Origin of the sequence: Faecalibacterium sp. Marseille-Q3530 (assembly GCF_017377625.1) — a bacterium.
Taxonomy (GTDB): Bacteria; Bacillota; Clostridia; order Oscillospirales; family Ruminococcaceae; genus Faecalibacterium; species Faecalibacterium prausnitzii_E.
Genome location: NZ_JAFREH010000010.1, coordinates 1 through 57,671, shown reverse-complemented (window position 1 = coordinate 57,671; position 57,671 = coordinate 1). Strand labels below are relative to the sequence as shown.

Annotated in this window: 51 protein-coding genes and 1 pseudogene (1 of these 52 running past the window's edge); 16 read left to right on the top strand and 36 right to left on the bottom strand. The window is 58.4% G+C overall.

All coding sequences use genetic code 11. The annotated features are described in order from the left end of the window. From J3350_RS09445 to J3350_RS09435, 3 genes are all read right to left on the bottom strand, one after another. Window positions 1-525: the 5' portion of an HD domain-containing protein gene (locus tag J3350_RS09445; protein WP_207686440.1), read on the bottom strand. The gene continues 3 nt to the left of window position 1, outside the view; only the first 525 of its 528 coding nucleotides appear in the window; it begins with the start codon at window positions 523-525; its stop codon lies off the left edge, out of view. Between the two features lie 33 nt (window positions 526-558). Further along, window positions 559-993, bottom strand: coding sequence for a hypothetical protein (locus J3350_RS09440; RefSeq protein ID WP_223383534.1), 435 nt, complete (start codon window positions 991-993; stop codon window positions 559-561). Window positions 994-1,117: 124 nt separating this feature from the next. Further along, window positions 1,118-1,903, bottom strand: a complete 786-nt coding sequence (locus J3350_RS09435; protein ID WP_207686439.1) for an alpha/beta hydrolase — start codon at window positions 1,901-1,903, stop codon at window positions 1,118-1,120. A gap of 212 nt (window positions 1,904-2,115) precedes the next feature. Between J3350_RS09435 and htpG the strand changes: the two genes are divergently transcribed. The 5 genes from htpG (at window position 2,116) to J3350_RS09410 (ending at window position 9,200) form a co-directional block, all read left to right on the top strand. Beyond that, entirely contained in the window at window positions 2,116-4,044 is a 1,929-nt protein-coding gene (gene htpG / locus J3350_RS09430; protein WP_207686438.1) for a molecular chaperone HtpG, read from the top strand. Between the two features lie 99 nt (window positions 4,045-4,143). Then, window positions 4,144-5,259 carry a 5-bromo-4-chloroindolyl phosphate hydrolysis family protein gene (locus J3350_RS09425; protein ID WP_207686437.1) on the top strand — a complete coding sequence of 372 codons (1,116 nt, stop codon included), beginning with the start codon at window positions 4,144-4,146 and terminating at the stop codon, window positions 5,257-5,259. A gap of 299 nt (window positions 5,260-5,558) precedes the next feature. Next, on the top strand, window positions 5,559-6,845 hold the full coding sequence (locus J3350_RS09420) for a galactokinase family protein (protein ID WP_097793356.1): 1,287 nt from the start codon (window positions 5,559-5,561) through the stop codon (window positions 6,843-6,845). Then, entirely contained in the window at window positions 6,842-8,341 is a 1,500-nt protein-coding gene (galT, locus tag J3350_RS09415; protein ID WP_207686436.1) for a UDP-glucose--hexose-1-phosphate uridylyltransferase, read from the top strand. Before J3350_RS09420 ends, galT begins: the two co-directional genes overlap by 4 nt. 91 nt (window positions 8,342-8,432) lie before the next feature. Beyond that, entirely contained in the window at window positions 8,433-9,200 is a 768-nt protein-coding gene (locus J3350_RS09410) for a copper homeostasis protein CutC (protein WP_207686435.1), read from the top strand. A 55-nt stretch (window positions 9,201-9,255) separates the two neighbouring features. Here J3350_RS09410 and J3350_RS09405 read toward each other — a convergent pair whose 3' ends face one another. From J3350_RS09405 to J3350_RS09310, 21 genes and pseudogenes are all read right to left on the bottom strand, one after another. Further along, complete coding sequence (locus J3350_RS09405) at window positions 9,256-10,476, bottom strand: U32 family peptidase (RefSeq protein WP_207686434.1); 1,221 nt, start codon at window positions 10,474-10,476, stop codon at window positions 9,256-9,258. A gap of 96 nt (window positions 10,477-10,572) precedes the next feature. Then, on the bottom strand, window positions 10,573-11,709 hold the full coding sequence (gene mltG, locus J3350_RS09400; RefSeq protein WP_207686433.1) for an endolytic transglycosylase MltG: 1,137 nt from the start codon (window positions 11,707-11,709) through the stop codon (window positions 10,573-10,575). 13 nt (window positions 11,710-11,722) lie between these two features. After that, complete coding sequence (locus tag J3350_RS09395; RefSeq protein WP_097793351.1) at window positions 11,723-12,535, bottom strand: hypothetical protein; 813 nt, start codon at window positions 12,533-12,535, stop codon at window positions 11,723-11,725. A gap of 62 nt (window positions 12,536-12,597) precedes the next feature. Then, on the bottom strand, window positions 12,598-13,272 hold the full coding sequence (locus J3350_RS09390; RefSeq protein WP_118552560.1) for a deoxynucleoside kinase: 675 nt from the start codon (window positions 13,270-13,272) through the stop codon (window positions 12,598-12,600). Further along, window positions 13,269-14,045: an FAD-dependent thymidylate synthase gene (gene thyX / locus J3350_RS09385; protein WP_207686432.1), complete on the bottom strand. Its 777-nt coding sequence runs from the start codon at window positions 14,043-14,045 to the stop codon at window positions 13,269-13,271. The genes J3350_RS09390 and thyX overlap by 4 nt, the downstream gene beginning before the upstream one ends. Before the next feature lie 3 nt (window positions 14,046-14,048). Then, window positions 14,049-16,685: an ATP-dependent helicase gene (locus tag J3350_RS09380; protein WP_207686431.1), complete on the bottom strand. Its 2,637-nt coding sequence runs from the start codon at window positions 16,683-16,685 to the stop codon at window positions 14,049-14,051. 160 nt (window positions 16,686-16,845) lie between these two features. Beyond that, window positions 16,846-18,054 (bottom strand): sodium ion-translocating decarboxylase subunit beta, encoded by a 1,209-nt coding sequence (locus J3350_RS09375; RefSeq protein ID WP_207686430.1) that lies wholly within the window; start codon window positions 18,052-18,054, stop codon window positions 16,846-16,848. A 15-nt stretch (window positions 18,055-18,069) separates the two neighbouring features. After that, the gene (locus tag J3350_RS09370; RefSeq protein ID WP_207686429.1) at window positions 18,070-18,426 is read right to left on the bottom strand and encodes an OadG family protein; all 357 of its coding nucleotides are present in this window, start codon (window positions 18,424-18,426) and stop codon (window positions 18,070-18,072) included. A 159-nt stretch (window positions 18,427-18,585) separates the two neighbouring features. Then, entirely contained in the window at window positions 18,586-19,611 is a 1,026-nt protein-coding gene (locus J3350_RS09365) for a rod shape-determining protein (RefSeq protein ID WP_097793345.1), read from the bottom strand. Between the two features lie 141 nt (window positions 19,612-19,752). Then, the gene (locus J3350_RS09360) at window positions 19,753-21,975 is read right to left on the bottom strand and encodes an ATP-dependent RecD-like DNA helicase (protein ID WP_118552564.1); all 2,223 of its coding nucleotides are present in this window, start codon (window positions 21,973-21,975) and stop codon (window positions 19,753-19,755) included. Window positions 21,976-22,071: 96 nt separating this feature from the next. After that, on the bottom strand, window positions 22,072-23,427 hold the full coding sequence (locus J3350_RS09355) for an MATE family efflux transporter (RefSeq protein WP_097793343.1): 1,356 nt from the start codon (window positions 23,425-23,427) through the stop codon (window positions 22,072-22,074). 197 nt (window positions 23,428-23,624) lie between these two features. Beyond that, window positions 23,625-24,506, bottom strand: a complete 882-nt coding sequence (locus J3350_RS09350; protein ID WP_207686428.1) for a D-alanyl-D-alanine carboxypeptidase family protein — start codon at window positions 24,504-24,506, stop codon at window positions 23,625-23,627. Between the two features lie 93 nt (window positions 24,507-24,599). Next, complete coding sequence (locus J3350_RS09345; protein ID WP_207686427.1) at window positions 24,600-25,388, bottom strand: helix-turn-helix domain-containing protein; 789 nt, start codon at window positions 25,386-25,388, stop codon at window positions 24,600-24,602. 138 nt (window positions 25,389-25,526) lie between these two features. Then, complete coding sequence (locus tag J3350_RS13985; protein WP_242700225.1) at window positions 25,527-25,694, bottom strand: hypothetical protein; 168 nt, start codon at window positions 25,692-25,694, stop codon at window positions 25,527-25,529. Between the two features lie 40 nt (window positions 25,695-25,734). Next, window positions 25,735-25,851 (bottom strand): annotated as a pseudogene (locus tag J3350_RS14165) (hypothetical protein); the annotation flags it as partial. 105 nt (window positions 25,852-25,956) lie between these two features. Beyond that, window positions 25,957-26,739 carry an amino acid ABC transporter ATP-binding protein gene (locus tag J3350_RS09335; protein ID WP_207686425.1) on the bottom strand — a complete coding sequence of 261 codons (783 nt, stop codon included), beginning with the start codon at window positions 26,737-26,739 and terminating at the stop codon, window positions 25,957-25,959. A gap of 15 nt (window positions 26,740-26,754) precedes the next feature. Continuing rightward, on the bottom strand, window positions 26,755-27,402 hold the full coding sequence (locus J3350_RS09330; RefSeq protein WP_187116962.1) for an amino acid ABC transporter permease: 648 nt from the start codon (window positions 27,400-27,402) through the stop codon (window positions 26,755-26,757). A gap of 87 nt (window positions 27,403-27,489) precedes the next feature. Then, window positions 27,490-28,329 (bottom strand): transporter substrate-binding domain-containing protein, encoded by an 840-nt coding sequence (locus J3350_RS09325; RefSeq protein WP_207686471.1) that lies wholly within the window; start codon window positions 28,327-28,329, stop codon window positions 27,490-27,492. Between the two features lie 229 nt (window positions 28,330-28,558). Further along, on the bottom strand, window positions 28,559-29,575 hold the full coding sequence (locus J3350_RS09320; RefSeq protein WP_207686424.1) for a hypothetical protein: 1,017 nt from the start codon (window positions 29,573-29,575) through the stop codon (window positions 28,559-28,561). Window positions 29,576-29,912: 337 nt separating this feature from the next. Further along, window positions 29,913-31,442 (bottom strand): cardiolipin synthase, encoded by a 1,530-nt coding sequence (cls, locus tag J3350_RS09315; protein ID WP_207686423.1) that lies wholly within the window; start codon window positions 31,440-31,442, stop codon window positions 29,913-29,915. A gap of 68 nt (window positions 31,443-31,510) precedes the next feature. Continuing rightward, on the bottom strand, window positions 31,511-32,350 hold the full coding sequence (locus J3350_RS09310) for a DegV family protein (RefSeq protein WP_097793336.1): 840 nt from the start codon (window positions 32,348-32,350) through the stop codon (window positions 31,511-31,513). A gap of 160 nt (window positions 32,351-32,510) precedes the next feature. Between J3350_RS09310 and J3350_RS09305 the strand changes: the two genes are divergently transcribed. Beyond that, window positions 32,511-33,059 carry a DUF1836 domain-containing protein gene (locus J3350_RS09305; protein ID WP_097793335.1) on the top strand — a complete coding sequence of 183 codons (549 nt, stop codon included), beginning with the start codon at window positions 32,511-32,513 and terminating at the stop codon, window positions 33,057-33,059. A 56-nt stretch (window positions 33,060-33,115) separates the two neighbouring features. Here the strand turns inward: J3350_RS09305 and prfB are convergent, their stop codons facing one another. Beyond that, window positions 33,116-34,237 carry a peptide chain release factor 2 gene (gene prfB / locus J3350_RS09300; protein ID WP_097793334.1) on the bottom strand — a complete coding sequence of 374 codons (1,122 nt, stop codon included), beginning with the start codon at window positions 34,235-34,237 and terminating at the stop codon, window positions 33,116-33,118. 311 nt (window positions 34,238-34,548) lie between these two features. Between prfB and J3350_RS09295 the strand changes: the two genes are divergently transcribed. Continuing rightward, on the top strand, window positions 34,549-35,529 hold the full coding sequence (locus J3350_RS09295; RefSeq protein ID WP_097793332.1) for an RING finger protein: 981 nt from the start codon (window positions 34,549-34,551) through the stop codon (window positions 35,527-35,529). Window positions 35,530-35,570: 41 nt separating this feature from the next. Continuing rightward, complete coding sequence (locus tag J3350_RS09290) at window positions 35,571-36,446, top strand: UTP--glucose-1-phosphate uridylyltransferase (RefSeq protein ID WP_118552573.1); 876 nt, start codon at window positions 35,571-35,573, stop codon at window positions 36,444-36,446. A gap of 60 nt (window positions 36,447-36,506) precedes the next feature. Here J3350_RS09290 and J3350_RS09285 read toward each other — a convergent pair whose 3' ends face one another. Next, entirely contained in the window at window positions 36,507-37,193 is a 687-nt protein-coding gene (locus tag J3350_RS09285) for a rhomboid family intramembrane serine protease (protein ID WP_207686422.1), read from the bottom strand. Between the two features lie 271 nt (window positions 37,194-37,464). Here J3350_RS09285 and holA point away from each other — a divergent pair, with 271 nt between their 5' ends. Together holA and J3350_RS09275 are read left to right on the top strand one after the other, a co-directional pair. After that, the gene (gene holA / locus J3350_RS09280) at window positions 37,465-38,493 is read left to right on the top strand and encodes a DNA polymerase III subunit delta (RefSeq protein ID WP_207686421.1); all 1,029 of its coding nucleotides are present in this window, start codon (window positions 37,465-37,467) and stop codon (window positions 38,491-38,493) included. Further along, on the top strand, window positions 38,490-39,107 hold the full coding sequence (locus J3350_RS09275) for a toprim domain-containing protein (RefSeq protein WP_097793328.1): 618 nt from the start codon (window positions 38,490-38,492) through the stop codon (window positions 39,105-39,107). Before holA ends, J3350_RS09275 begins: the two co-directional genes overlap by 4 nt. 28 nt (window positions 39,108-39,135) lie before the next feature. Here J3350_RS09275 and J3350_RS09270 read toward each other — a convergent pair whose 3' ends face one another. Together J3350_RS09270 and J3350_RS09265 are read right to left on the bottom strand one after the other, a co-directional pair. Next, the gene (locus J3350_RS09270) at window positions 39,136-39,534 is read right to left on the bottom strand and encodes a sigma-70 family RNA polymerase sigma factor (protein ID WP_370569307.1); all 399 of its coding nucleotides are present in this window, start codon (window positions 39,532-39,534) and stop codon (window positions 39,136-39,138) included. 15 nt (window positions 39,535-39,549) lie between these two features. Continuing rightward, entirely contained in the window at window positions 39,550-39,774 is a 225-nt protein-coding gene (locus J3350_RS09265) for a hypothetical protein (protein ID WP_207686420.1), read from the bottom strand. 269 nt (window positions 39,775-40,043) lie between these two features. Between J3350_RS09265 and J3350_RS09260 the strand changes: the two genes are divergently transcribed. Continuing rightward, on the top strand, window positions 40,044-41,378 hold the full coding sequence (locus J3350_RS09260) for a threonine/serine exporter ThrE family protein (protein ID WP_097793325.1): 1,335 nt from the start codon (window positions 40,044-40,046) through the stop codon (window positions 41,376-41,378). A gap of 113 nt (window positions 41,379-41,491) precedes the next feature. Here the strand turns inward: J3350_RS09260 and J3350_RS09255 are convergent, their stop codons facing one another. Continuing rightward, window positions 41,492-42,244 carry a DUF4866 domain-containing protein gene (locus tag J3350_RS09255; RefSeq protein WP_207686419.1) on the bottom strand — a complete coding sequence of 251 codons (753 nt, stop codon included), beginning with the start codon at window positions 42,242-42,244 and terminating at the stop codon, window positions 41,492-41,494. 204 nt (window positions 42,245-42,448) lie between these two features. Here J3350_RS09255 and J3350_RS09250 point away from each other — a divergent pair, with 204 nt between their 5' ends. Then, complete coding sequence (locus J3350_RS09250; protein ID WP_207686418.1) at window positions 42,449-43,672, top strand: argininosuccinate synthase; 1,224 nt, start codon at window positions 42,449-42,451, stop codon at window positions 43,670-43,672. 501 nt (window positions 43,673-44,173) lie between these two features. On the opposite strand, the gene J3350_RS09245 is transcribed toward J3350_RS09250, so the two are convergent. The 3 genes from J3350_RS09245 to J3350_RS09235 all read right to left on the bottom strand — a co-directional run bounded on the left by J3350_RS09245 (window position 44,174) and on the right by J3350_RS09235 (window position 50,711). Then, window positions 44,174-45,841: an AAA family ATPase gene (locus J3350_RS09245; protein WP_207686417.1), complete on the bottom strand. Its 1,668-nt coding sequence runs from the start codon at window positions 45,839-45,841 to the stop codon at window positions 44,174-44,176. A 362-nt stretch (window positions 45,842-46,203) separates the two neighbouring features. Continuing rightward, window positions 46,204-49,773 (bottom strand): SIR2 family protein, encoded by a 3,570-nt coding sequence (locus J3350_RS09240; RefSeq protein ID WP_207686416.1) that lies wholly within the window; start codon window positions 49,771-49,773, stop codon window positions 46,204-46,206. A 65-nt stretch (window positions 49,774-49,838) separates the two neighbouring features. Beyond that, the gene (locus J3350_RS09235; protein ID WP_207686415.1) at window positions 49,839-50,711 is read right to left on the bottom strand and encodes a LysR family transcriptional regulator; all 873 of its coding nucleotides are present in this window, start codon (window positions 50,709-50,711) and stop codon (window positions 49,839-49,841) included. Between the two features lie 116 nt (window positions 50,712-50,827). On the opposite strand from J3350_RS09235, the gene J3350_RS09230 reads away from it, so the two are divergent. The 4 genes from J3350_RS09230 (at window position 50,828) to J3350_RS09215 (ending at window position 55,519) form a co-directional block, all read left to right on the top strand. Further along, entirely contained in the window at window positions 50,828-52,219 is a 1,392-nt protein-coding gene (locus tag J3350_RS09230; protein WP_207686414.1) for a sodium-dependent transporter, read from the top strand. Between the two features lie 95 nt (window positions 52,220-52,314). Continuing rightward, the gene (locus J3350_RS09225; protein ID WP_207686413.1) at window positions 52,315-53,244 is read left to right on the top strand and encodes a ketopantoate reductase family protein; all 930 of its coding nucleotides are present in this window, start codon (window positions 52,315-52,317) and stop codon (window positions 53,242-53,244) included. A 143-nt stretch (window positions 53,245-53,387) separates the two neighbouring features. After that, window positions 53,388-54,320, top strand: a complete 933-nt coding sequence (locus J3350_RS09220; RefSeq protein ID WP_207686412.1) for an AEC family transporter — start codon at window positions 53,388-53,390, stop codon at window positions 54,318-54,320. A gap of 65 nt (window positions 54,321-54,385) precedes the next feature. Then, window positions 54,386-55,519, top strand: a complete 1,134-nt coding sequence (locus J3350_RS09215) for an SLC13 family permease (RefSeq protein ID WP_207686411.1) — start codon at window positions 54,386-54,388, stop codon at window positions 55,517-55,519. A gap of 152 nt (window positions 55,520-55,671) precedes the next feature. Here the strand turns inward: J3350_RS09215 and J3350_RS09210 are convergent, their stop codons facing one another. The 4 genes from J3350_RS09210 to J3350_RS09195 all read right to left on the bottom strand — a co-directional run. After that, window positions 55,672-56,292, bottom strand: coding sequence for a GNAT family N-acetyltransferase (locus J3350_RS09210; RefSeq protein WP_207686410.1), 621 nt, complete (start codon window positions 56,290-56,292; stop codon window positions 55,672-55,674). Beyond that, window positions 56,289-56,474 (bottom strand): hypothetical protein, encoded by a 186-nt coding sequence (locus J3350_RS13980; protein ID WP_242700224.1) that lies wholly within the window; start codon window positions 56,472-56,474, stop codon window positions 56,289-56,291. Before J3350_RS13980 ends, J3350_RS09210 begins: the two co-directional genes overlap by 4 nt. A 102-nt stretch (window positions 56,475-56,576) precedes the next feature. Further along, window positions 56,577-57,179 (bottom strand): L-2-amino-thiazoline-4-carboxylic acid hydrolase, encoded by a 603-nt coding sequence (locus J3350_RS09200; RefSeq protein WP_207686409.1) that lies wholly within the window; start codon window positions 57,177-57,179, stop codon window positions 56,577-56,579. Window positions 57,180-57,185: 6 nt separating this feature from the next. After that, the coding region (locus tag J3350_RS09195) for an L-2-amino-thiazoline-4-carboxylic acid hydrolase (RefSeq protein ID WP_207686408.1) at window positions 57,186-57,671 on the bottom strand (486 nt) is incomplete at its 5' end.

Here is a 57,671-nt window from a genome sequence, read left to right as displayed (position 1 = left end):
CCACTCGGTGTCGTCGGCCCCATCCGCACCCACAGTGGTGGCGACTTTGGCGCGGCGGAACATGCTCTCCACCACAGCGCAATACTTATCGGCCAGGCAGACGATGATGGCTTCGCGGCAGGTGGGCACATGCCGGAAGGTCAGCGGCCACATGTGGCTCTGGATGATGTCCTGCTCCTTCTTCGTGATGTGGAAGTAGTGCTCCGCATTCACGCAGGCCGAGCCGGGGTGCGAAAAGCCGTGCATCTCAAACAGGCGGCGGATGCCATGGAAGCTGCTCGTCTTGTGCCAGTCGTACAGGTAGAAATCGTGCAGAAAGCCGCCCACCGCCAGCGCGGTCTCGTCGGCACCCAGATGGAAGCGGCGGTTGAGCCAGAAGCTGACCAGCACCACATTCTTGCAGTGCTGGTAGGTGGTCACATCGCCATGCTGGATGAACTCCCGCATCTCCTGCACTTTGGGATGTTGGTCGTACTGTTCCAGAATGGCGTAAAGCTGCTCACGTTCAGTCTGAGAAAGCTGCATTGCTTGGGGTCCCTTTCCTCTTAAAAATCAACATCAGGAGCGGAGCTGGACGGGGTTGGAATTGCCGAAGTTCTCGGCGCTGCTGGGGTTCTCGCGCTTCAGGCTCATGTCCACCAGATACTGCCGGCTGCCGTCGCCCATGGCGTCCAGCTCCGCGAGCTTGGCCTTGGCGGACTCCACATCCGGATACCACTGGATGAGGAAGAAGTTCTCTGCCTCGACGCCGTAATAGATCCACTGGCCGTCTGCCCGGAGCAGGTCGTCCAGATGGTCCACCTCTTCGCCGTCCGGCAGGCCGAGGCCCTCCTCGGCATAAAGGCTCTCCGGCTCCACCTGGAGCACCTCGATCACCTGAATGGCGCTCTGAAGATATTCATCCTGCGAGATGCTCTTGTCGGAGAGCTCCCAGCCCGTCAGGAATGCCTGCATCATCAGGTTCTTGACAGAAATTTCCGGCCGCATTGCCATAAATGTTCCCTCTTCCTTCCGGGCGGTGTGCCCGGCGTTTGTTTTCGCTGACCAGTATACGCTAAAATTTGTTGCAGGTCAACTATTTTTTCATGAATTTTTTGTAGAACTGTACAAATCCAGTTTATTCCAGATGGAAGTCGAAGGTGTCGTTCAGCCATTCCACCGCCAGCTGCACCCAATGGGCGCGGTGGGCGCTGGCGGCATCCACCTCTGCGGTGGAGATGCTGGTGCCGTGGACCCCCTTCTCGAACAGATGCGCCTCACAGGGAACATGGTTCTTCCGCAGCGCTGCAAGGAGGAGCAGGGTGTTTTCCACCGGGACGGTGGCGTCCTCCATCGTGTGCCAGACGAAGACCGGCGGTGTATCCGGCGTGATCTTTCCTTCCAGCCCAAATCTCTGGTGCTCCGCCCGGTCTTCGCTGCCCGAAAGCTGCACGAAACTGCCCCGGTGGGCATACTCCCCCGCCGTGATGACCGGGTAGGCCAGCAGCACGGCATCCGGCTTCCGGCTGCGGTCTGCCGCCTCGCCGGGGCAGTCGAGCACCGCACCGGACAGCGCCAGGTGCCCGCCCGCCGAAAAGCCGCAAACGGCGATCCGGTCCGGCAGGATGCCCCAGCGTTCTGCGTTCTGCCGCAGCAGCCCGATGGCCGCGCGGAGCTGGCGCAGCGGCTGGTGATCCCGTGCCCCCTCGCCCACGCTGTAGGTCAGCACGGCGGCGTGATACCCTGCCGCTGCAAACTGCAGCGCCACCGGGTCGGCCTCGCGGGCACTGACGTGTTCGTACCCGCCGCCGGGCACCACCAGCACCAGCGGACGGCGCAGCGCGTTCGGCATGGCCGGAGCCGGGCTGCGCAGATAAAGTTCCAGCTTCCCTCCACCGGGAAGCGCACACATTTCAAACTGCATCGAAGTCATCCTTTCCGACTTTGTCGGGACTATTATAATGGGTTTGGAGCCGGAATGCAAAGAGAACCGTAAACATTTCTGAACTTTTTATGAAACCCCTTGATTTTTGATGCGAAGCGGTGTATATTAGCACTCGAAAGTTATGAGTGCTAAGCCGTCATCCCGAACTCCGGCTTTCTGGCACCGAATCTGAACAAAAGAGGTTTTGTATTATGGCGAAGAAAGAATTTCAGGCGGAAAGCAAAAAGCTGATGGACATGATGATCAACTCCATCTACACCAACAAGGAGATCTTCCTGCGTGAGCTGATCTCCAACGCTTCGGACGCCATCGACAAGCTGTATTATAAGAGCCTGACCGACACCTCCGTCGGCATGAACAAAGGCGATTTCCGCATCCTGCTCACCCGCGACAAGGACAGCCGCACCCTGACCGTCTCCGATAACGGCATCGGCATGACCAAGGAAGAGCTGGAGTCCAACCTCGGCACCATCGCCCACTCCGGCTCGCTCGACTTCAAGAAAGAGAACAAGGACGAGAACATCGACATCATCGGCCAGTTCGGCGTCGGTTTCTACTCGGCCTTCATGGTGGCCGACAAGGTCACTGTCATCTCCAAAGCTTACGGCGCAGACCAGGCTTGGCAGTGGGAATCCAGCGGTGCGGACGGCTACGAGATGAACCCGGCCGAAAAGGACACCGTGGGCACCGACATCATCCTGCACATCAAGCCCAGCACCGACACCGACAACTACGAGAACTTCCTCGATGAATATGGCATCGCGGCCATTGTCAAGAAGTACAGCGACTATGTGCGCTATCCCATCCAGATGGAGCGCGAGAAGAGCCGCCAGAAGCCCGAACCGGACCCCAAGCCCGATGACTACAAGCCGGAGTGGGAGACCTACACCGAGCTGGAGACCCTGAACAGCATGGTGCCCATCTGGAAGAAGCAGAAGAGCGAAGTCTCCGACGAAGAGTACGCCGCCTTCTACAAGGATAAGTTCAACGACTATACCGACCCCGCCCGCGTCATCGTCAGCCGCACCGAGGGCACCGCGAACTACAACGCCCTGCTCTTTGTGCCCAGCCACCGCCCCTACGACTTCTACACCAAGGACTACGAAAAGGGTCTGGCACTCTACGCTTCCGGTGTGCTCATCATGGAAAAGTGCGGCGACCTGCTGCCCGATTACTTCAGCTTCGTCAAGGGCATTGTGGACAGCCAGGACCTGAGCCTGAACATCAGCCGTGAGATGCTGCAAAAGGACAACCAGCTCAAGCTGATCCACAACGCACTGGAAAAGAAGATCAAGAACGAGCTCCACGCCATGCTGACCAACGACCGCGAGAAGTACGAAGCTTTCTGGAAGGAGTTCGGCCGCCAGATCAAGTTCGGCGCCTACTCCGATTACGGGATGCACGGCGAGCTGCTGCGCGACCTGCTGCTGTTCTGGTCTGCCAAGGAGCAGAAGATGGTCACTTTGCAGGAGTATGTGGACAAGATGCCCGCTGAGCAGAAGTTCATCTACTTTGCAGCCGGTGACTCCACCGACCGTCTGGCCAAGCTCCCCGCCGCTGAGCTGGTGCTGGACAAGGGCTACGACGTGCTGCTGCTGACCGAGGATGTGGATGAGTTCTGCCTGCAGATCCTGCGCACCTATCCCCGCAAGGATGCCGAGGGCAAGGACGGCACCGTTGAGTTCAAGAACGTCAACAGCGGCGACCTGGGCCTTGAGACCGAGGACGAGAAGAAGGCCGCCGAGGATGCCACCGCCGAGAACAAGCCCCTGTTCGATGCCATGAAGGATGCACTGGACGGCAAGGTCAAGGAGGTCAAGGTCTCCACCCGCCTGAAGGATCACCCGGTCTGCCTCTCCGCAGACGGCCCGCTCTCCATCGAGATGGAGAAGGTCCTCTCCAAGCAGCCCGGCAGCGAGGGCGTCAAGAGCGACAAGGTGCTGGAGCTGAACATCCATCACCCCGTCTTCGCCGTGCTCAAGGCCGCACAGGAGGCCGGCGACACCGAAAAGCTCAAGAAATACAGCGACCTGCTCTATGCACAGGCACAGCTCATCGAGGGCCTGCCTGTGGATGATCCCGCCGCGTATGCCGAAGCTGTTTGCAGCCTGATGAAATAAGGCGTTTACTCCCAGATAAATTATCCCTTAACAAAAGAGCCGCGTTCCGCTATAATAAGGTGGAACACGGTTCTTTTCATTTTAGGAGGAATTTGCCCCATGGAGCCAAAACGCAGCAACCATTTCCTTGCCCATCTCCCCACCATCCTTCTGCTGGTGTTGTTCGCCATGTCGCCGTGGCTGGGCATCCTGTTCTTCATCCTGCGCGCCATCGACCGGGATGCCGAGAAAAAGGAGCAGACCAACGCCGACCCCGCCCGCGACAGCCACGCAGAGGACGCCCGCACCGCACAGAGCGCCGCCTCCGGCCAGCGCAGTGAGATGGTCTCCGACCAAGATGTCCCCACTGCGGAGCAGAAGAGCGCCAAGCAGTGGCACAAGACTCTCACCACCCTGTGCACCATCTTCGGTGCCATCTTCCTGCTGGTGGGCATCGGCGACCTGGCCGATGTCATGGAGGAGCTCTGCTGGGACCATGAGATCGACTGGGGTGAGCTGCTGACGGCGCTGGCCCAGACCATCGGCGGCGGCGCAGCCCTCTTCACCGGCCTGCGGATGGACCGCGCCCGCAAGCTGGAACGCAAGCTCGACAAGATCGTCGGCGACCGGGACAATATCGCGCTGGGCGAGTTGTTCGCGGCGGTCGGCATCGACGCAGTCCGTGGCCGCGCTGCGGTGGAACACGCCATCGACCACGGCTATTTCGGGGCCGATGCCTACATCGACTACCGCACCGACACCCTTGTCGTGCGCGGAGCCGCACCCCAGCCGCCCAAGGCCCCGCAGCCGGAGCCGGAAGCGGAAGACCTGTACGCCTCCCTTCAACAGCAGCTGCGCCGCGCCAACGATGCCATCCCCGACCCGGTGATGACGGCCAAGATCTCCCGGCTGGAAGAGCTCAGCGCCCGCATCTTTGCTCTGGCCAAGAAAGACCCGGATAAAAAGGCCCAGCTGCAAAAGTTCATGGATTACTACCTGCCCACGGCCCTCAAACTGCTGAACACCTACGCCCAGCTCTCGGCGCAGGATGTGCAGGGCGAGAACATCACCGACGCCAGGCAGAGCATCGAGCGCTCGATGGACCTGCTCATCACGGCCTTCGAAAACCAGCTGGATAAGCTGTTCCAGTCCGACGCGCTGGACGTCTCCGCCGATGTGGCCGCACTGGAAGGGATGCTGAATCTCGACGGCCTCACCGGCCCGGACTTTCACTGACCCGCCGGCAAAATCCAATCCTCCATATCGGAACTCTGGCCCTGATCGACCCGCAGCCGACCGTTCTTTGTGGGTTGTGGCCAATGCTTTTCCGGTTTGGAGGATTTTTTCAGCTCTGTTGCAGGAATTTCTGCACAAATTTTGTGCCGGATTTTCTGGCAACTTTGCATTCAGATGCAACAATAACGCATGGTCTTTTGGGCACAGATTCTTTATTATAGGAGTATCGAAAGAATCCCACGGCCCGCCGCATGGGCTGTGACGAAGTTTGCACGATTTGTTCAGAGGAGGAACTCGCCATGATGAAATCCGTTTCTGTCTGGAAGCAGGAGCTGGCAGGCGGCGCCCACACCGAGCGTCTGGCCTCGCTGTACTGCTGCGCCCCCGAACAGACCCCCGCACAGGCAGCCCGCTACGCTGCTGTGCTGGACGGGCTGGAAAAAACGTTTGGTGCCCACACCGAGGCCGGGCTGTACAGTGCCCCCGGCCGCACCGAGATCGGCGGCAACCACACCGACCACCAGCACGGCCGTGTGCTGGCTGGCAGCGTCAACATTGACATGATCGCAGCCGCCGCCCCCAACCGCCTGAACCAGCTGCGCGTCCAGAGCGAGGGCTACGACCTGTGCGTCATCGACCTGGCCGACCTGACGGCCCGCAAGGAAGAGGAAAACACCAGCGCCGCCATCCTGCGCGGCGAGTGCAAGGCCTTCCAGGAGCGCGGGGCCAGCCTCTCCGGTCTGGACGTCTACATCTCCTCCAACGTGCCCAAGGGCAGCGGCGTCTCGTCCTCTGCCGCCTTCGAGGTGCTGATCGGCGTCATCCTGAACGACTGCTTCATGACCGAAAAGGTCTCCCCCATCGCCATTGCCCAGATCGGCCAGTGGGCAGAGAACGTCTACTTCGGCAAGCCCTGCGGCCTGATGGACCAGATGGCTTCCAGCGTCGGCAACATCATCACCATCGACTTTGCCGACCCGGCCCACCCCGTGGTCGAGCCTGTACAGGTCGATTTCTCCAAGGCCGGCCTCGCGCTCTGCATCCTGGATTCCGGTGCAGACCACGCCGACCTGACCGACGAGTATGCCGCCATCCCGGCCGACTGCCGCGCCGTGGCAGCGGTCTGCGGCGGCGAAGTTTTGCGCGATGTGCCGTTCGAGACCTTCCTTTCCAAACTGCCGGAGTGCCGCAGACAATGCGGCGACCGTGCCGTTCTGCGCGCTTTCCACGTCTACGCCGACAACGACCGGGTCGCAAAGCAGGTGGACGCCCTCCGCGCGGACGACTTCGAGACCTTCCTTGCGCTGGTCACTGAGTCCGGTCTGAGCAGCTGGGAGTACCTGCAGAACGTCATCCCCGCCGGGTATAAGGAGCATCAGGAGGTGGCCGTGACCATCGCTGCCGCCAAGCACTTCCTGCACGGCGAGGGCGCAGTCCGCGTCCACGGCGGCGGCTTCGCAGGCACTGTGCAGGCTTTTGTACCGCTGACCCGGCTCGATTCCTTCAAGGCTGAGATGGAGGCCATCCTCGGCAAGGGCCGCTGCCACATCCTCTCCATCCGCCCGGAAGGAGGCGCTGTCCTGTGATCTCCACTGCCATTCAGCAGCTCGTCAACTATGGTCTGGACACCGGCCTCATCCTGCCGGACGATGCAATTTACATCCGCAACCAGCTGCTCATGACCATGCAGCTGGACAGTTTCACCGAGCCGGAGGGCGAAGTCTGCTACAAAGACCTCGAATCCATCCTGAAAACGCTGGTGGACGATGCTGTATCGCGCGGTGTGTGCGCGGACAACTCCACCGCCCGCGACCTCTTTGACACCAAACTCATGGGCGTCCTGACCCCGCGCCCCTCCATCGTCCGCGCCAACTTTGAGGAGCGGTACGAGGAGGAAGGCCCCCAGGCTGCCACCGACTGGTTCTACAAGTTCAGCCAGGACACCGACTACATCCGCCGCTACCGCATCAAGCGGGACCTGAAGTGGGTCACCAAAACGCCCTACGGCGATTTGGACATCACCATCAACCTCTCCAAGCCCGAAAAAGACCCCAAGGCCATCGCCGCCGCCAAGCTGGCCCCCCAGAGCGCCTACCCCAAATGCCAGCTCTGCGTGGAGAACGAGGGCTATGCGGGCCGGATGAACCACCCCGCCCGCGAGAATCACCGCATCATCCCGCTGACCATCAACGACAGCGCGTGGAATCTGCAATACAGCCCCTACGTCTACTACAACGAGCACTGCATCGTGTTCAACAGCCAGCACACCCCCATGAAGATCGAGCGGGCTACCTTCCGCAAGCTGCTGGACTTCGTAGCACTGTTCCCGCACTACTTCGTGGGCAGCAACGCCGACCTGCCCATCGTGGGCGGCTCCATCCTGAGCCACGACCACTTCCAGGGCGGCCACTATGAGTTCGCCATGGCCAAAGCTCCCATCGAGAGGAGCTGGACCTTCCCCGGCTATGAGGATGTCGAAGCCGGCATCGTCCACTGGCCCATGAGCTGCATCCGCCTGACCTGCGAGGACGATGGCCGTCTGGTGGACCTGGCGGACAAGATTCTGACCGCATGGCGCGGCTACACCGACGAATCCTGCTTCGTCTACGCTGAGACCGACGGTGAGCCGCACAACACCATTACCCCCATCGCCCGGATGCGGGACGGCAGATTCCAGCTGGACCTCGTGCTCCGCAACAACATCACCACGCCGGAACACCCGCTTGGCGTCTACCACCCCCACGCCAAGCTCCACCACATCAAAAAGGAGAACATCGGCCTCATCGAGGTCATGGGGCTGGCCGTGCTGCCCAGCCGCCTGAAGCAGGAGCTGTTCGATCTGGCCGATCTGCTGACCGCGCATGTGCCCACGGCCGACTACCCCGAAGCCCTGCAAAAACACGCCGCCTGGGCCGAGGAGATCCTCGCCCGGCACCCGGAGCTGAACGCTGATACGGTCCACCTCATCCTGCAGGACGAGGTCGGCCATGTCTTCGCCGAGGTCCTGACCGATGCCGGTGTCTACAAGCTGGACGAAGCAGGCCGTGCAGGCTTCGTGCGGTTCCTCGAATCCGTAAAGTGACCTGTTGTTCCTGAACAAGACCCGTCAGCAGTTTCTGTTGACGGGTCTTGTTGATGGACCATTCCGGCAGCTGTATCAAAGGAGGTTTTTCATGCCCTATACATTAGAAGTTTGTGTTGACAGCACCGCCAGTGCCCTTGCGGCCCAGCGCGGCGGGGCCGACCGGCTGGAGCTCTGCGCCGACCTCATCGTGGGCGGCACCACCCCCAGCCTTGCGCTGGTGCGGCAGGTCAAGGAGACCACCGGCCTGCCCGTCCGCGCCCTGCTCCGCCCCCGCTTCGGTGATTTCTGCTACGACCGCTGGGAGCTGGCGCAAATGAAAGAATCTGCCGCCGCACTCGTCGCTGCCGGGGCAGACGGCATCGTCACCGGTGTGCTGACCCCGGACGGTGCGCTGGATGCAGAGGCCCTGCGCCCCATCTACGAGGCCGCCCGCGAAGCCGCCGCCAAAGCGGGCCGCCCCGCTGCACTCACCCTCCACCGCGCCTTTGACGTCTGCCGCGACCCCTTCGCGGCGCTGGACACGGCCTGTGCTCTGGGGCTTTCCACCATCCTGACCAGCGGCCAGGCCGCCAGCGCCCCCGCAGGGGCACCCCTGCTCCGGCAGCTTGTGGACTGCGCCGCCGGGCGCATCGAGATTTTGGTGGGCGCAGGCGTCTCCCCGGCCAACCTCCCTGCACTGGCCAAACAGACCGGTGCGCACAGCTTCCACCTTTCCGGCAAGCAGGTGCTGGACAGCCGGATGACCTTCCGCCGGGAAGGCGTCCCCATGGGCCTGCCCGGCTTCTCCGAGTTCGAGCTGTGGCAGACGAGCGAAGAGACCATCCGGAAGGCGCGCGGCGTTCTGGATACGCTCTGACGAAAAAAAATCCCGCCAAATGGCGGGATTTTTTTTGCTGTATGGAACGGAAATCTCAGACCTTGCGCCGCAGCAGGCTCATGGGGGGCAGTTCCGGGGTGGGGATGGTGTATTTTTCCATCGCATGGGGCGTGGACTCCACCTTCTCCCCCGCCTCGTTCCGGATCCACTCCGGGTGCAGCGGGATGCTGCGGCCGTCCGGGCAGAGCACTTCCAGCGTGTCGCCCAGGCTCCACTTGCCCCGCTGCTGGCAGCTGGCGATGCCGTTCTCCCAGCTGTCCACAGTGCCCACGAACTCCCACTCGCGGATGTAGGTGGCACTGTCGGTGGCCTGCTTGGCCTGCTCGCGGCCAAAGTAGAAGCCCGGCGAATAGTGGCGGTGGCTGGGGCGGGGCAGCTCGGCCAGTACCTCGTCCGGCAGCTCAAAGTTGTCATTCATCGGGTCGGCCAGATACTGGTCCAGTGCGCGGCGGTAGGCGGCCGTCACGCTGGCAACGTAGTAGAACGTCTTGGCGCGGCCCTCGATCTTCAGGCTGTCCACGCCCGCCTTGCAGATGAGGTCCAGAAACGGTGCCGTGCACATATCGTTGGCGTTCAGGATATAGCTCCCGTCCTCGTTCTCGCCGATCTCATACAGCTGGCCGGGGCGGGTCTCCTCGCTCAGGTAGTATTTCCAGCGGCAGGGCTGGGCGCACTGGCCCCGGTTGGAGTCGCGGCCCGTCAGATAGTTGGACAGCAGGCACCGGCCCGACACGCTCATGCACATGGCACCGTGGACAAAGGCCTCGATCTCCAGTTCCGGCGGGGTCTTATCCCGGATGGTGGCAATGTCCTGCAACGTCAGCTCACGGGCCAGCACCACCCGCTTGGCGCCCAGGTTGTAGGCCGCACGGGCAGCGGCCCAGTTGGTGATGCCGGTCTGGGTGGACATGTGGACATCAATGTCCGGCGCGAACTGCTTGCAGGCTTCCAGCACACCCAGGTCTGCCACGATGAAGGCATCCACGCCCGCTGCGGCCGCACTCCGGATGGCGTCCGGCAGACGGTCGGCCTCTTCGTTGGTGGGCAGGGTGTTCATGGTCAGGTAGACCTTGCGGCCGCGGGCATGGGCGTAGATGACGCCCTCGGTCAGCTGTTCCGGCGTGAAGTTGGCCGGGGCTGAGCGCATCCCAAATTCAGGCAGGCTGCAATAGACGGCATCTGCACCATAGTTGATGGCGTAGCGCAGGCGCTCCAAATCGCCCGCGGGGGACAGAAGTTCCGGGATCTGTAACATAATCATTCTCCTAAACGAGCTTACCCTCTCCCAAAGGGAGAGCCCCTGGCAAACCGGTCAACCATTGCGTTTTCCGTCAGCACAAGGGCTTCGCTCTCATTTTTTTGCCGCAAGCGAGCGGTTCACATCCGCTGCCTTCTGGCAGTTGGTCTGATGCTCCGCATAGGTGCGGGCGTAGTAATACTGGCCGCTGAGGTCGGTCACAAAGAAATAGCAGTCCTTGACTTCCGCATCGGGCTGGGGGGCCAGCGCAGCCCGGATGGCGGCCAGACCGGGGTTCGAGATCGGCCCGGCGGGCAGGCCAGTGCAAGTATAGGTGTCGTAGGCATTGCGGATGTTTTCGGGGATCTTCTCCCAGCCGCCGTACCAGGGGGCCACCCAGTTCCAGAGATAGTTGTTGTCTGCATCGCTCTGGACATAGCTGGACGTGTTGCTTTGCAGCTTGGGGTAGGGCGAGCCTTCTGCCAGACGGTTGCGGAACACCTGGGCCACATTGTTGTCCTGGTCGTTGCCGGCCTCCTCCTGCACGAAGGATGCCAGCGTGATGACCTCCGAAAGGCTCAGGCCCTGCTGGTCCAGCTCCTTATACATCGCGTCGGTGAACTGCTGGTCAAAATGCGAATAGAACGTTGCAACGTAGTTGTGTACCGTATCATCCGCAAGGAATTCGTAGGTATCCGGGAAGAGATAGCCCTCACATTTCAGGAAACGGTCCGGGGCCTCCGTGTCATCGGGGACATACTGCCAGAACGTGTATTCGCTGAAATCGCCGGTGTTGGCCTCTTCGAGAAACTCCTTTGCGGTACACAGCCCGGCCTGTTCCATCTTCTGCGCGATGGCAATGGCCGTCGTGCCCTCCGGGAAGGTCAGGCGGACGCTCTCCGCTTTGGCATATTCAGAAAGCGCCTCGATGAGCGCATCGTAGGAGCTGCCGGGTTCCAGCGAAAATTCGCCATACTGGAGCTTCGCCGCCGCGTCTTTGCGGCCGACGTACCAGCGGAACAGCTGCGGAAACCGGATGACGCCCGCTTCTTTCAGCTGCCGGGCAATGGTGCTCACACCGCTGCCCTGCGCGATCTCCACAGTCACGGCGTCCTGCCGGGTGCCGCCGTCGATCTCGCGCTTTGCCAGCAGGAATGCGCCGCCCGCCGCCGCCAGCACGAGCACCAGCAGCACGAGCAGGATCTTCAGCGCACCGCCTTTTTTGCGGGGTCTCGTATGGTTACTTGCCATCTGCATGTTCCTTTCAGTCCAACATCAGCCGCATATAGCTCTCGCTCACATCAAAGGCTTCGCCCTCAAAGCGGATCATTCCATAATCCTGCCGGGTGCCCTCGCCAAGGAAGAGGTTCTGCGCGGCACCCACGGTGATGACGGCCTTTTCCACAATGACCTCTTTTTCGCGGGCCGCTTCCATCAAAATCTCCGCGGCGCGGTCGCCGGTGGCCATCATCTCCACAAAATAAAGGGTGTCCTCCTTGCGGAAATATATTCCGTAGCCGTTGTCGTTCGAGACGATGGTGGCCCCGCGGGAGTACAGATCCCCCAGCACCACGGCCATCTGTTCCGGCGGCAGCTGCACGGTGTCAGGCCAAAATCTCGCCCGCAGCTCACAGAGCTTTTTGGCCGTGACGGTGTCGAACTCGGCCTGGCTCCACAGGTTGCGGTCTACCTCGCGGGGCAGACACCGCAGCGGGAAGGCCCACTGGAAGCCCTTATCCTGCAATAGCGCCGCCTGCTCGTTCCCGCTGGGCACAACGACCACGAACCCGGCCCCTTTCAGTTTCTGCTGGGTGCACAGGTGGTCTACCAGGCCCGCCAGGATCAGGCTGCCCTGCCCGGTCAGGCCGTACAGGCAGCAGCCGGGCCGCCCCTGCAGCGAGACCGGCACCGCCATGGCCACGGCTTCGATGTGGTCATTTTCCTCCGCTACATAGACATTCTGCTCCCCGGCAAAGCGCTCGATGGCGTTGGCGAGGAACGTTTCGTCCTCCCCATGTTCGCGCTGCCACAGCGCCAGGATCTCCGCCCGGTCGGACGGCTGCATCAAACGGTACATAAAAACACCTACCTCCTACGCATGGGTATCCCTGCGCCTGCCCGGCACAGGTCGATTGTGCGTTATTCCGCAAGGGCCGCGTCCACCCGCCGGCGGACCTCCTGCCCGATCTCTTCAATGCTGCGCATCCCGTCCCCGCAGGTGCAGGGCACGGTCTGCCAGCCCAGGTGAGCGGCGCAGAACTCAGCCGCTCTGCGGCTGCGGGCCAGATACTCCACATCCTTTTCGTGGACGTCCTTTTTGCTCTCGTCGCCGTGGTAGCGCTGGGTCATCAGCTTCTGGCTCACGGCAGGGTCCACCTGTAAATAGATCACGCAGTCCGGTGCGGGCAGACCCAGCAGATGGAACTCGTAATCGAACAGCCAGTGCAGAAACTGCTCCCATTCTTCCGGCGGCAGCTTCGAGCACTGGTGCACCGCATTGGAGGTGGTGTACCGGTCTGCGATGAGGATGCCGCCCTCTTCGTAGAATCTCCCCCAGTCGGCTTTGTAGCCCGCATAGCGGTCTACCGCATAAAAGCTCGATGCTGCGTATGCGTTCACGTCGTCGGGTCTCGCGCCGAACTGTCCGGCCAGATACATCCGGACCAGTGCGCTCGAATCGCTGGCATAATTCGGGAAGGTGATCTCCCGCACCAGCCTGCCCTCGGCGGCCAGTGCTGCGGCCAGACGCTTGGCCTGGGTGGCCTTGCCGCTGCCGTCCAGCCCTTCCAGCACGATGAGTTTTCCGTGGCTCATACGGGTTCCCCCTTCAAAGCGGCATACTGCGCCCGCACCTCGGCGGTCTTGCCGCAGCACATCCTGCCCTCCGGGCAGGGGCCAGAGACACACGCCGGGCCAGCCGTGCGGAAGAGATGGGGTGCCACCGGGTAGACCAGCCGCAGCATCTCTTCGGCCAGCGCCCGGATCTCCCACTGGGCGCGGCTGCAGCACCGCAGATGGAAGAAGTTTTGCAGGCTGCGGGCGTTCATGGTGACGACCATCTTGGTCTCGCAGGCATTGGGCAGCACGAAGCGGGCGTCCTCATTGGCCTGCTTGGAAGCCTTGGCGCGGGCCTGTTTTTCGGGCATTCCCTCCGCCATCAGGCGGGCAGTGTGGCCCTCCTCCAGCTTCTTCACGAGGTCAAGATAGCGCGCCGCATCCTCGTTCATGCTGGCGATGAAGGCTTCCTTTGCTTCGGGGATGGCCTCGATCTCCGGCGGGATGACATAACGAAAGTCGTCCAGCCGGACATAGCGCTGGCTCTGCACACTGAACGATGCGATGCGGTGGCGGGTGATCTGGGCCAGCAGGGTGCGGCTGACGCCCTCGATGCCAAAGGTGAAGCTGGCATGTTCTATGGGGCTGGCGTGGCCAAGGTCGCTGAGCATGGTCAGGAAGCTGGCCGTCTTCTCCTCGGTCAGGCCGTCCAGCAGGTCGGTGATGTGGGCGTCGGAATAGCAGAGCTTCGCCGCCGCAGCCACCACCTTTTCCGGTTCCGGCGTATGCGCGATCAATCGGACTGTCATCATCTGTCATTCCTCCGTTATTTTTGTCAGCGGCGCAAAGTTCGCCATGGTCTTCTTCACGCCGACCTTTTCAAAGTTGATCTCTACGATCTGGTCGCCTGCGGCAGGCTTGACCTTGAGCACCTTGCCGCGGCCAAACACTTTATGCTCCACGATATCCCCCGGCTCGTAGTGTTTCGGGGTGCTGGCGGCAGGCTTTGCCGCCGGTGCCCCGGTGAACTGCACCGGTTTCGCCGGAGCCTTGGGGGCTGCGGCGCGGCCATAACCGGAGCCAAAACCGCCCGAACGGCTGCGGCTGTCCGTGCTGGCCGACCCGGACGCGCCCCGCCCGGCATAGTCAGACCCAAAGCCCCGGCTGCCGCCGTTGTATTCGGCATTCAGGTAGCCGGAGCGGCTGCCGGAACCGGAACCGAAACCGGAACGGCTGCGGCCCCAGCCGGAGGCACCGGAGTAGCCCGACGCGCCGCCCGGCACGGTATCGCTGTAAGCCGAACCCCAGCCGCCCAGCTGAGAGCGGCGCTCCAGCGCCGGGCTGCGGGTCTCCTCGATGTACTCCGGCTCGATCTCGCGCAAAAAGCGGCTTGGCTCGTTGCGCTGGGTGCGGCCATAGAGCATCCGAGTCACGCTGTTGGAGATGTAAAGATCCTTTTTGGCGCGGGTGATGCCGACATAGGCCAGGCGGCGTTCCTCTTCGAGGTCTGCCTCGGAGTATTTGCTCATCTCGCTGGGGAAGACGCCCTCCTCCATGCCGATGAGGAACACATACGGAAATTCCAACCCCTTGGCCGAGTGAATGGTCATCAGGACCACCTGGTCGCTGCTCTCGTTGTAGCTGTCGATGTCGCTGATGAGGGCGATGTCTTCGAGGTAGCCTTCCAGCGTAGCCTCCTCGCCGTGCTGGTCACAGTAGTTTTTCACGTTGTTGACCAGCTGGCCCAAGTTCTGCAGCCGGTCGGCGGCGTCCTCGTGGCCCTTGGCGATCTCCTGTTCGAGCATGGCCTTGTACCCGCTCAGCTCAATGACGTCAGACGCGAACTCATCCAGCGTCCGTGTTTCCAGCGACTCCTGCAATTTCTCGTAGATCTGCCAGAATTTCAGGATCGGCATGATGGAGCGGGCCAGCCGCGCGTACTGGTCGGCGTGGCTGATGATCTCCAGCATACTCGTGTTCTCCTGCGCGGCAAGGTCTGCGATGACCTCGATGGTCGTGTTGCCGATTTTCCGCGCCGGTTCGTTGATGATGCGGCGCAGGCGGACGTCGTCGCGGGCATTGGCCACGATGGACATATAGGAGTGGATGTCCTTGACCTCTTTGCGGTCGTTGAAGCGCTGGCCGCCCACGATCTTATGCGGGATGCCGGCGCGGGTAAAGTAGCTTTCGATGGGGGCCGACTGCGCGTTCATTCGGTAAAGCACCGCGTGGTCTGCCAGATGCCCGCCCTCTTTGAGGTGCTGGCCGATGACATCCGCGATGTGCATGGCCTCATCCTGCTCGTTTTCCGCCGTGTAGACCTGCACCTTGTCGCCCTCACAGTTCTTCGTCCAGAGGGTCTTGCCCTTGCGCTCGGTGTTGTGCTGGATGACGCAGTTGGCGGCGTTCAGGATATTGGAGGTCGAGCGGTAGTTCTGCTCCAGACGAATGGTCTTTGTGCCGGGATAGATGCGCTCGAAGTTGAGGATGTTCTCGATGGTAGCACCGCGGAACCGGTAGATGCTCTGGTCATCGTCGCCGACGACGCAGATGTTCTTCTCCGGCCCGGTGAGCAGGCTGACCAGGCGGAACTGTGCCACGCTGGTGTCCTGGTATTCGTCCACGAGCAGATAGCGGTATTTGTTCTGGTAGAACTGCCGCACCTCCTTGTGCCCGGCCAGCAGCTGAACGGTCTGGTAGATGAGGTCATCGAAATCGAACGCACCGGCGTCCTTCAGCTTCTTTTCGTAGGCCGCATAGACCTTGGCCGCCAGCGCTCCTTTCGTATCCCGCGCCGGGGTGCGCAGGGCCTCTTCGGGGCTGACGAGCTGGTCCTTCCAGCGGCTCATCTGGTTGATGGCACTCTTGACCGGGAAGAATTTGTCGTCGATGCTCAGCTCTTTGTATACGCTCTTCATCACGCGCTGGGCGTCGTCGGTGTCATAGATAGTAAAGCTGCGGGGGTAGCCGATCTCCTCCGCCCAGCGGCGCAGGATGCGCACACAGGCCGAGTGGAAGGTGGAGGCGAACACCTCGTCGCCCTCTTCGCCGCCCAGCATGTTCCGCAGGCGCTCCTTCAGCTCCCCTGCCGCCTTGTTCGTAAAGGTGATCGCCATCACGTTCCAGCTGCGCACCGCATCCTTGCGGAGCATCCCGTCCAGCCAGGAAGGGGCATCGGTGTTCGTCATGATCGCCATCCGCAGCGCCTTGACGTCGTCCTCGGTCACTTCGCGGGGCACCCACTGGGAGCCGTGCGCCGCACCAAAGCGGATGAGGTTCGCGATGCGGTTGACCAGCACGGTCGTCTTGCCGCTTCCGGCGCCTGCCAGGATCAGCAGCGGGCCGTTGGTGGTAAACACAGCCTCCCGCTGCATCGCGTTCAGGCGGCCGAACTGTTTTTCAATGTAGGTATCGCGCAGCGCGCAAAATTCCTGCCTGAGATCAATTGCCATTGTTTCACCTGTTCTTTAAGCTATTTTCCATGAATCACTAAGGTATAGTATATCACATTTCATCCCTATTGCACAGAGTTTACCGCATAAAAAACCGCCCATCTGCGGCACAGTGCCGACAGATGGACGGTTTGGGATCCTCAATTTGCCAAAACAGGGCTTAGCCGAAGATGTTGATCAGAATACCAGCAGCAACGGCGGAACCGATCACGCCAGCGACGTTGGGGCCCATGGCGTGCATCAGCAGGAAGTTGGAGGGGTTCTCGCTCTGGCCGACCTTCTGAGAAACGCGGGCCGCCATCGGAACAGCGGAAACACCTGCGGAACCGATCAGGGGGTTGACCTGGCCGCCGGTCAGTGCATACATGACCTTGCCGCACAGAACACCGGCTGCGGTGCCGAAGGAGAATGCGATCAGACCCAGCACGATGATGAACAGGGTGCGGGTGTTCAGGAAGGTGTTGGCAGAGGTGGTGCAGCCAACGGACAGCGCCAGGAAGATGGTGATGATGTTCATCAGCTCATTGCCGGCGGTCTTCTGGATACGATCCACGACACCGGACTCCTTCATCAGGTTGCCCAGCATCAGCATACCGACCAGAACGGCGGCATCCGGAACGATCAGGGAGACGATGATGGTGACTATGATGGGGAAGACGATCTTCTCGGTCTTGGTCACGGTGCGCAGCTGCTTCATCACGACGGTACGCTCTTTCTTGGTGGTCAGAGCCTTCATGATGGGCGGCTGGATGACAGGCACCAGCGCCATGTAGCTGTATGCTGCCACGGCGATGCTGCCCAGCAGCTCCGGTGCCAGACGGGAGGTGACGAAGATCGCGGTCGGGCCGTCTGCACCGCCGATGATGGCGACGGCAGCAGACTGCTTCTGGGTGAAGTCCACCAGGCCGGTGGCTGCCAGCAGGCGGGCACCCATGTAGGTGCCGAAGATGCCGAACTGGGCTGCAGCGCCCAGCAGCAGGCTCTTGGGGTTGGAGATCAGGGGTGCAAAGTCGGTCATGGTGCCGATGCCCAGGAAGATCAGCGGCGGGTAGATGCCCAGCTTGACGCCCATGTAGAGCATATCGGCCAGACCGCCGTTGTTCAGGATCTCGACCCACATCGGGTGCTCCAGACCATCGCCGACGAAATACTGCATGTGGATGATGCCGCTGCCGGGCAGGTTGGCAAGGATCATGCCGAACGCCATGGGCAGCAGGATCAGGGGCTCATATTCCTTCACAATGGCCAGGTACAGCAAGAAGCAGCCGACGCAAATCATGATTGCGTACAGGTAGCCGCCCGGCTCACCGAAGCGGGCAAAGCCAGAGCTTTGGAAAATACCGACCAGAGTGCTGATAAACTGTGTCATGTTCTTCCTCCTGTGTTAAAAAGGTGCGGTGGTGTCGTTGACACCGGCCTTGCCCCAGCCATTCTTGCTGCGGCGCACGGCCTTGAGGGTGTACTTTCCGTTGCCCATTGCGTGGATCGCTGCCATGATCGCAGCTACCACATCGCCGGGGATGCCCTCTTCCACCACAGGAGCAGGAGCAGCAGCCTGCTGAACAGGTGCGGCCGGCTTTGCAACGGGAGCCTTGGGTGCAGCCTTTGCTGCTGCCTTCCTGACATTCATGCCGTCGAAGATCTTGCCCTCCAGCGTGATGATCGCCATCAGCAGGACAAGGATGGCAAACACCAATACGATACCGGTAATGGTGATAACCACATCAGAACCCAGATTCATGTTCTTCCTCCTAGTCATTTATTCTTCTGCGGCCAAAGCGCATGGCTCCGCCCGCAAAAACCGATTTGAAAATATTATACAATATTTTCCGACCCGATTCAACAACGATGAACAAAAAATATCGCAATTTTTTCAAAACCGTGAAGTACGTCTTTTCGCTCAGCGGCGGCCGATGCGGGGAGTCGCGTCCGTAAAGCCGGTCTCCAGCCGGTCGCGCACGCTCAGGCTCATGGCCGTGCCCAGCGCCACACAGTTCACGGGGTCGGGCGAGACCTCCACGTTGACCTTGAGTTCCTGGCTCAGGTACTCCGGCAGGCCGTGCAGCTGGGCACCGCCGCCCGTCAGCACCACGCCGTTGCGGAAGATGTCGCCGGCCAGCTCCGGCGGGGTCTTTTCCAGCACCTGATGGGCCGCCGTGCCGATCTGCTCGCTCAGCATCATGACCGGCTCGTACAGGTCGCTGGTGGAGACGTTCACCCGGATGGGCAGGCCGGTCAGCAGGCTGCGGCCCTTGACCTCCATCGTCTCGTTGAAATCGGCCTTCTGGGGGCAGCAGGCCACGTTCTTTTTCAGCTGTTCGGCGGTACGCTGACCGATGGCGATGCTGAACTTGTTGCGCACATGCTTCAGAATCTCGTCATCGTAGTGGTTGCCCGCCACGCGGACACTGGTGGCCTTGACCTTGCCGCCCAGGCTCAGCACCGCGATGTCCGTGGTGCCGCCGCCGATGTCGATGATCATCCGGCCGTCGGGCTGGGTGATGTCGATGCCGGAGCCGAGGGCTGCGGCGATGGGCTCATCAATGAGGTAGACCTGACGCGCACCGGCTGCCATGACCGCCTCGACCACGGCATCGCTCTCGATGCCGGTGATGGCCGCAGGCACACAGACCGCCACGCGGGGCTTGACCATGTGGGAGCTGTACACCTGATTGACGAACCGGCAGATGAGCTCGCGGGTCATGGTGTGGTCGCTGATGACGCCGTCCTTCAGGGGGAAGATCGCGGAAATATAGTTCGGGGTGCGGCCCACCATGGCCAGCGCCTTGTCGCCGACCTCCAGCACCGAGTTCTTGCGGGTATCCACCGCCACCACGCTGGGCTGATTGAGCACCACGCCGGTGCCCTCCTGCGCGATGATGATGGTCGTGGTACCAAGGTCGATACCGATATCATTCTGTGCCATAATACGAAGATCCTTTCTCTGCTTTCCCTGTTCCTATCTGAATGCCGGGCTCCCCGGCCGGGTAATCAAACACATTATAGTATAACATAACCGCTCGGAAAAGTACACCCGCGTTCTTGCACAACGCAGCGGTTTCCTGCGTCATTCCTCAAGTTTCTGCTGTTCAGCGGGCAGGGCCTGCTGCAGCAGGGTGCACAGGCCGCTGTACCGCAGGTTCTGGCGCACATTGCCCATCATCCGGTTCACGACATCCCGCCGCCCGGTCACGATGCAGAGCTTCCGTGCGCGGGTGACGCCGGTGTAGAACAGGTTCCGGTAGCACAGCCGGGGCGGCACCTGCGCCACCGGCAGGATCACCGCCGGGAACTCGCTGCCCTGGCTCTTGTGCACCGTGATGGCGTAGGCGATCTCCAGTTCGTTGAGGTTCTCCGCCGGGTAGAGCAGCCGCCGGTCGTCCATCCGGACCACCATCGAGCGCTCCCGCATGTTGATGGACTCCACGATGCCGATGTCGCCGTTGTAGGCACCCACGCCCTGTTCCCCGCCGACCCGCTGCCAGACGATCTCGTAATTGTTGCGCACCTGCATCACCTTGTCTCCCACCCGGAAGACGCGGGCCGCGCTCTGCAGCTGGGGTTTGCCCTTCTGCTCCGGGTTGAGCAGGTTCTGCAGCTCCACGTTCAGCGCCTGGGTGCCGGTGGGGCCGAGCTTGGTCGGGCAGAGCACCTGGATATCCCGGACGGGGTCGAAGCCGTAGCTCCGGGGCAGGCGGGTCGTGACAAGGTCGCAGACCAGCTTCTGGGCCGCGTCGCCGTCCGATTCCAGAAAGAAAAAGTCGTCGGTCTTGCCGCCTTTTTGCAGCGGCTCACTGGAAATGATGTGGTGGGCGTTCTCCACGATGAGGCTCCGCTTGGCCTGCCGGAAGATCTCGTTCAGGCAGACGGTGGGCACCCGCTCAGAGCGGATGACCTCGCCCAGGATGTTGCCGGGGCCGACGCTGGGCAGCTGGTCGGCATCGCCCACCATCAGGATGCGGCAGCTGTACCGCAGCGCCGCGATAAGGGCCTGAAACAGCTTGACGTCCACCATGCTCATCTCGTCGAGGATGACGACATCGCACTTGAGCAGGTTCTTGTCGTTGTGGATGAAGCTGACCACGCCGCCGGTGTAGTCCACTTCGAGCAGGCGGTGGATGGTGGAGGCCTTCCGGCCGGTCAGCTCGCTCAGCCGCTTGGCCGCGCGGCCCGTGGGGGCGCAGAGGGCCACCCGCTCGGCCTGATGTTCCAGCAATTGCAGGATGGCGTTCACGGTGGTGGTCTTGCCGGTGCCGGGGCCGCCGGTGAGGACGAGGCAGTTCTCGGTCATCGCCTTGCGGATGGCCTCTTTTTGCAGCGGTGCATAGGCAAAGCCCTGGGTCAGCTCCAACACCTGGATGTTCTTGTCCAGGTCGCGGACGGTCTGCTTCTCCCGCTTGGCCAGCAGGGCCAGCCGGTCGGCGATGTCCTGTTCGGCGGCCAGCAGGTCGGGCAGGTAGATGTAGGGTGTTCCCTCAAACATCCGGACGCTGAGTTCGTCCGTTTCGATGCACTGGTCCAGTGCTTTGGCCAGCTTTTCCGGCGGCTGGTGGATGAAATTGGAGGCCGTTTCCAGCAGCTGCGCACGGGGCAGGCAGGTGTGGCCGTTGCCCGCATTGTGGCGCAGGGTGCGCAGAAGGGCGGCTTCCAGCCGCTGGGTGCAGTCCCCTTCCATGTGATAATACTGGGCGATGCTGTCGGCGTGGCGGAAATCCAGCTGCAGCGGCTCACCGCAGAGCAGATAGGGGTTGGAGGAGATGGCGTTCATGGCGCTGGGGCCGAACACCCGGAACACCTCCATCGCGCGGCGGGGGCTGATCTCAAACTGCGCCAGATAGGCGATGAGCTCCCGCATCCCGAACATCCGCTTGAACTCCTGCTGGATGCGGTCGGCTTTGTCCGCCGAGATGCCGGAGATGGTGGTCAGCTGGGCCGGGTCATTCGCAATGATCTCCAGTGCCTGTGCCCCGAACTTGTCGAGGATCTTCGTGGCCGTGCGGGCCCCGATGTAGGGCAGCGAGCCGCTGGCGAGGAAGGCGTAGACGGCTTCCAGATCCTTGGGCATGTCGGTCTCGCACTCCTGCGCGTGGAACTGGCGGCCATAGGTGGCGTGGTTTTCATACTTGCCGCGGCAGACGACGCTCTCGCCTGCATGCAGCTCCCCCACCACGCCGCACACCACCGTGAGGACGCCGCCGCCGGAGATTTCAAAGACGGTGTAGCCGTTGTCCGTATTTTCGTAGATGATGTCTTCGACCGTACCCTCGATCTGTTCCAGTTCCTGCTCCATCGGCTCCACCGCCCTTTCTGTGGCATAATTATAATCAGTATAATATAAAAAGAAGCGTTTTGCAATGCAGTCATCGCAAAACGCTTCTTTTGATTCTTACAGGTTTGCGTGAGGCACCAGCTTTTCCTTTTTCAGGCGGCGGTACACCACGATGTAGGCCGGGATGAGGAAGAAGCAGGCAAAGAACCAGGCCACGGGGTTGGCGATGCAGGCGGCAAAGTACCCCCACAGCGGCACGAACAGGAAGCCCACCAGCGCACGGGCGACCATCTCGGCTACACCGGCGAACATGGCCAGGCTGGAATAGCCCAGCCCCTGGATGGTATAGCGGTAGATGATGAGGACCGCCAGCGGGATGTAGAAGACGCTGTTCCAGAAAATGAAGCTCTGGGCGTTGGCCATGATCTCGGTCTGGTCGCTCTCCAAGAAGAGTCCGATGAGGGGCTTATCCGCCACGCGCAGGATGAGGAAGGACACGATGCTGTACACCACGCCGATGCCCAGCGCGGTATTGACGCCCCTGTTCACGCGGTTCAGGTCGTGTGCGCCCATGTTCTGGCTGGCGTAGGTGGTCATGGCCGTGCCGATGCTCTCCAGCGGGACGGAGAGGAACTGCGCTGCCTTGCCGCCGGCTGTCTGTGCTGCCACGATGTCGCTGCCCAGACCATTGACGGCACCCTGCAGCACGACGCTGCCGATGGCCGTGATGCTGCACTGCAGGCCCATGGGGATGCCCATGCTGCAGAGCTTGGCGCAGTGCGTCCTGCTGAGTTGCCCCTCTTCTCTGGACCAGCGCAGCTCCCCGTAATGTTTGAGGATATAGAGCAGACTGCCCAGACCGGCCACGGCCTGGCTGAACACGGTGGCGAACGCCGCACCGAAGGCACCCATCCGGAACACGATGATGCAAAGCAGGTCCAGCCCGATGTTCAGGAAGCTCGCCACCAGCAGGAAGTAGAGCGGGCGCTTGCTATCGCCCAGAGCGCGCATCAGGGCGCTGGTCATATTGTACAACAGGGTGAACGGAATGCCCACAAAAATGGTGCGGATGTAGACATCCGCCAGGTCGATGATGTTGTCCGGGGTGTTGGTCCAGACCAGGATGGAGCGGGTCATGGCCACCGTGACCACGGTGAGCACCGCCGCAAAGAAGATCGACAGCCAGACGGCGTTGGCGGTGTAACGGCGCATCTCACGGTAGTCCTTTGCGCCGAACGTCCACGAAATGGGGATGGAGAAGCCGCAGGCGATGCCGTTGACGAAGCCCAGCACCAGATAGTTCAGGCCGCCCACGCTGCCGACCGCCGCCAGCGCTTCCACACCGACGAACCGGCCCACGATGATGGTATCGGCCAGATTGTAGAACTGCTGAAACAGACTGCCCAGCATCAGCGGGACCGCAAAGGCGAGGATCAGCTTGAGCGGGCTGCCCTGTGTCATATCTTTTGTCATGTCAGTGCCCTCCTTTGGGGGTCGTCAAAAGCAACAAAACCGATTTTTTTTCGACAAAAACGCCCTGCCGGAAAAGGGGCAGGACGTTGTGGTTTTCACGAATGTGATTATATCAGATTGCGGTAATTTTTCAAGAGTCTCCTTTTGATAAGCTTCAACAAAGATTCCTCGTAAAAACTGGTGATTCTGCTCATATCTCAGCGAGTCAGCTGGCGGTAGACCCGGACAGCATCTTCGATATGGTAAGGCTCGGTGCCGTGGTTCCCCTTCGCACCCGCCGTGACGAGAATGTACCGTTTCCCCTTCACCTGTGCGGCACTGGCCAGACAAAGCCCCGCCGCGCTGGTGTAGCCGGTTTTGCCGCCCAGGAACTGCCCCCTCCGCAGGGAGACATCGCCCAGCTCTGCCCAGAAAGTGCTCGTCATTGTAAAGCCCTCCGGATGCAGGTCCGTCGCCGGGACGGCATAGCGCCCGGCGCTCAGGATGGCACGGAAAGTCTCATTCTGCATCGCAGCCCGCAGCAGCCGGGCCATATCCCGCACGGTGGAGACATGCTCCGGGTCGTGCAGGCCGGTGGGGTTGCAGAAGTGGGTGGAACGCATCGCCAGCTCTGACGCCTTTTGGTTCATCAACTCCACAAAGGCTTCCTCCGAACCGCTCACTTCCCGCGCCAGCGCCTCGCAGCACTCCGCGCCGGAGGGCAGGAGCGCACCGTATAACAGGTCCCGCACGGTGGCCGTCTCCCCGGGCCGAAACCCCGCCATCGATGCGCCCTCGGCCCGCAATTCCGGGAAGATGTCCTCCGGCAGCGTCACCGGCTGTTCCAGGTCTGGGTTTGCCTCAAGGGCCAGAAGGGCCGTCATCACTTTGGTCATCGAGGCCGGGTAGATGCTCACATCCGCCTCTTTTTCTGCCACTGCCTCCCCGCTGTCGGCATCCACCAGAATGGCATACGGGCTGACCAGCCCCTCCAGATGGACCGTCCGGGGCCATATCAGCAACAGCGCCAGCAGAGCCAGCAAGATCAAAAACAGACACCGCCGTGCCCGGCGGTTCCGCACAGAACGCTTCCGTTTCATCGAGTTCCACATCCTTTCACTCCATAAAACGGTCGTCCGGGCGGTTTCCCTGCATGGAGTGCAAAAGAGGGAGCGTTTCCGCTCCCCCTTCGCTCAATTTTTCTTCGGTGCACCAAATTCATACTTCCGTGCCGGAACGATGATTGCAAATGCCATGCTCACCAAATATACCAACCAGATCATCAGGCAAAGTTCTTTTCCAACCATCTTCCCTGCCCATGTGCCAAGCGCAAGCAATAACGGCATTGCCACCGCCGTCACGACCGTCCAAATACGTCCCCATCTTAAAATGACCGGCCAATTCCGGTTGTTAAAATAGACCCCCGGAATATTCATTCGGAAAATTCCTTGTGTAACGTAGTTGATACGGTTTTCATCATAGTAACCCGGAAGCACTTCCTCTGTAAAGAAAAAGTACGCCCCGAAAAGGAATCCAAAACCGCAGCTCATCCACAGGAGCATTTGCATCTTCTCTTCCATCCACCCCAGATTCCAGACCATCAGTGCTTCTACCGCGCCCAGCACATTGCAGGCGAGATACACCGGCAGATATTTCTTCACCCGCCCTTTCCGGACCTCTGCCGGTTCCGTCGGGAGGGTCAGTGCCTTTTTCACCAGCACTTCCACCTCGCTGGCCGGGATGGCCGCTTCTTCCAGCCGCCGCCCCTCCAACAATTCTGTCACTGAGACGCCCAGCAGTTCGGCCAGCGGCAGCAGCAGCGAAACGTCCGGCACACTCAGGCCCCGCTCCCATTTACTGACTGCCTTGTCCGAGACATACAGCTTCTCGGCCAAGTCCTTCTCCGTCCAGCCCTTTTCCCGCCGCAGCTGCGCCAGGAACGCCCCGAACGCCTGCTTGTTTAGTTCGAAGTTCTGCTCCATCGTGTCGTCCTCCCCTGTCCGGTCTTGTTGGCTCCAGTGTAGCAGAAATTCCGCAGACCCGCAACCGACCAGCAGTAGAATCCGCGCACCTGCGCAAAACCGCCCCCGGAAAGGCAACCTCTCCGGGGGCAGATGTGGTCATTCTTTTATGATCTTGTCCAGCACATCTTTCAGCGGCAGGTCGATACCCTGTGCGGCGTATATCGTTGCGATCATCAGCTCATCGGCATCCACACAGGAAAAATCCAGCCGATAGCCTGCGTTCTGCGCCAGCTGGGCCAGAAACACACGCATGGTATATCCCATGCTTCACCTCCCGGTCCTGCCCACGCTGCCGGTTCAGGATCTCCTGCACAAGGGTCGCCGTATCGATTCGTCCTTCCAGATAGCGCACACAATCGCGCTCCGTCTGTTTGGAGACCGGAAGCCCCTCCATCCGCGCAGACGCCACCGCATTGCGCATAGCCTGTTCTCGTTTTGTCGTCATACCGGAACTCCCTCCTTCCTGTTCGAATCTATTATAGCAAAACCGCCCCCGGAAAGGCAACCTCTCCGGGGGCAGATGTGGTCATTCAGAATAGTGGGCGAGGAACTGCTTTGTGCGCTCCTCCTGGGGGTGGTCGATGAGCTCTTTGGCGGGGCCTTCCTCCACGACCACGCCGCCATCCATGAAGAGGATGCGGTCTGCCACGTCGCGGGCAAAGTGCATCTCGTGGGTGACGATGATCATGGTCGTCTTGCGGTCGGCAAGGTCGCGCAGGACGCGCAGCACTTCGCCGGTCAGCTCCGGGTCGAGGGCCGAAGTCGGCTCATCGAAGCAGAGGATGTCCGGGTGCAGGGCCAGCGCACGGGCAATGGCCACGCGCTGCTGCTGGCCGCCGGACAGCTGGTGCGGATAGTGTCCGGCCCGCTCCGACAGACCCATCTGGGCCAGAAGCTCCTTTGCCTGCTGCTCCAGCTCAGCGTGGATGGCCTTTTTGCGGGCCTTGTAGTCCGGGCGTTCTTTGGCCAGCAGCTCACCCGCCAGCATGATGTTCTGCAGCGCGGTGTACTGCGGGAAAAGGTTGAAGTTCTGGAACACCAGACCAAAGTGGAGCCGCTTCTTGCGCACTTCGCTCTCCCGCTGGGTGGCGGGGTCGGCGGCGTCCCACATGGTCTCGCCGTTCACCTTGATGACGCCGGTGTCCGGCCGTTCCAGAAAATTCAGGCAGCGCAGCAGGGTCGTCTTGCCGGAACCCGACGAACCGATGATGGCCAGCGCCTCGCCCTGCTCCAGAGTGAGCGAAATGTCCTTGAGGACGTGGGTGTCCCCGAAATTTTTCCCGATGCCGGAGGCTTCGAGCAATGCCATAATTGAACCCCTCCCTTAGCAGCGGAAATAATCGAGCTTTTTCTCAAGCCAGTTGAACAGAACGGTCAGCACACCGACGAAGACCAGGAAGAAGATGGCCGTGGAGAACAGCGGCCAGATCAGGCCCTTTGCGCTGTATTCCTTGGCCATCATGATGATCTCCTTGTTGGCGATGGTATTCGCCAGCGAGGTATCCTTGACCAGCGTGATGATCTCGTTGCCCATCGGGGGCAGGATGCGCTTGATGACCTGCAGCAGCGTGACTTTGAAGAAGATCTGCGTCTTCGTCATGCCCAGCACCTCCCCGGCCTCGGTCTGGCCTTTGGGCACTGCCTCGATGCCGCCGCGGTAGATCTCCGAGAAGTAGCAGGCATAGTTGATGGCAAACGCCACCACAGCTGCCACCATCCGCCCGCCGGAGCCGGAGGGCCAGGGGTTGCTCATCCCCAGCAGACCGGGGCCAAGGTAGATGACGATGATCTGCAGCATCAGCGGGGTGCCGCGGATGATCCAGACGAAGGTCTTGACTGCGGCGCTCAGCGGCTTGCAGCGGCTCATGGAGCCAAACGACACCACAAGGCCCAGCGGCAGCGCGAACAGCAGCGTCAGGGCAAACAACTCACAGTTGAGGAGGAATGCGCCGGATAGGCGCCCAAGAATCACAGACACAAAAACACACCCATCAATTTTTTGTACTTCCAGCAGGAAACCGCCCCGGAACGGAGCGGCTTTCTGCATTGCGGTCTACGATCAGTCGGCCAGCGCCAACTCGTACTTTTCGGCCAGGGCGCTCAGGGTGCCGTCGGCCTTCAGCGCATCAAACGCTTCATCGACGGCCGCTGCGGCATCGCTGCCCTTGCGGAAGGCCACACCGTACTCCTCGGCGTTCAGCTCATCGACGATCTTCAGGTCTGCGTAGTCGGTGCCCTCACCGATCATCGCGTTGGCCAGGGTCAGGTCCAGCACAGCGGCATCTGCGGTACCGGCGGCCACTTCCATCAGGCAGTCGGTCTGGACGCTCTTGGAGATGTAATCGGCCTGCGACAGGCTTGCATCGTCTGCAATGGCCGATTCACCGGCGGAACCGGCTTCTGCGACCACAGTCTTGCCCACGAGGTCCGTCGTAGAGGTGTACTCCGTGCCGTCCTTCACGACCACGACCTGTGCGTTCTTGGCGTAGGGCTTGGTGGTGGCGGTGTTCTCCTTGATCTCATCGGTCAGGGTCAGGCCGTTCCAGATGCAATCGATGCTCTTGGCGTCCAGCTCGACCACCTTGGTGTCCCAGTTGATCTCCACGAACTCCGGCTCCACGCCCAGCTTCTCGCAGACGGCGGTGGCCAGTTCGGTATCAAAGCCGGTGAAGTTGCCCTCGTCATCGGTGTAGTTCATCGGTGCATACACCGTGTAGCCAATGACCATCTTGCCCTTGCCCTGGATATAGGCCAGGTCGCTGTCAGCCGAAGCGGATGCAGCAGAGCCTGCCGCAGAGCCGGAAGCCGAAGCAGCCGTAGACGTGGATGCGGCCCCGCCGCAGGCTGCCAGACTGAGTGCCATCGCACCCGCCACAAACATCGAAAGGAATCGTTTCATTCTCATCCCAAAGTCCTCCTCTAACGCCCTCGTTTTATCACTTTACCGTGATAAAGAACTAAACTGTGCATCTAGGATACCGCATTTGGCACGATTTTGCAAGGGGGAAGGCCGATTTTTCGCACAATGCCGGAATGCGTTCTCTTTCCGGTGTGCTTTCTGTGCGAATCGCGCAAACAAAAAGAGCCTTTCCCTTCCGGAAAAAGCTCTTGTGAAGTGCTTTGCAGCATTATTTGGTTCGCATCGCGTCCAGCGCAGCCTTTTGGAGGTCGGTCACCGAGATGGTGCACAGCGCCATCAGGTCAGCGTCCGAGCCGTCTGCCGGGATGGCGGCAACCTCCGCACGGGTCTTTCCTTTGAGGTAGCCGCAAAAGCCCTCGCTGTGCTCGTACCACTCCTTATTTAAGGAGGAAGCGCCCCGCATCCCGTAGCGGTCGCCCTGTTCCAACTTGGTCTCCACCTTGTCCGGCGCAGTGATGCCGCCATCGGACGCCACCGTCAGGGCCGGTTCGGCCATGTCTGCCACGGCGCTGGTCACACGGCCCTCGGCGTCCAGCGTCAGGGCCACAAGGCTGATGTCGATTTCCGCGTTGACGTCCCGGTCATCGGTGGCAGTCACATCCGAAGAGCCATTCACCGCCTCCACGCCCAGCGACACCCGGTCGCCTTTGGCCGCGCCCAGCCCCCTGGCATTGGAACAGGCCTTGACCACCGCGTCGCGGTAACGGTCCACCGCGATGGTACAGCCAGCCAGCAGGTCAGCATCTGTGGGCTTGCCATCATTGTCCAGCTTCAGCAGGGACACCTGCTCCGGCGTCCTGCCGGTCAGATAGTCCGCGAAGGCATCCGCCTGTTCCGCCCAGCCTTTTTTCAGCGAAGAGGCCTCTGCCAGCGGGTAGTCCGTCCCTTTCTGCCGCTTGGTCCGGTAATCCGTGGGCAGGTGCACCGCGCCGGTGCCGTCGGCCCCGATAGTCGTTTCCATCTCATCCAGCTCCACGTCTGCGATCTTACCGTCGCCGTCCAGCAGCACTGCCGCAGCCGCCAGCCGGATGCTCCCGGTGCGGTCTTCGTCTTCCGTTTCCACGACGACACCGAGACCGGTCTTCCAGGCGGCGGTCGTCTGCGAGGCCGCGCCGCTCCCGCTCATGCTTCCAGAGCCGGACGACCCGGCGTTCGGTTTTCCGCAGGCAGCCAACAGCAGGGCTGCTGCCAGCGCACAGCCCCAAAGAGCCTTGCTTTTTCTCATAGATACGCTCCCTTTCCCGATGGGTTTGGAAGTAGTATATCCGGCAGGGTCCTTCTTATTCGTCAGAGGGTTTCCCCTCTCCGTCTCGCTTCGCTCGCCAGCTCTCCCGAAGGGAGAGCCATTGGCAGAACGGTTTTGAAAATACTGGATGAACAAAGTCTACGATTTCGGAAGCGTCCGGGCTCCGCGACAGAGGTTCGCATCTGCTGGTTCTGGCAGCAAGGCCCACTGTCTTGCGATCAATTGAGCCCATGCAGCTCGTAAAGCGTTCCCGACATGCCAAGGGCTCCCCCTTTGGGGGAGCGGTCAACGCCATCAGGCGTTGACGGAGAGGATTTTACAGCAGCGGGCTCAGCAGCCGCAGGACGCTGTCCAGCAGGGTGCCCGGCAGAGAAGTCCGGCAGTCGGAAAGCTGCACCTCCCGGCACTGCGGCAGAGTGGCCAGCACATCCTCCCGCAGGGCGATGACCTGACTGTTGCTGTAAAGCAGCGCCCCGCACTCAAAGTGCAAAAACAAACTGCGGTAATCCATGTTGATGCTGCCCACCACGGCCAGATGGTCGTCACTGACGTAGCATTTCGCATGGAGGAAGCCGGGGGTGTACTCGTAGATGCGGACGCCCGCCCGGAGGAGCGGCACATAGTAGGACCGGCTCAGCCGGAACACCAGCTTCTTATCCGGGATGCCCGGCAGGACCAGCCGGACATCCACGCCGCGTTTGGCGGCGGTCTTCAGGGCGTCGAGCATCTCCTCACCCACGGCGAGGTAGGGCGTGTAGAGATACACATACCGCTGCGCCTGGGCCAGGATGTTCAGGTAGACCGTCTCGGCCAGCGGCTCTTCGTCCAGCGGGCTGTCGGTGTAGGGCTGAACGACGCCGTCCGAACTTTCCGGCAGGCGGGTCGGCGCAAAGGGTGCGTAGTCCGTCTCCTGCGGGCGGAAGGCGTTCCAGCAGTTGAGGAAGATGACGGTAAAATTCCAGACCGCCGCCCCTTCCAGCCGGATGGCGGCGTCCTTCCAGTAGCCGAAGCGCTGCTCGGCGTTGATATATTCGTCCGCGAGGTTCACGCCGCCGGTGTAGGCCACATTGCCGTCGATGACCACGATCTTCCGGTGGTCGCGGTGGTTCATCACCAGCGACACCAGCGGCACCACAGGGTTGAACGGGATGCAGCGGATATGGCTGCGCTCCATCCGGATGACGAAGTCGCTGGGCAGGCCCAGCAGACTGCCGAAATCATCGTAGATCAGCCGCACGTCCACGCCCTCGGCGGCTTTCCGCTTGAGGATGGCCTCGATGCCGTCCCACATCGTGCCCGACTTTACAATGAAGAATTCAAGAAAGATAAATTTTTCCGCCCGTTCCAGGTCTTCCAGAAGCCTGGGGTACATGGCCTCGCCGCAGGAGAAATAGTGAGCGGCGGTGTGCTTCCACGCCGGGTAGGGGCCGTAGGTCTCCACGTAATGGCTCAGGTTTTTCTCCACGCGGTCCAGCGTGTCGGTCTGGTCCGGCCGGGGCGCAAGATCGGCCGTGTGGACCTGCTCCACCTTCCGCATCCGGGTGCGGAGCCCCTTGGCCGGAGCCTTGTTGCCAAAGGCCAGATACAGCGCCCCGCCCAGCAGCGGCAGCAGGCCGATGAGGACGATCCAGCCGATCTTATAGGCGCTGTTCTCATCCTTCCGGACGAGGTAGAGCACGATGACGATGCTCAGCGCCTTGAGCATGCCGTTCAGCCAGACCCGGCCCGCCGTAAAGGCCCAGAACGCCCAGAGCAGCCACAGCACCTGCAATGCCACCAGCACGATGGTGATGGTGGCACGGTTGAGGATGCGGCTGAAAAATTTAACGATCGGCAGTCTGAACACGCTGTACCTCCCCCGCCGCTGCGCGGCCCTTTAAGATGGAGTTAGTATAGCGCGGTCCGGGTGATTTTTCAAGCCTCTCCGTCCTCGTATCCGATCAGAAGGCCGCCCAGCTCAGCGTAGTAGCTGCACAGGCCGCCGCACTCCGTCACCACGACTCTGGCCCCCTCAAAGACGGCCTCGATCATGTGCTTCAGGCGCTCGGCAGCGGCAGGGTTGCCGCAGTGGGAGATGTTCACCTTACCGTTGGTGTAGCCGTGCTCCTTGAGCTCCAGCACGATGCGCTCCAATGCGCCATGCTCGCCGCGCGTTTTGCAGATCACGTCCAGCTCACCGGCCTCACTGGCCTGACCGATGACCCGGATGCCCAGCATCCGCGCCACTGCCGCCACAGCGGGCTTCACGCGGCCATTGCGGGCCAGGTTGGCCAGCGATTCCAGCGAGAAGAGCAGATGGGTGTGCTTATGGTAGCGCAGCATCTCTTCACAGACAGCGTCAAACTCCTTGCCGGCAGCCAGCTCATCCCGCAGATGCTCGGCCAGCAGGACCTGCTCCGGGCCGGTGGACAGACTGTCCAGCACAAAGACCCGCTTGCCGGGGTTCTCCTGCTGGTATTCCTCCGCCGCCAGCTGGGCCGCATTGCAGCTGCCCGACAGCGTACCGGTGATGGTGATGGCGTACACCTCATCGGCTCCCTCGTAAGCGGCCAGCCAGTCGCCAACGTTGGGGCAGGAAGTCGAGGTCTTTCCTTTATAGGTGCGCAAGGTCGTGGCCATGCCCACCGCATCCAGCGTGCCGTCATCGTGGTATTCCTCGTGATCGGTGATGATCTTCAGGGGCACACAGGCAAAATCCACGCCATCCAGTGCATACAGGCTTGCGGCAGAATCCACAACGATCCGGGTCTTCATAAGCAGTATCTCCATTCCAGCGGCAAAATCCGCCGCATTTTTCATGTTGTCGAAGCTATGATATCAGTTTTTCAAAAACCTGTCAACCGTTTCCGATAAATCTTCAAAAAGTTTTCATAAGACGGTTGACCCTGTCGGAAAAATACGCTATACTATCCGCATGAACAATGAATCCAACCGCCGCATAGCGGCCTGCGCCGTGGATTTTGCCCTGCCGCGGTACGCAGAACTGCCTTCCGTCGGGCTGTATCTCGACCAGACCGTCCAGTACGTCAACGGGTATTTTCGTGCATTTCCAGGGGTGGAGCTCACGGCTTCCATGGTGAGCAACTACGTCAAGAAAGGGATCATCGGCCACCCCATCAAGAAAAAATACACCCGTGAGCAGCTGGCCGGCCTGATCTACATCGTCGTCTCCAAAACGGTGCTCTCGATGGAAAACATCGACACCCTCTTCAAAATGCAGCGCCAGCACTACTCTGCCGCGCAGGCCTACGACTATTTCTGCGAGGAAGTGGAAAACTGCCTGCCCTATGTGTTCGGCCTGACCCACACCATCCGGGATCTGGCCGCGGACGCCGGAGAGGAGAAGCTGCTGCTCCGCAGCACCATCATCGCCGCCGTCAACAAGATGTTTCTTGACTGCGCATTTGCCGTCATGCACCAGGAGCAGGCTCTCTGGCCGGACATCCTGGCGGATCTGGCGTAAGACATGCAAGCAAAAAAGCCACGCTTTCGCGTGGCTTTTTTGCTTGTCGGTAAGATTTAGGTGTCCTGCAATTCCCCGCGGCTGGCGGCCTTGAGGTATGCAAAGATGAAGCCGTCGAGGTCGCCGTCCATAACAGCGTCCACGTTGCCGGTCTCGTAGTTGGTGCGATGATCCTTGACCATGGTATAGGGCATGAAGACGTAGCTGCGGATCTGGTGGCCCCAGGCGATCTCGTTCTGGACGCCCTTGATGTCCTCGATCTTGTCCATGTGCTGCTGCTGGGCGATCTGATACAGCTTCGCCTTCAGCATTTCCATGGCGTAGTCGCGGTTCTGGAACTGGCTGCGCTGGGTCTGGCAGCTGACCACGATGCCGGTGGGCTTGTGGATCAGGCGGACAGCCGAAGAGGTCTTGTTGATGTGCTGGCCGCCGGCACCGGAGGAACGGTAGACCTGCATCTCGATGTCTTCGGGGCGGATGTCCACCTGGATGGTGTTGTCCAGCTCCGGCATGACTTCCAGCGAAGCAAAGCTCGTCTGACGGCGGGCGTTGGCGTCAAACGGAGAGACGCGGACCAGTCGGTGCACTCCGTTCTCGCTCTTGAGCAGGCCGTAGGCGTTGGCGCCCTTGACCATCATCGAAGCGCTCTTCAGACCGGCTTCGTCGCCGTCCTGATAGTCCAGCACTTCCACGGTCATGCCGTGGGCAGCGGCCCAGCGGTTGTACATCCGGTAGAGCATCTCGGCCCAGTCCTGCGCCTCGGTGCCGCCGGTACCGGCATGGAAGGTCAGGATGGCGTTGCTGTGGTCGTACTCGCCGTTCAGCATGGTCATGAGCTGCAGCTCATCCACCGCCTTCTCCACGGTGTTGACCGCCTCTTCGGCTTCGGGGATCAGTTCCGGGTCGTACTCCTCGTCCAGCATTTCCAGCATGGTCTCGGCGTCATCGTACAGGCCCTGCAGCTTTTCAAAGCGGTTCAGCTTGCCGCGCAGGTCGCCCACCTCGTCGAACACCTTCTTGCTCAGCTCAGCGTCATCATAGAAGCCGGGGCGGGACATGGTGTGCTCCAGCTCCTGCACACGCTTGCGGGAGGCCTCGATGGCGAGGGCCTCTTCCAGGTCCTTCACCGCTGTGCCGTATTCGGCCAGCTTCACTTTCAGTTCTTCAGTCGTGATCATTCTCAATATCCTCTCAAAAATAAGAAGTATCGCCCTTATTTCTCATAGGTCCATCGCGCTTTGCATTCTGGCAAACACAAAAGCTGACCGCCAGAGGTTCTCCCTGCTGGAGAGCTGGCATCGCGCAGCGATGGCTGAGAGGGCTACAAAAAGATACAGTTTATACACAGATACTTCATTAGTATACCGGGAATCCGTGATAAAGTAAAGAGGAAAAATCACCATCATGCTGGAAATTTGAAGATTTTCACCTTTTCTTTTCTCCGGGATGGGAGTATAATAGCATCAAGTACCATTTATGGGAGGAAGTTATGCCAAAATATTATGGCTGCCCCTGCGAGGGCTGCGGCAAGCCGCTGACGCTGCAGGACGATATCGTCGTCTGCCCCGACTGCGGCGCACCGTACCACCGGGATTGTTATGAAAAACTGGGCCGCTGCATCCACAGCCCGGCTCATGCCGCCGGATACGAATGGAAGTTCCCGTATCAGGAATCTGAGCTGTGCACCTGCCCTGCCTGCGGCGAGCGCACCCTGCGCAGCGAGGACCACTGCCGCTGCTGCGGTGCCGTGCTGCCGCCGGAAGGGGCCGAAGAGCCTGCCGACCGCACGGCCGGCCCCGGCGAGGGCAATTTTGATTATTCCAGCCTGTACCGCCAGTATCAGGAGACCGGCTCCATGCCCCAGGACCCCATGCGGCAGGCCTATGAGGCCGCCTTTGGCAAGGACGAGATGCTGGACGGCATCCCCTGCAAGGACTGGGCCAGCTACATCGGCCCTGCGTCCCCCGCCTACCTGAGCACCTACTGCCGGATGCAGCTGGCGCACAGCAAGATCTCCATGAGTTTTTCGGCACTGCTGTTCGGGCCGTTCTATTTCTTCTACCGCAAGGCATGGAAGCCCGCATTCGGCTTCCTGGCAGCTGAGCTGCTGCTGGCCGTGCCCACCCTGCTGCAGCTGATGCAGCTCACCGGCAGCACCATGGCCCCCGCTCTGAGCGATTCCACGATGGTCATGCTGGCCCGCCTCTGCTCGGCCCTGAGCTTTTTGCTCATGGTCGTGCGCGGCATGTACGGCAAGTGGCTCTACCGCAAGAGCGCGGCAGACCGCATCCGGAAGATCCGTTCCGAATTCCCGGACGAAGCCCAGCGCAAGGCCGTTCTGGCCGCACAGGGCGGCGTCAGCTTTGCGGCGGTGTTCGGCTGCTTTTTGCTGCTGATGGTCATCGGCAGCGCCAGCACCCTGCTGCTGGGCCCCAATGTGGACGCCCTGCTCAATCTGGTCTACGGCTGATGCACCCAGCCTGCGATAGTTTTGCGAAGGAGTTTTGAATCATGAAAAAAGTCACGAAAGCTGTCATCCCTGCTGCGGGCCTTGGCACCCGTGTGCTGCCCGCCACCAAGGCCATGCCCAAAGGGATGCTGCCCCTTGTGGACAAGCCCGCCATCCAGTATCTGGTGGAAGAGGCCGTCCGTTCCGGCATCACCGACATCCTCATCATTCTGGGCCGCAACCAGAGCATCATCGAAGACCACTTCGACCGCAGCCCGGAGCTGGAAGAGAAGCTGGCCGCACCCGGCAAGGAGAAGATGCTGGAGGAGTGCCTGGGCATCTCCAACCTGGCCAACATCTACTTTGTCCGCCAGAAGCAGACCCTGGGCCTGGGCCACGCCGTGAGCATGGCAAAAGCTTTTACCGGCGACGACCCCTTCGTGGTCATCTATGGCGATGACGTCATCTGGGGCGAAGACCCGGTCTGCGCCCAGCTCATCCGTGCCTACGAGGAGTTCGGCCGCCCGGCCGCAGGCGTCTCCGCTGTGCCCTGGGCCGATGTGAGCCGCTATTGCAGCCTGAAGACCACCCCCATCCACGACAACTACTTCTTCGTGGATGACATGATCGAGAAGCCCAAGAAGGGCCAGGAGTTCAGCAACTACTCCATCCTGGGCCGCGTCCTGCTGACCCCGGAGATCTACGACATCCTCGCCCGCACCAAGCCCGGTGCCGGCGGCGAGATCCAGCTGACCGACGCCATGGCCGAGTTCGCCCGCAATTATGGCGGCATGACCGCAGTGGAGTTCACCGGCAAGCACTACGACATGGGCAACAAGCTCAAGATCGCCGAGGCACAGGTAGAGCTGTCGCTCCAGCACCCGGAGATCGGCGAGGCCTTCCGCGCTTATCTGAAAGAATTCTGCAAAACGCTGTAACGCATCTGCACAAAAATCCCCTTCCGCATGGTCCTGCCGCGCGGAAGGGGATTTTTTGTTTTACCGGCTCCTGTGCCGGGAGGTTTTTTCAAATTTCAGGCCCGGCTTTGCCCCGGACGCCTTGCGGCGTTTTTGGGGGCGCAGAGCGTAAAAGTAGCCGAACCCCGTGCCGCAGATGCCGCCCACGATGTGCATGAAGTTGGCGACATTGTCATGCACGAAGACGATATCGTACACCTGCTGGCCCAGATACAGCGCCGCCACCAGCAGCATCGTGACCGGGATGCCGCCCGAAAAACCGGACAGCGACGCCAGCATGATGAGCATGAACACGATGCCGGAAGCGCCCAGCAGGGCCGTGCGGGGGAAGAGCGCGCATTGCAGCACACCGGACACCAGCGCCGTGAAGACGATACCCTCCAGCAGCGGGATGCTGCCGTATTTTTCCTCCATCGGTGGGCCGATGACGAGGAGCAGGAGCATATTGTTCAGGAAATGATCCCAGCTGGCATGGCCCAGCACATGGCCGAACAGCCGGACATAGAACAGCGGGTCTTTGAACGAAGAGCGGTAGACGCAGAACAGGTGCATGGTTGTCCAGCCGTTCGTCCACTGGCCCAGAAAGAGCACCAGCAGCGACAGCAGAAAAAAGGTGAGGATCACCGGGGAATTGTATTGCAGCTGCAACGTAAATTTGGCACGTTTCGTAATGGCTTCATCCTTTCGCGGCCCGCGGAGACCGGGCATTTTTTACTTCCGGCAGGGTCGGCCCCCTGCATTCGCTTTCGTTTCCTCTTTGCTGAACATTTGGGAAAAGCGTTTTTAGTATATCATGTTTTTCCGTTCCCGAAAAGCCCCGCCCCGGCATTTTTTGCATCCGGTCAGGCAGCATTTTTTGCCCGGTCCCTGTGCACTGCGCATTGACAACGCCCCGCAACTCCGCTACACTATTGATATCGAATATCCCGGCATCTGCGGGGCAGAAGATCCCCCGCAAAAACGAAAGAAGGTCTCCCCTTTGGCAACGGAAGCAAAGCTCCGGCAGCTGGCAGAAAGCGGCTGCCCGGTCTACTATTTTTATTCCAGCGAGCGGTATCTGGTGCGGCAGGCCGTGGCGGCTGCCGTGCGGCTGCTCTCGGCCGACAGTGACGAAGAAACCACCGTGCTGGACGGTGCCGCCCCGGAGTTGGAACAGCTCATCATGGCGGCGGGCACCATCTCATTTTTCGGCACCCGGCGCGTGGTGGTCCTGCCCGAACTGGACCCCGCCGCCTACAGCGACAAAGATCTGGATGCGCTGTGCGAAACGCTTTCCAGCCTCGAAAATGCCGTCGTCGTGCTGGGCAGCGTGTTTTCCTTGGAGCGCGGCAAGCTCAAGACCGGCAAACGGGCGCAGAAGCTCACCGCTGCCTGCAAAAAGCTCGGCTATGCCGAAGAGCTGGCCAAACCCAAGCCCTATGAACTCAAGGTGATGATGATCGAGCGGGCCAAAGCGCAGGGTGCTACCCTGCCCGAAGGCGCCGCCACCGCCCTGCTGGAGCGCTGCGGCGAGGACCCCTTCCTGCTGGAAAACGAGGTGGACAAGCTCTGCGCCCTCTCCGGCTACCAGACCGTCACTGCGGCCATGGTGGCTGAGATGGGCACCGTGAGCCTGGAGGCCGATGTCTTCGAAATGACCCGGATGATCACGGCCAAAAACGCCACCGGGGCCTGCAAAAAATTACAGGCTCTGCTCCGGCTGCAGCAGGAGCCCATCGCCATCACAGCGGCACTCATCGGCAGCTATGTGGACCTCTACCGGGTCAAGCTGGGCAGCGCCAGACGCAAGAGCTACAGCACCGTTTTCAAGGAGTTCGGCTACAAGGGCAGCGATTACCGGCTCAAGCGCTCGGCCGATACCGCCAGCCACTACACCCTCGGCCAGCTGGAAGCCTGTTTGCAGGTCCTGCTGGATCTGGACAGATCATTGAAAAGCCAGCCCGTAGACGCGGAGGTACTGCTGGAAGCAGCTCTCTGCCGTCTGGCGCTGGCGGGGAGCGGACGATGAGCGAACGAGAACTTCTCCACACCGACCGGGTGCTGGTGGTGGAAGGCAAATACGATGCAGCACGCCTTTCCCACCTGACGGACGCGCTGATCCTTCTGACCGACGGATTCGGCATTTATAAAGATAAAAAGCGCCAGCAACTGTTCAAGGCGCTGGCAAAGAAAAACGGGCTCATCCTGTTCACGGATTCGGACGCCGCCGGGTTCCGCATCCGCACCTACATCACCAATCTGGTGGGGGCCGAACACGTGGTGCAGGCCTATGTGCCCGCCATCCACGGCAAGGAAAAGCGGAAGCCGCAGCCCGGCAAAGAGGGTCTGCTCGGCGTGGAGGGCGTGGACGACGCCATCGTGCTGCAGGCGCTTAAGGATGCCCTCGGTGCCGAGGCAGGCGCAGCCGCCCCCCGCCCGGAGGGCCGGGCCATCACCTATGCCGACCTCTACGATTGGGGGCTCTCCGGCACACCGGGCAGCGCCGAGCGGAAATATGCGTTGCTCAATGCCCTGGGCCTGCCGCCCCGCCTCTCGAAAAAGGAGCTGGTGGAGGCACTGAACCGCCTGTACCGATTCGAGGAACTGGATGCGTTCCAGGCGGCGTTTTTCGCTTCGGTGTGAAAGCACTCCGCGATGAAGGTCAAAATTTTTACCGGCATCCGCCCCACCCTTCCCGCAGCAGTTCCAGTGCGTGGGTCTCCAGGCGGGAAACATAGCTCCGGCTGATCTGCAGCAGCTTTGCGGTCTCCAGCTGGGTCAGCGGCGGTTGACCGGCCAGGCCATACCGCAGCAGGATCAGCTTCCGTTCCCGCGCCGGAAGCCCTTCGATGAGCTGCCGCAGCCGCCGGGCCTCGTCCTGCTGCTCACAGCTGTCCTCCATGCAGAAGCCGTCCTGCAGCACGTCCGAGAGGGTCAGCGCCGTGTCGTCCTTGCCCGCCTCCAGCGTTTCCTGCAACGACACGGTGGTCCCGCTTTTCCGCTCCCTCCGGAAGTGCATCCGAAGCTCATTTGCTATCCTCTCCCCAACGAACGTTCCATGAGAAAACACCGGTGTTGGGCTTTTTTATCGGCCGGGTTTCTGGTGTTCCTTGGGCTTATAGGTGCCCTTGGTGGTATCAATGACTGCCTGATACAGTTCCAGCTTCTGCCATGTGGGGCAGTTCAGCCGCTCGATTTTTTCGATCACATAGTTGGCGTGGGCAGTTGCGACACGCTTGCCCAGCTCTTCCCAGCCTTCTTCGGTTTTGGGGTAATGCACCACCACTTCAATGGGGGCACTCTTTCGCATGGCTCACTCACCTCCGGTCACATCGCTATCACCTCATTCTTACGGGTCACGGGTTGTCCGCTATTCGCCGCGGCTCCCGGTGAGAACATTCAAAGCCGGGTTGGAATCCACCAGTACATGGGTGGGCTGGTTTTTCTTCTTTGAAATACCAAACGAACATTGCCGGCATATCCAAGATACGTTTTACCCGCCCTGCAATTTCCCTTATAATAGCACCGCAGTCTTGAAACGGCTGCAACATTCCCATATCACAAAGGAGGCTTTCCGGTATGGGACAACGGCAAAGTGAGATCATCAAAAATCACATGGAAGTCTACTGGCACGACTATGCGTCGGCCAGCAAGGGCGTTCCCATTACCGAGGCGGGGCTTGTGGAAAAAGCCTCCGTCATTGGACGCACCGGGCTGATGCTGCTGGAATGCGGCACCGGCGCATGGCGTGTCCGAAGCTCCATGAACACCCTTTCGCGGGAGCTGGGAGTCACAACAACAGCGGACATCGGCCTGTTGTCCATTGAGTTCACCTGCTTTGATGGTGACCAGTGTTATACCCAGTCACTCTGTCTGACAAATACGGGCGTGAATACCTCCCGACTGAACCGACTGGAGCATTTCGTCAACGACTTCGACCGGGAAGGAAAATTTATGACCGGCGAAGAACTGCACAGCCACCTCGATGAGATCGAGCGCATCCACGGCTTGTATTCGCCCATCGCACTGGGCTTTGCAGCTGCACTGGCCTGCGGCTGCTTCACCTTTCTGCTTGGCGGCGGCATTGTGGAAATGCTGTGTGCCTTCTGCGGTGCAGGCATCGGCAACTTTGTACGGTGCAAGCTGACAAAACACCATTTCACCCTGTTTCTGGGCATTACGGCGTCGGTCTGTTCAGCAAGCCTCGTGTATGCCATCCTGCTGAAGCTGGCAGAGGTGCTGTTTGCCGTATCGGCGCAGCACGAGGCGGGGTATATCTGCTCCATGCTCTTCATCATTCCGGGCTTTCCGTTCATTACCAGCGGCATCGACCTTGCCAAGCTGGATATGCGCTCCGGGCTGGAACGTCTGGCCTACGCCGTCCTCATCATTCTGGTGGCAACCATGACGGCTTGGATCATGGCACTGCTGCTGCATTTGCAGCCGGTGCAGTTCCCTGCCCTGAGCCTGACACTCCCGGAAGAGATCGTGTTCCGGCTGCTGGCAAGTTTTGGCGGTGTGTTCGGCTTTTCGCTCATGTTCAACAGTCCCCGGAACCTGGCAGTCTGCGCCGCCCTTATCGGTGCGGTAACGAACACGTTCCGGCTGGAGCTGGTGAGCCTTGCGGGCTTTCCGCCCGCTATTGCAGCGTTTCTGGGCGCACTGCTGTCCGGATTGCTGGCCTCCTGCCTGAAGAGCGCCGTCGGTTATCCCCGCATCTCCGTCACCGTGCCGTCCATCGTTATCATGGTACCGGGACTGTATTTCTACCGTGCCATCTATAATCTGGGCATCCTATCTCTGATGGACTCCGCCACATGGTTTGCAGATGCCATTCTCATCATCGTGGCACTGCCGTTAGGGCTGATCTTCGCCCGTATTGTCACGGACAAGACTTTCCGTTATTGCACCTGATGTGCAGCATTTCCATTCTCCCATATAAGGCAAAACGCAGCGAATCTTTTAACGGTTCGCTGCGTTTTGTTTTGCTGTGATGCACTTATAAAGGGAGTTCGTTTACAGGGCGTTTACTCGCCGTAAACGATCTTGGTAGCAGTTTCCACATGGCGTTCCAGCCGGTCGGCAAAGTGTTCCAGCGGCAGAAAAACGCCAAGTTCATCGTAGCGGGTTCCGCCGTCCTTGAGCGTATCCTGTCCATAGTAGACCACGGAACGGGACAGTGCGTGCTGCAGCTTCATCTGGATATCCCAGACGGTAGAGTAGGCCTCCGCTTCCGTTACCTTCTGCTTCACGGTGTCCGGCAGTTCGTAGATCAGCAGCAGCCCCAAATGCTGGTTGTAGTGGTACTCCACCACATCCATCGAGCCTTCGTCGTAGCCGTGATACTTGCAGTAGCCGCTGGCAAGGTACATTTTTACCTTTTCCTGCTTCTGGAACACCCGGATGAACCGGTCGTATACTTTGCTGCTCACGGCAAATTTGTTGTTCGGCAAAAGAACGCCGGCATCATCCGTCAGGATCACCGGGTTCGGCTGACCATCGGCGTTGAATTTGAACGGGATCAGAGCAGCGTTCCGTAGCAGGTCAAACATACTGTGCTGGCAGATCGCCATCAGAAAGGCAGACAGATCCTTGTTCTCGTAGGCATTGAACAGCGCCGCGGCAAACTGCTGTGCACTCACGGCCGGCGCATCCAGTACGTCTGCCATATCCAGCGAGTCGTTGAAGGTATCCATCAGGCGGTGGCAGGCTTCTGGATTTTTCAGGATCTCCCCGAACAGTGCCTCTGCCTTTTCTTCTCTTGGAAATATCGTTGCCATCAAAAAGACCCTCTTTCTGTTTATTTCCAACTACCTATTATAGATTCATAATGCCCCGCTGTGAAATACTGCTTTCATATTGCTGCTATATGCAGAACACTTTTTACACATTTTCCAAGTGCCCGTATAATGGACACTGCAATCATGAAATTGCACGAGGGAAATCGAAAAGTATATAAGTTGGTTTGAACGGAGGCAGTTCCTATGTCTGAGGTCAAAAAGGTCGTGCTGGCGTATTCCGGCGGTCTGGACACATCGATTATCATCCCGTGGCTGAAAGAGCACTATAACAACTGCGAAGTCATTGCCGTGTGCGGCAATGTGGGGCAGAAGGGTGAGCTGGAAGGCTTGGAAGAGCGCGCCAAGGCAAGCGGTGCATCCAAGCTGTACATCGAAGACCTGACCGATGAATTTGTGGAGGATTACGTCATTCCCACCATGCAGGCCGGGGCAGATTACGAGGGTTATCTGCTGGGCACCAGCTTTGCCCGCCCCATTTTGGCAAAACGCGTGGTGGAGATTGCCCGCGCCGAGGGTGCGGATGCGGTCTGCCACGGCAGCACCGGCAAAGGCAACGATCAGGTGCGCTTTGAGCTGGCCATCATGCACTTTGCACCCGACCTGAAGATCATCACCCCGTGGCGCGAGTGGGACATCCAGAGCCGCGATGAAGAGATCGACTATGCCGAGGCTCATCACATCCCGCTGAAGATCAGCCGGGAGACCAACTACTCCAAGGACAAGAACCTGTGGCATCTGAGCCACGAGGGTCTTGATCTGGAAGACCCAGGCAACGAGCCTCAGTACGATAAGGCCGGCTTCCTCGAATTGGGTGTCAGTCCCAAAACCGCACCGGACAAGTCCGAGTTTGTGGAGCTGGAATTTGAAAAGGGCGTGCCTGTGGCTCTGAACGGCGAGAAGCTGAAGCCCGCTGCCATCATCGCAAAGCTGAATGAGATCGGCGGCCGCAACGGCATCGGCCTGTACGATGTCGTGGAGAACCGTCTTGTGGGCATGAAGAGCCGTGGCGTCTATGAGACCCCCGGCGGCACCATCCTGTACAAAGCCCACGAAGTGCTGGAAACTCTGACGCTGGACAAGCTCACCGCCCACAAGAAACGTGAGCTGGCCATCACCTTTGGCGAACTGGTGTATGATGGCCAGTGGTTCAGCCCGCTGCGCAAAGCTCTGAGTGCCTTTGTCACCTCCACACAGGAGCATGTCACCGGCAAGGTGCGTCTGGAACTGTACAAGGGCAACCTCATCAATGCAGGGGTCTGGTCGCCGTACTCTCTGTATCGTGAGGACATCGCCACCTTTGCCGCAGGCGGCGACTACAAGCAGAGCGATGCCACCGGTTTCATCAGCATCTATGGTCTGCCCACCAAGGTGCAGGCTATCGTAAACAGCGAAAAAGAAGGGGAATGAAGTAGTTTATAGTAGTTCCTTTTTGAAAATCTGCCTGACATGGAGATTTTGCCCCACCCGGAGCGTTTCGACCAGATGCTGCCTTGGGGAAAGATCATTCAGGAAAACTTTGCATGACATAATGAGGCACCCGATTCTGAGTCGGATGCCTCTTATCTTTCTGTAAACACACTTTCACTGGGCGGTCACTTTCTTGTATAGTGGCCATAAATTCTGCACAATGTCAAGTCCTATACCGCTTCGTTCACATATAAATTTGAAAAAGTGCAAAAAATAAGCCCTACAAGGTTTTCGGTCGGTTTTGTGGACCAATTTGAGACTTGTAGGATTTTCTCCCTATTTTACTTCTAATACTTCATCGGATAGCGAATTATCTCAACAAATCGGATAAACTGTTTTTCTCTCTTAAAACAGCCGCGGGCTATCCAAAAGCTTTTGCTTCGGACAGCCCGCGGTTTTGGTTCTTATGATGCAGGATTCAAATGAAAGCCTGCAAGTGACTCACTTTTTCTTTACCATGCAACGCTTTTTGAAGAACGAAATGCCGTAACAAAGGATCTGATCGTAGTCATCCTCGTACTCTTTTGCGTACATCCGATCATCTATTTGCTGCAAAGCCGTTTCGCATTCACTCTCCAGATTTCCTAATGTTTTCGTATATTTTGCCTCAAAAATCGCAACACGAGCGTTGATGGAATCATAAACGACCACATCGCTTCGTCCTTCGCCATGCTCCTTATTGGAATCCACCATATATCCGGCACCTGTGAAGATGCCCGCAAGGAAAGCGTGATAGAAGTCCTCCCGATAGTCATGGTAGCTGATGGTACGCCGGAGCAGCGCATTCATCTCTTTAGTAATGCCCTCACTGTCGCCGTTCCAGACTGCATCAAACAGGGCATTCCGATTCCACTTCTTCGTACTGTCATCGAACCATTTGATAACAGTCGTTTCAAAAATCTCTTTGATTTCTGCATTCGGGATCATCAAAGCGACCATCCCGTCCGGCAGTTCACCTTGATAATCCTCTTCGCGCGCCTTGGTCAAGTATCCTGTCAGATACAGCGTACTCCAGAGGTTATCTTCCGAGGAGTGCAGATAATCATAGGTCAGGTTTTCATCCACACGCTCAACGATACAGCCGCCAGCCATCAGCGTTTCCAGTTTTTTTGTGATCGTACTGCCGGCATAGTCGATAAAAGAGCGGATAATAGCATTGTCGCTGGTGTTCTTCCAGTAGCTGATTGGTTTAGCTTTCGGATCGCGCTGCAGTTCCAGCATATAATTCATTACGTCCCATGGGCAGTAAACATCAAAATCGCCGAAATGATATCCATCATACCATTTCTTGATATTGTCAGCCTGTTCCGTCAGGTCAGCATCCTTTAGCAGCTGGTCAACTTCGCTCTGCACAAACCCAAAATACTCACTTAAGCGTGAGTTTGTGATGGTATCCGATACGAAATTGTTGGTTCCCGTGAAGATGCTCTCTTTCGCAATCTTCAAGCAGCCCGTAACAACTGCAAATTGAAGTGCCTGATTGTCTTTCAGCGCCTGCATCAAGCCTTTCATGACATCCAGCATTTCATTATAGTAACCATTGTTGTTCGCTTTTGCTATAGGAACATCATACTCATCAATAAGAAGAATTACTTTTTTATTGTAATGCTTATTTAACAGCAGTGTTAAAAATTGAATAGAGCGCATCACATCCGTCTTTTCCGCTTTTCGATCACTTATCTGCTGAAAAAGAGATTTTTCTTGGTTGCTTATTGCCTGACTATCCAATAGGTATGTGTGCTTCTGATACAGAAGAGCAATTTCATAGACAAGCTGCCGATATGCATCCATAAAATTCAAGCCATCAATTTGCCGGAATGAAATGGAAACGGTCGGATACTGGTTCATCCACTCATCGCACAATGCTTGGTTTTCTGCAATTTCCAGCCCATCAAACAGCTTTCTGCTGTCTTTGCGGATGTCAAAAAAACTTTCCAGCATACTCATGCCCAGCGTCTTACCGAAGCGGCGGGGACGAGCAATGAGTGTTACCTCCGCTTTTTCCTTCAAAATTCGCGTAATCAAGCCGGATTTATCAATATAATAAAATCCGCCATTCCGAATCTTCTCAAAGTCCGAAACTCCAACAGGAATATTCATGTCTTTCATCTCTGCCGCTCCCTTCTCGTAGCCATGCACGGACTTTTCATTGCCTCTATGATACCATGAATCCCGTACTCTTACAAGAAAAACAGGGAATTGTCCTCTTGTTCCAACTGCACATCTCCATTCAGCAAAGTGGAGAGCGGCTTTTATACCGTTCTCCGCTCTTTGTTCTTATTTTATCTGCGGTGTATCCTTTCGCTGCCGGGTGGATCTCAGATATTCCAGCAGTGTCTGGCTCACCACAGAGCTGGCCGTCTTGGAAAACGCCAGTCTCCGTGTCCGGCAGCAAGCAGAACCGCTATACCTCCACCACCTGCATAGATCTAGCTTTTCCGGATTCTATGGGGAATGTTTTTGCTCCAGTTTCATCGTGCTGTGCGGATCTCGGCGAATTCCTCTGGGTCACAGCTCACCGCACGCCAACGCTCCAGTGTCTCTCGACCTTCTTCTGTGGAAGATTTTCCGTCAAGCTTTGCCGCAAGGCAGACAGCTTCGCTGCGGATATTACCTTTTTCAGAAGCCATTTTCATGGTATCCTCCGAGGTGATGCGGGTCTCATCCAGCAGTTGCGCAAGGCCGTTCAAAACCAGCTCTGTACACCGCTCGGTCAGCAGGTCTGGCCGCCGTTCTGCCGCGCAAGATGCGGCTTGCAATGCCGATGCAAGCCGCTTGGGTACACCCCATGCAATCTGTTGTGCTGTGACTTCCATCCCGGTTTGGAGTTCTTTTTCGGACAGAAGAGATTTCTCTGGGTTTTCCATTGCGGTTGCAAAAACGTGATACCCATAAAAGGCCGTCTGTTCATCCGTAGAGTGCATTACTCGTTCCAGATCTTTTTCCGTCACAGTATTCCGATCCAGCAACGCAAACCAATGCCGCTTTGCGCCGTGGTGACTAAGACCGACCTCCCCGCACCGATCCAGCATATCGGCCAGTGCTGTCTTATCCACTTCGGTGGGCACCCAGTTTTTGGAAAAGGATGTCAACAGCCAAAGGGCGTGCAGATTCCGATAAATGTAAGCTTCGGCCTGTTCGTTCCGACCATAGCAGTCATCCTCCCGATCCATCTGCTTTGCGACCACCGCAATGTCTTTGGCACAGGCTGTCAGAATCGCTGTAATCTCTTCCGGAGAAAAAGCATCCGCCTTGAAATAAAGGGCGTTCTGCATCTCCTGTAAAACCCTGCTGTTTCGGTTCATCTGCATGGTGCCATCGGCTTGTGCAATAACATTTTCAGTAATTTTTGCACACACGACCCGTAGCCGATTTTCCTGCTGTGGAATTGGCAGATGAAGACAGACCGTGATGAACCAATCTCGAGGCAATTCTGGGACTCCACCGTTCCAGATAAGTTTTCCCAGACGCTCCTTTTGCTCTAAAGTCAGCAACCCATGGGCCCCACAGTGGAGCAGCCGTTCCAGGGCACTGATCCGCCTATCGGTACTCAGTAGCCCAAACAATTTTTCAATCTCCGGGCAAGCAGTCTCTGTGCTGACATCATATCCACTGGAAGGGGTCTCAAGCGCATTGAAGGGGTCGGGCAAATCCCGGTCTATCCTAACCCTTTCAACATCGGGCAGAGGAAAGGTCAGCAGTGTTTGCAACAGTTCCGGTCGAAGCTGTTCTGGATAAAAACGCAAAAGTCTCTTCATCAACAGCTTTGCCTGCATATAGTGCATCTTTTGGGGAGAACAATAAAGTTTTTCCAAAAAGTCCAACAGGTGAGGCATCGTTTTCTCGGAGCATTTGCAACACAGTTCCGACAGCACCATTGGCAGAACCGTTGCCGTTCGGGACGCAAAAGTGGAATCCCAGAACTGTTTGACTCTCAGCAGTTCCTCTTCGGTGCGCTGAGCTGCTCCCATGTAAAAATCACAGGCTTTGTCCGTGTCCTCCTGAGTCCAGACGCTCAGCACGCTCCGGGGCAGGATGGCTGAAAGCTGCTCTTCATCCGCTTTCGCCCGGACTGCAGTAAGAATGGCCCACTCTGGGTAATACAGAGCAATCCGCTGTGCTGCACCGCAGGCCGCTTTCACATTACCATCGGTTCTTCCAAGTTGGAATGGGATGCCAGTCTCCTCCCGGAAACGGAGAAACCGAAATGCTTCCATCCGCTCGGTATCTGTACCAAAATGAAGTGAGGACTGCACCACTCCAAAATCAAAAGTAGCTTTTTTCTGTTGCGTCTGGAAAGGCACCCATTTGTTTTCCATCCGGGAGCAGAAGGACCGATTCAGTTCGTCCCAATCCACCCCATACTCTTTGTGGCGGGCTCGGTGTCGCTCATCCACAAAGATTGCAGCGGCCCAATCTGTCTTGGACGTCTTTTCTTCCCAGTCACCCTGACGTGCCGCCTGATCGATGAAACTTTGGAGCCGCATCATGGGGCTTTCCAGCGAGAGTAGATAACGGTCCGGCCTAGTCTGACGAGCCAGCCGATGCCGCAGATTCTGCAAAGCTTCCTGCAAAAGATTTGCCGCCTGTTCATAGTCTCCTACTTCGGCGCAAAGTCCAGCCTTGCGCAGAGCCCAGAGGGTGCGATCTGGGGAGACCGGCCAGTTTCTCAGCCCCTCTTTCAACAGGCAGAACTCATATCGGGAGAGTCGGAATAGACAATTTTCCCATTGCAGTCGGTCTTTCTGCTCTGAGGTCAGGCAGGAGTTCAAGGCACAAAGTTCTTCATACTGTGTGTTCCACCCGTCAATGTCGCCTTCCTCCCGATCTGTCCGGAGAAGGGAGAAGAGGATATCGCATTTTTCCGGGCTTTTCTCTGCTGTGTGCCGGGCAAGAACCTGCGCATAGAGCTTTCTCTCCGAGGCAAACAAGGTCAGCATCGATTTTTCGTGGAGTGCATTGTACTCATATAAATAGTACAGTTCTTCCGCTGGGTCAGGGTTTTCCTGTCGGCAATGTGCCCCAAGCACCCGCTCTGCATCGGATAAAACCATGTCCAGTTCCTCTCGGTTCCTGGCCGAGAGGGTCAGCACTTTGGGGCAGTTTTCCCGATTTTTCCGCAGGATAGGCAGAGCATCTTTCAAGGACATCAGCCCATTGCCTTGGTAAAGACTTTGGATAGGCCAGAACTGTCCGGTCTCCCGGGAAGAGCTATACTGCTCCCAAAGTTGATCCAGAACTTTTTCATAGAGTGCATAGGGATCCTCTTTGTATTCCGGAAAGAGTTCTGACAGGTCGATGGCAATAATCTTTCTCCGATGAAGCCACTGCTTCCGAGCATCCGACACCGGCTTGAAGTTCAAAAGATAGATAGCAGGGGCATTGTCCTCTCCGAGATTATCTCTAATCCAACCAACCCAGCTATTGAAATTCGGGTCATCGCCAGAAAAGCCTATCATGCAGAGGGTGTTTTCAAGCAAAGACTGCTGCACCGTGTTGACAAATGGAGCAAATTTCTGGGGATAGGTGCGGTAATCCTCAGCGGTAATAATGAAGGGTCGCTGGGATGGAAAGGAGCCATGCAACTTTATCAGCCGTGTTTTACCGGAACTGCCGATAAGATCATTCTTGTTGGTGATGATCTGAAATGTCTTTTCAGTCAACTTCTCCCCGGCCCGCTCCAGTAGAGTGTCATAATTGGTAGTAAAAACATCGGTCCATGGCAGACGCAGTAACTTTTCGTACAGTGGCGAGGGGCGGTAATCGGCATCCCTCAAGCTGTCCAGAAGCAGTCGATCCAGCTCATTGCGGTCATATACCAGTTCAACGCTCTCTGCCAGCACTAGTGGGTCGGACTCGTCTGTGCTACCCAGCTTTTCCTGAAATTTCCGCTTTAGGTCTCCCCACAGCGGTATATCCGGTACATCACTGGTCACCTTGTCGGCGTTCCGGCTGAACCCTGCCCCTACAAATAGAGCCGCCCTCTGATCCTGTAAATCACGGCTGATCTGTTCTAAGTACTGTTTTGCCATGCTTTCCATTTTGCTTTTCCCCTTTTTCGATTGTCGTTTTGTTTTATTTTATCATAATTTCGTCCGCATTTCACTTACACCATTTTATTTTGCAAATAATCCAGCAGTGTCCGGCTCACCACCGAGCTTGCCGTCTTGGAAAACGCCAGTCCCAATGTCCGGCAGCAGGCAGGCTCCAGCGGACGGGACACCACACCGGGGCAGCCAAATGCCTGCATCACCAGCTCCTGTGAGATGGTCACGCCCAGCCCGCTGCGCACGAACGCCATGATGAGGGTATCGTCCCGGAAGCTGTAAGAGATATTCGGCTTCACCGGGCATTTGAGCATCAGGTGCTGGATGTCATTATCACAGCCGGGCGTTTCAATGATGAGCGGATACTGAAACAGCTGCGACAGCGTTACGCTGGGTCGTGCAGCCAGTGGATGCCCCTCCGGGAACACGGCACACAACGGGTCGTCCCAGAGCGGGTAGAATTTCAGGTCGTCTGCCACAATGGATGAGAGAAAACCGCAATCCACCTGCCCATGGATGATCCATTCCCGGATCTCATCATAGTTGCCGTCCAGGATCTCTATACTCACCTTCGGGTAGTTCTCCTTGAAATAATGCACCACTTCCGGCATCCAGAGCGTTGTGATGCTGGAAAAGCTGCCCACCCGCAGCTTGCCCTCCACCTTGTGGTTGATATTGAACGCAGCCTGCCGCAGCCGGTTCTTCTGGTTGGCCAGTTCCCGGACGTAGGGCAAAAGACGTGTCCCGTTGTCGGTCAGTGTCACGCCCCGGTTGATGCGGGCGAACAGCTTCACGCCCAGTTCTTCTTCCAACCCCGCTATCATCTGGCTGATGCCGGATTGGGTATAGTTCAGTGCCTCCGCTGCTTTGGAAAAGCTGCCCGTTTCGCACACTTTCAAGAATATCTCGTATCGGTCTTTCTGTTCCCGCATCTCAAATACTCCATAAGTAAAATTTATAGGTCGTAGTAAATTTATTCGGTTTACTGATATGATACTCCATGTTATCCTATATTACAATAGGAAATACGGATAGGAGTTTCAGAATCATGGAAAAGAAAGCAAGCAGTTTCTCCGGACAAATCGGATTTGTCCTTGCTGCCGCCGGAAGTGCGGTTGGTGTCGGCAACCTGTGGCGGTTCCCGTACCTTGCCGCAAAGGATGGCGGCGGTTTGTTTTTGCTGGTGTATCTGATGCTGGTGCTGACCTTCGGTTTCACACTGCTCACCTCGGATATCGCCATTGGCCGCCGCACCAAGCAGAGTGCCATCCGCGCCTACGAGACGATGCGCCCCAAGTGGAAATTCCTCGGCATCCTGACCTTTCTGGTGCCAGTTCTGATTATGACCTACTATGCCGTCATCGGTGGGTGGATCACGAAATATGCGGCTGTCTACCTGACCGGACAGTCTGCTGCCGCTGCTGAGGACGGTTATTTTACCAGCTTCATCACCTCGCCGGTCTCCCCTGTGGTGTTTGCTCTGCTGTTTATGGGCGTGACTGCTTTCATCGTGTACAACGGCGTGGAGGGAGGCATTGAGCGGGTGTCCCGCTACATGATGCCCATTCTGCTGGTACTGGTGGTGGTGATTGCGGGTTACGCCCTCACCCTGCGCCACGAGGACGCCTCCGGCCAGATGCGCACCGGTCTGGAGGGTCTGCGCTACTACCTGACCCCGCACATGGAAGAGCTGACCGTCAGCCGCTTTTTGCAGATTTTGCTGGATGCCATGAGCCAGCTGTTCTTCTCCCTCAGCGTGTCCATGGGCATTATGATCACCTACGGTTCCTACGTCAAACCGGAAGTAGACCTGAACAAAGCGGTGAATCAGATTGAGATCTTCGATACCGGCGTAGCCCTGCTGGCCGGTGCCATGATCATCCCCGCCGTGTATGTTTTCTCTGGCACCGAGGGCATGAGCGCAGGCCCCAGCCTGATGTTCGTCTCGCTGCCCAAGGTATTCAACGCCATGGGCAAGGCGGGCGTGTTCGTGGGCATCCTGTTCTTTGTCACTGCCATTTTTGCCACCCTGACCTCCTGCATCTCGGTGCTGGAATCCATCACCGCCAACTGCATGGAGATCTTCCACTCGGGCCGCAAAAAGACGGTGCTTGTGCTGGCGGTCATCTATCTGGCCGCTTCCGCCATCATTGCGCTGGGTTACAGCATCTTCTATTTTGAAGTACAGCTCCCCAACGGATCGGTGGGTCAGCTGTTGGATATCATGGACTATGTCAGCAACAGTGTTATGATGCCTTTCATTGCCCTGCTGTCCACCATCCTGATTGGCTGGGTCATGACACCGGATTACGTCATTGACGAGATGCAGCGCAACGGCGAGACCTTCCGCCGCAAGAAACTCTACCGGGTGATGATCCGATACGTTGCTCCGGTGATGATGCTGGTGCTGTTTTTGCAGTCCACCGGGATCCTTGCTTAAGCCGAAAAGCCCCCGCTGGCTTTTGGGAAACCGGACGAGCAGAAAGGGATTTACCCCGACACGCTCGGTTCCGTTATCATGGGAGGAAAATTTCGATGAAAATTATCGTGATCGGTGCAGGTGCCATGGGCTGTCTGTATGGTGCGTATCTGAGCAAGCACAATGATGTGACCATGCTGGATGTCTACGAGCCGCAGGTAGAAAACATCAACAAAAACGGCATCACTGTGCTGGAAGAAGATGGCACCGAGCAGCACTTTTCAGGTATCCGTGCCATGAAGTCCGGCGCCTGCAAAGAGGTGGCCGACCTCGTCATCGTCTTCGTCAAGTCCACCCACACGGAAAGCTCACTGGAAGAAAACAAAGACCTGTTCGGTGAGAACACCCTCGTGATGACCCTGCAGAACGGTGCGGGAAACGACCGAAAAATCGCAAAGTACGTCAGAACCGAGAATATTATCATCGGCACCAGCAAGCACAACTCTGTGAACCTTGGCGGCGGCAAGATCCGCCACAGCGGAAATGGCGTGACCACCATCGGCAGCAATCTGGAAGAAAACACCCACCTTCAGACGGTGGCCAACCTGCTGACCGAAGCGGGCTTCCAGTCCGCTGTTTCGGACGACATCCAGCGCATTATCTGGAGCAAGCTGTTCGTGAACCTGTCCATCAACACCTTCACCGCTATCACCGAAACGCCTATCGCCTACATGATCGAAAATCAGTACGCATGGGACTTTGCTGAAAAGATGATCTGTGAGGCTGTGGACGTGGCCGAAGCAGACGGCACGCACTTCTCCTACATGGAGGTGCTGGACATGGTACATCGCGTCTGCGAGAACGCCGGCAAAGGCTACTCCTCCATGTATCAGGACGTGAAGCGCTGCATTCCTACAGAAATCGACGCCATCAACGGTGCCATTGTGGAGCAGGCCCGCCGCTACAATGTGTCGGTGCCCTATAACAGCCTGATCGTGGATCTGATCCACGCCATTGAGGGTGCATATAAGTATCGGAAAGACTGATGATACCAGTTTTAGCGGATGGTTCTGCGGAGCCATCCGTTTTTCTCTTATTCTGATCGCATTTTTTCTGTTTTCTCTTGACGATGCCCTGCCAATGGAGTAGGATGGTGCTGCAAAAGTATATTGCAAAAGAGGAGATCTAAATGCAAATCAGCCTTTTATTGATGCAGCAGATCGCGCAGCTGTTCCTGATCCTGCTGATGGGATATGCCGTTGTGAAAACCGGCTTGTTGAAGGCATCGGACAGTAAGGTACTGTCTGTGGTCTTTGTCTATCTGGTCATGCCCTGTGTCGTTCTGAACGCCTTTCAGATCAAAGATACACCGGAGATCCGCACCGGGCTGTTTTATTCCATGGGCATCGCCGTTGGAATGCACGTTGTATTTCTGCTTCTGAATGCGCTGTTCCGCAAAGCTCTCAAGCTGGACGCCGTGGAGCAGGTCAATATCATTTACAGCAATGCCGCCGCGCTGGTCATTCCCATCGTGCAGGCCCTGCTGGGGGAGGAATATGTTGTCTACTCCTGCGCCTTTGTCATTGTACAGCTGGTGCTGCTCTGGACCCATGCCAGTGCCTGCCTGCAGGGCTCTGCACAGCTGGAATGGCGCAAGCTCCTTACCAATGTCAACCTGATCGCCATTGTAGCCGGTGCTCTGCTGTACCTGCTGCACGTCTCGCTGCCTGCCCCGATCACCAGCACACTGAGCAGTGTCGGCAATATGATCGGCCCCATGGGAATGCTGCTGGCAGGCATGGCCATTGCGGAAGTCCCCCTCAAAAAGGTCTTCTGCACCCCGCGCAACTATCTGCCGGTATTTCTGCGTCTGCTGGGTGTTCCGCTGGTCATCGTCCTGCTACTTTGGGCAGTTCAAGCCTCCCACTGGGTCCCGGACGGCAAGCCCATCCTGATGACGGTCTACCTTTCTGCCATTACCCCCGCCTGTGCAACAGTCACCTCCATGGCACAGCTCTATGATCGGGATGCTTCTCATTCCAGCGCGATCTATGTCCTGAGCACGCTGCTTTCCATCCTGACCATGCCGCTGATGATCGGGGCGTTTGAGCTGTTGCTCTGAAATACAGAAAAAGGCCGTCCGGCACTACAGCAGGGTTGCCTTTACAACTACAAGGATGTGTCTCTATGAAACTACTCAAACAATTCATTCAGCAGGAAACGGTCCTCACCGCAGCCGCTGTGCTGGCCGTTGTCTCCGCCTTCTTTGTTCTGCCGGATGCGCAGTATCTCGGCTACATCGACCTGCGCACACTGGCGATCCTGTTTTCCCTGATGACAGTCATGGCCGGACTGCGGCGGCAGGGCTTTTTTGATGGACTGGGCCGGGCATTGCTGTCCCGCACCCACAGCACCTTTCAGCTGACGCTGGTACTGGTCGGGTTGTGCTTTTTTGGAAGCATGTTCATCACCAACGATGTTTCCCTGCTGACCTTCGTTCCCTTTACGTTCGTGGTCCTGAGCCGTTTGGGAGCGGATGTCCGCCGCTCCCTTCTGGTCCCGGTGGTCTGTATGCAGACCATTGCGGCAAACCTTGGCAGTATGCTGACCCCCATCGGCAACCCGCAGAACCTCTATCTTTACGGAAAAAGCGGCATGAGCATCGGGGGATTTGTGCTTCTTATGCTGCCCTACACCCTGGTCTCTCTGCTCCTGCTGCTGGCTTGGGCAGCGCTGGTCTGCCGGAAAGCCTCTGCCGCCCTCTCCGTGGATGAGCTTGTTTCTTCTTCTGCATCTCAGGGGGATCAGAAGATCATCCTGCTATATCTGGTCCTGTTTGCCGTTTGCTTGCTGTCCGTGATCCGGGTGTTGCCCTATGGCATTGCCTTTGCCGCTGTGCTCGTCTGCGCCCTTTTTGCAGACCCGCACACCTTACGGGTGGTGGACTATTCCCTGCTTTTGACCTTTGTGGCTTTTTTCATCTTCATTGGCAATCTGGGGCGCATTCCGGCCTTTTCCGGCTGGCTGCAGGAGTTTCTGACCGGCCGGGAAGTTCTTGTGGCGGTTCTTGCTTCGCAGGTCACCAGTAATGTTCCCGCCGCCCTGCTGCTGTCCGGGTTCACGGCAGAGACACAAGCCCTCATCATCGGCACCAATCTGGGAGGCCTTGGCACTTTGATCGCATCCATGGCCAGTCTTATTTCCTACCGGCAGATCACACGGGAGCTGCCACAGGGAAAGAAGCAGTATTTTGGGCTGTTCACCCTGTCCAACCTGATCTTCCTTGCGCTCCTGCTGGGTGTGTGGTTCTTGCTCCGCTGAGCGTGGCAGATGACTTATGGTTTTTCTATCAAGCTAAAAAAGGGGAGTTCCGTCACGGACGAAGGTCCGGGCAGAACTCCCTTTGGTTTTATCGTATGCACACCAGCGGATAAACAGTTTCGTTTCTTCTTTCTTCATTGCGCCGCCTCTCCTCACACTGTCCCGTTTGCTTTGGTCGGCTCCGGGTACTTAATCAGGTCATACAGCTTGCCATATGTGCCAAGATCATGCGTTCCGGCAAGTTCCATACCCAGATGCACATATTTGTCGCACTTGCTTTTTGCATCCGTTTCCAGAATCACTGGCACACCCAGCCGGTCGCCCTCGGCAAAGGCAAGGTCCAGCACCTTTCGCATATAGCCCTGCCCCTGATACTGCTCCCGCACACAGACAAGTCCAACGAAGATGTAGGGTTTCTTTTCCTTGTCCATGCGGTCTTGCAGGGAGGCCCCGCCCCGCTTGATGGCAATACCAAATTGCAGAAGGCGTTTCAGGGTGGAGTTGTGCAGCATTCCGCAGGCGATGGGCCACATGGTCTTGAGGCCCATCTTCTCCTTCGGCAGCTTATAGGCGATATAGCCCTCGCCCCGCTCGCTGGTGGTATGTAGAAAACCGCCCCGCAGTACCCCGCGCACATAAGCGCAGATATAGTTTGCCGTGGCTTCTTTCCCGGAAAAGGCAGCGGACATTCCTGTTTCCTCTTCATAGTCATAATAGCCGAAGGCATGACCGATATCACGGATGGATTTCTCGTCTAATGTTGTAACTTTCATTGTATTTCACTTTCCTGATTCTGCTGCGCATCTGCCACTGTCTCGCCGTCTGCCAGAAAGTGCTCCATCTCCGACACAAGCAGTGCCGGATGATTGATGATCTCGCCATGGCCGAAACCGGGGAAACAGCGGACGATCAGGCTCGGATATGCCGTCCGCAGCCGCTGGATGGCCTTTTTCATGTGCCCTTCTTTTTCTCCGTACCAACAGGCGACCTTTGCATCGGGCTGTACTGAAAAGTCCGTCCGATACTGCTTTTGCGGCATACCAATATGCCCCCACTATTATCTGACCTTCATGCAAAAATCGCAGCGGTCATTGCCGCGCCCCAGCGTCATGCTTCTCTCCCAGATCAGCTTCGGATGCAGCCCGGTATAGCTGATGTCGTCGCTGTCGCAAAAGCAGCGGCACAGCTCCGGGCAGCCGTATTCTGTGCAGGTGTCGTGATAGGGACACTCCATCATATCCACACGCCAGACGCCGTTACCGGTCTGCAGTTCTTTTGGGGCAAAGCCCGCCGCCGGGCCGAAAACGCTCCGGGTAGATTTGACGAAAACGCCGGGAACAAGGCGGTAAAGCCCCGGTATGTGCAGCAGGGCGGCAAGCTGTTTGTGGCTCGTTCTCGCCAAGCGCTCCACATAGCCGTGAACGGTTTGCAGTGCCTCCTCTTTCGGCATGACCCGCTGCAAGGTCTCGTAGGCCGAAATACCCGGCAATATCTGCCGCTTGAGGTGGTATTGCTTTTCCTTGCTTGCACCCGCATTTTCAGCCAGCAGCGCATTCAGGCGTGCATCAAAAGCGGCGTTCAGCTGCTTTGCCTGCGCGGGAAAGCGTTGCGCCGCAGTCTCCCGAAAGTCACGGGAAAGATAGGTTTCCTTCGCCTTCATCGTCCGTTACCCTTTCTTTTTGTACCCGCAGTCGCAGTAGGGTCCGCCGGAAGCAAGGGTATACTGCCGCACAAAATTTGTCACACCGCCCGCTTCGCTCATGGTGTAGTCCAGATGGCACAAAGCAGGGGTCAGGTCATATAGCCCCAGCTTTTTCATCAGCACACAGATGCCGCATTTGGTGAAGCGTCCCTCGTAGCCGCTGCCGTCGGGATATTCGTAAAACTCCATGTTCCACGAATATGGGTTACGGTCGGCGGCTTTCAAGGTGGCGGTCGCCTTCATGGCGGCAATGTCCTTTGCGGTGAACTTGCTTTTTCCGCTTTTTCGGCAGAACCACTGCATGGGCGCAGTCATCATGGATCTTGCGTAGTAATCCGTCAGCCTGTCCACCTCCGGACGTTGCGGCATGGAGAGGATGAACGCGCCGAGCATTGCGCAGTTGACGATGTTCATCTTGAAGCGGTCCGCTTTTTCAAACTCCGGTAGCCT

Bases quoted from the DNA above. Each gene is read 5' to 3' on its own strand.
- J3350_RS09440 (WP_223383534.1), bottom strand. From the start codon at position 993: ATGGCAATGCGGCCGGAAATTTCTGTCAAGAACCTGATGATGCAGGCA.
- J3350_RS09235 (WP_207686415.1), bottom strand. From the start codon at position 50,711: ATGCGGGAACAGAAAGACCGATACGAGATATTCTTGAAAGTGTGCGAA.
- J3350_RS09310 (WP_097793336.1), bottom strand. From the start codon at position 32,350: ATGAAGACCCGGATCGTTGTGGATTCTGCCGCAAGCCTGTATGCACTG.
- J3350_RS09275 (WP_097793328.1), top strand. From the start codon at position 38,490: ATGAGCGAACGAGAACTTCTCCACACCGACCGGGTGCTGGTGGTGGAA.
- J3350_RS09325 (WP_207686471.1), bottom strand. From the start codon at position 28,329: ATGAAACGATTCCTTTCGATGTTTGTGGCGGGTGCGATGGCACTCAGT.
- J3350_RS09420 (WP_097793356.1), top strand. From the start codon at position 5,559: ATGATGAAATCCGTTTCTGTCTGGAAGCAGGAGCTGGCAGGCGGCGCC.
- J3350_RS09380 (WP_207686431.1), bottom strand. From the start codon at position 16,685: ATGGCAATTGATCTCAGGCAGGAATTTTGCGCGCTGCGCGATACCTAC.
- J3350_RS13985 (WP_242700225.1), bottom strand. From the start codon at position 25,694: ATGGGATATACCATGCGTGTGTTTCTGGCCCAGCTGGCGCAGAACGCA.
- J3350_RS09395 (WP_097793351.1), bottom strand. From the start codon at position 12,535: ATGTACCGTTTGATGCAGCCGTCCGACCGGGCGGAGATCCTGGCGCTG.
- J3350_RS09240 (WP_207686416.1), bottom strand. From the start codon at position 49,773: ATGGAAAGCATGGCAAAACAGTACTTAGAACAGATCAGCCGTGATTTA.
- J3350_RS09210 (WP_207686410.1), bottom strand. From the start codon at position 56,292: ATGAAAGTTACAACATTAGACGAGAAATCCATCCGTGATATCGGTCAT.
- J3350_RS09230 (WP_207686414.1), top strand. From the start codon at position 50,828: ATGGAAAAGAAAGCAAGCAGTTTCTCCGGACAAATCGGATTTGTCCTT.
- J3350_RS09305 (WP_097793335.1), top strand. From the start codon at position 32,511: ATGAACAATGAATCCAACCGCCGCATAGCGGCCTGCGCCGTGGATTTT.
- J3350_RS09360 (WP_118552564.1), bottom strand. From the start codon at position 21,975: ATGGAGCAGGAACTGGAACAGATCGAGGGTACGGTCGAAGACATCATC.
- J3350_RS09265 (WP_207686420.1), bottom strand. From the start codon at position 39,774: ATGCGAAAGAGTGCCCCCATTGAAGTGGTGGTGCATTACCCCAAAACC.
- J3350_RS09425 (WP_207686437.1), top strand. From the start codon at position 4,144: ATGGAGCCAAAACGCAGCAACCATTTCCTTGCCCATCTCCCCACCATC.
- J3350_RS09370 (WP_207686429.1), bottom strand. From the start codon at position 18,426: ATGAATCTGGGTTCTGATGTGGTTATCACCATTACCGGTATCGTATTG.
- J3350_RS09290 (WP_118552573.1), top strand. From the start codon at position 35,571: ATGAAAAAAGTCACGAAAGCTGTCATCCCTGCTGCGGGCCTTGGCACC.
- J3350_RS09435 (WP_207686439.1), bottom strand. From the start codon at position 1,903: ATGCAGTTTGAAATGTGTGCGCTTCCCGGTGGAGGGAAGCTGGAACTT.
- J3350_RS09260 (WP_097793325.1), top strand. From the start codon at position 40,044: ATGGGACAACGGCAAAGTGAGATCATCAAAAATCACATGGAAGTCTAC.
- J3350_RS13980 (WP_242700224.1), bottom strand. From the start codon at position 56,474: ATGAAAAAGGCCATCCAGCGGCTGCGGACGGCATATCCGAGCCTGATC.
- J3350_RS09405 (WP_207686434.1), bottom strand. From the start codon at position 10,476: ATGTTACAGATCCCGGAACTTCTGTCCCCCGCGGGCGATTTGGAGCGC.
- J3350_RS09355 (WP_097793343.1), bottom strand. From the start codon at position 23,427: ATGACAAAAGATATGACACAGGGCAGCCCGCTCAAGCTGATCCTCGCC.
- J3350_RS09250 (WP_207686418.1), top strand. From the start codon at position 42,449: ATGTCTGAGGTCAAAAAGGTCGTGCTGGCGTATTCCGGCGGTCTGGAC.
- J3350_RS09365 (WP_097793345.1), bottom strand. From the start codon at position 19,611: ATGGCACAGAATGATATCGGTATCGACCTTGGTACCACGACCATCATC.
- J3350_RS09245 (WP_207686417.1), bottom strand. From the start codon at position 45,841: ATGAAAGACATGAATATTCCTGTTGGAGTTTCGGACTTTGAGAAGATT.
- J3350_RS09335 (WP_207686425.1), bottom strand. From the start codon at position 26,739: ATGGCATTGCTCGAAGCCTCCGGCATCGGGAAAAATTTCGGGGACACC.
- mltG (WP_207686433.1), bottom strand. From the start codon at position 11,709: ATGGCAAGTAACCATACGAGACCCCGCAAAAAAGGCGGTGCGCTGAAG.
- J3350_RS09350 (WP_207686428.1), bottom strand. From the start codon at position 24,506: ATGAAACGGAAGCGTTCTGTGCGGAACCGCCGGGCACGGCGGTGTCTG.
- J3350_RS09200 (WP_207686409.1), bottom strand. From the start codon at position 57,179: ATGAAGGCGAAGGAAACCTATCTTTCCCGTGACTTTCGGGAGACTGCG.
- J3350_RS09215 (WP_207686411.1), top strand. From the start codon at position 54,386: ATGAAACTACTCAAACAATTCATTCAGCAGGAAACGGTCCTCACCGCA.
- J3350_RS09220 (WP_207686412.1), top strand. From the start codon at position 53,388: ATGCAAATCAGCCTTTTATTGATGCAGCAGATCGCGCAGCTGTTCCTG.
- J3350_RS09345 (WP_207686427.1), bottom strand. From the start codon at position 25,388: ATGGAGCAGAACTTCGAACTAAACAAGCAGGCGTTCGGGGCGTTCCTG.
- J3350_RS09225 (WP_207686413.1), top strand. From the start codon at position 52,315: ATGAAAATTATCGTGATCGGTGCAGGTGCCATGGGCTGTCTGTATGGT.
- htpG (WP_207686438.1), top strand. From the start codon at position 2,116: ATGGCGAAGAAAGAATTTCAGGCGGAAAGCAAAAAGCTGATGGACATG.
- J3350_RS09320 (WP_207686424.1), bottom strand. From the start codon at position 29,575: ATGAGAAAAAGCAAGGCTCTTTGGGGCTGTGCGCTGGCAGCAGCCCTG.
- J3350_RS09390 (WP_118552560.1), bottom strand. From the start codon at position 13,272: ATGAGCCACGGAAAACTCATCGTGCTGGAAGGGCTGGACGGCAGCGGC.
- J3350_RS09295 (WP_097793332.1), top strand. From the start codon at position 34,549: ATGCCAAAATATTATGGCTGCCCCTGCGAGGGCTGCGGCAAGCCGCTG.
- J3350_RS09285 (WP_207686422.1), bottom strand. From the start codon at position 37,193: ATGCCCGGTCTCCGCGGGCCGCGAAAGGATGAAGCCATTACGAAACGT.
- J3350_RS09410 (WP_207686435.1), top strand. From the start codon at position 8,433: ATGCCCTATACATTAGAAGTTTGTGTTGACAGCACCGCCAGTGCCCTT.
- thyX (WP_207686432.1), bottom strand. From the start codon at position 14,045: ATGATGACAGTCCGATTGATCGCGCATACGCCGGAACCGGAAAAGGTG.
- J3350_RS09255 (WP_207686419.1), bottom strand. From the start codon at position 42,244: ATGGCAACGATATTTCCAAGAGAAGAAAAGGCAGAGGCACTGTTCGGG.
- J3350_RS09375 (WP_207686430.1), bottom strand. From the start codon at position 18,054: ATGACACAGTTTATCAGCACTCTGGTCGGTATTTTCCAAAGCTCTGGC.
- prfB (WP_097793334.1), bottom strand. From the start codon at position 34,237: ATGATCACGACTGAAGAACTGAAAGTGAAGCTGGCCGAATACGGCACA.